This window comes from Paraburkholderia fynbosensis (assembly GCF_902859935.1).
Classification (GTDB): Bacteria; Pseudomonadota; Gammaproteobacteria; order Burkholderiales; family Burkholderiaceae; genus Paraburkholderia; species Paraburkholderia fynbosensis.
This window is the reverse complement of record NZ_CADIKI010000015.1, coordinates 57,672-113,795: the sequence shown is the minus strand read 5'-3', so window position 1 is coordinate 113,795 and position 56,124 is coordinate 57,672. Positions and strand designations below refer to the sequence as shown.

Sequence of the window (56,124 nt, the reverse complement as noted above, 5' to 3'; positions counted from 1 at the left end):
CGTACGCCTGCGCGCTCGCCAACGCGAACACTGCGCAGGCACTGGCGCAGCGCAAACGTCTCGCAAAGCCGTTTTGCTTCATTGTGAATCGCTCCTCCCATAGCTTCTTCGACCCGGCATCACTTGAACGGTCCGCTGCGCTGATTCGCTTCAGGCAACTGCCGCGTTTCGCGCACCGAGCGCGGATGCCATAAGCGCGCGCCGCCTTCGATACCGGCATCGTTCGAGACGGTTGCAACGTTCGACGGCAGATCGAAGTCGAGACGCACCGCGTTGCCGCCGCCGATCCACAACTTGTCGTAGTTCACCAGCGACGCCAGAATCCCGATCACCTTGTGAACGCGCCGGTTCCAGCGCTTGTTCCCCGCCTTCGCGCGCGCGGCCTCGCCGATGTACTCGTCGTACGCGACGCCCTTCTTGCTGACCGGATGATGCGCGAGTTCGAGATGCGGCATCAACTCGCCGTCGCGGAACATTGCGGTGCCCGCGCCGGTGCCGAGCGTCAGCACGAATTCGAGGCCATGTCCTTCGATTGCGGCAAAGCCTTGCATCTCGGCGTCGTTGATCATGCGCACCGGCAAGCCGCCCAGGCGCTGCGCCAGCGCGTCGGCGAGCGGGATATCGTGCCAGCCTTCGAGCCCGAAGTGCGGCGCGGTCAGAATGCGGTTGTTGCGCACCACGCCCGGAAAGCCGATCGACATCAGCGTGGGCGGCGCTTCGTCGACTAGCGGTGCGACCAGCTTCGCCAGCGTATCCACCAACTGATCCGGCGTGCACGGATGCGGTGTGGCCACTCGTACACGCTCGGTTTTCATCTGGCCGTCCGCGTCGATGATCGAGGCCTTCAGGCCGGTGCCGCCGACGTCGATGGCCAGAATCCGCTCGGCGCTGCCCGCCACTTTTGTCTTGCTTTCTGTCTTGCTTGCTACCGTACGTTTAGCCACGGTGTCCCCCGTTGAGTTGGTGCGCGTGTTGGTCTTACTTCTTCCCGGCTGGATTCCTGCTCAACGGCCGCCATGCCTGGCCATCGCGTGCGAGCAGCGCGTCGGCCTGCGCGGGGCCCTCGCTGCCGGCCGCATATCCGTGCACCGGCATGGCGCCGCCGCCTTTCGGATGCAGCACATCGTCCACCGCGCACCAGCTCGTTTCGATGCTGTCGGCGCGCTGGAACAAAGTCTCGTCGCCGAGCATGCAGTCGTACAGCAGCGTCTCATAGCCGACGTTCGCGCTCGCCGCGAAGAAGTCCGCATAGTTGAACGACGACTGCACCGCGCCGATCTGCATCACCGGCCCCGGCGTTTTCACGTTGAAGTCGAAGCTCGTGCCGTGCGCGGGATCGATGCGCAAGGTCAGCACGTTCGGCGTGAGCGCGTCGACCGGCGTATCGCGGAACAGACGGAACGGCACCGGCTTCAGTTGCACCGAGATTTCCGTGCGACGCGCGGCGAGGCGCTTGCCGGTACGCAGATAAAACGGCACCCCGGCCCAGCGCCAGTTCTCGACGAACACGCGCGCCGCTGCGTAGGTCTCGGTCGTGCTGCCGGGCGCGACGTCCGGCTCCTCACGATAGCCGACGCCCGCCGGACCCTTTTCGTATTGCCCGAACACGACGTCGTCGGGTGTGAGCGGCTGGATCGCGTCGAAAATTTCGGCCTTCTTGTCGCGCACGGCTTCGGCGTCGAATGAATTGGGCGGCTCCATCGCGACCATGCCGAGCAGCTGGAACAGGTGGTTCGGCACCATGTCGCGAAACGCGCCGGTCTGTTCGTAGAATTTGCCGCGCCCTTCCACGCCGATCGTTTCCGCCGCAGTGATCTGCACACTGTCGATATATTCGCGCCGCCATACCGGTTCGAACAGCGCATTCGCGAAACGCACCGCGAGAATGCTCTGCACAGTGTCCTTACCGAGAAAGTGATCGATGCGATACACCTGCTCTTCTTTTGCGTACGACAGGATGTGCGCGTTCAGATCGCGCGCCGAGGCGAGATCGGTGCCGAACGGCTTCTCGATCACGAGACGGCGAAAGCCGGCGCCGTCATTCCCCTCGCCTTCCTTCAGCAAGCCCGCTTTGCCGAGATGCTCGACGATCGGCTTGAAAAAGCGCGAGCCGACCGCGAGGTAGAAGATCACGTTGCCGCCTGGCGACTGCGCGAGCTTCTGCTTGAGCTTCGCGAAGGTGTCGTCGCTTTCGAATTCGCCCGCCATGTATTCGAGGCGTTGCGCGACCCAGTCCCATGCCTGGTCGTCGAGCTTGCCGGCGTGGAAGGTGCTGGCTTTGTCGGCGGCGAATTGCTGGAGCGACGTGTGCAGGTCTTCGCGCCACTCGGGCGTCTCGCGCTCGCCGTGATTGACGCCGATGATCTTCATCGCGCCGTCGAGCAGGCCGTCCACCGCGAGGTTGTACAGCGCGGGCATCAGCAGCCGTTTGGTGAGGTCGCCGCCGGCGCCGAAGATCACGAGCGTGCAAGGCGGCGCGGGCCGCTTGCCGGGTGGCGACGCCGGCGCATCGTGCGGACTCGCGCTGACCTTGCAGCTCGGCGCCTGAGCGGCGGGGGGGTGATCTGAAGCCTGGGTGTTCGGTGTAGTCGACATGGGATTCACTTGAGGAAGCCAATGGAACGGACGTGGCGGTACATGAAAGACCACGCTTGAACCCACACAGTTCAAAAACGATCACGCCAATGGCAAGATGCGCGGCGTGGCAGGCCCGCTGTCAGCCGCCGCGTGCGGGTCGGCCGCGGCGCGTTACTTGGTCACGGGAACTGCGACGGCGGGCTCGGGTGCGGGTTCTGGCTGGAGCACGCGTGCCGGGGCGGCGGTGTGCGCCGCGGCCCCAACCGCCGCCCCGGCCGACACGGGAATCGGCGCCCGCTCGGGCTCGCCTGCCAGCGGCACGTTGCCCGATGCCGCGATCGCACGCGGCTGCAGCAGCAACGCGACCAGCCCGCTCCAGCCGGTCTGGTGCGAAGCGCCGACGCCGCGCCCGTTATCGCCGTGAAAATACTCGTGGAACAGGACCAGATCAGCCGACTTCGGGTCGGCCTGCAACAGCGGATACGCGGCCATCACGGGCCGCTCGCCGTCCTTGTTCTTCAGGAACAGCGTGGTCGCGCGGCGCGCAAGTTCGTCGGCGATTTCGCTCAGCGAGAACTTTTCCCCCGAACCGGTCGGATACTCGACGCGGAACTCGTCGCCGTAATAGCGATGAAATTCGTAGAGCGATTCGATCAGCAGATAGTTGACCGGCATCCATACCGGACCGCGCCAGTTCGAATTGCCGCCGAACACGCGCGTGTCCGACTCCGCCGGCAGATACTTGACGCAAAAGCTGTTGCCGTTGTAATTGAACACGAACGGCTGATCGCGATGAAAACGCGACAGTGCCCGCACACCGTGATCGGACAGGAACTCGCTTTCGTCGAGCGCGCGCCGCAGCAAAGCTTTCATCCGATGGCCGCGCAGCACCGACAGCAGCAACGCATTGCCCTTGCCGGGCTCGTTCCAGCGCGACACCAGCCTCGCCAGATCCGGCCGATGCTCGAGGAACCACACGAGCCGCTCGCGCAGGCACGGCAGCTCGCCATGCAGACGCTCTTCGAGCACGTGCACGGCGAACAGCGGAATCAGACCGACGATCGAGCGCACCCGCATCGGCACATTGCTGCCGTCGGGCAGGCGCAGCTTGTCGTAGAAGAACTCGTCTTCGCTGTCCCACAGGCCCGTATCGCAGCCGTCGTCGCAACTCACGGCTTCGGCGATATACAGGAAGTGCTCGAAAAACTTCACGCCGATATCGACGAACACGTGGTTCGCATACGCGAGTTCAAGCGCGATGCGCATCAGGTCGAGCGCATACGCGGCCATCCATGCGGTGCCGTCGGCCTGGTCGATGTGGCCGCCGGTCGGAAGGGGCGACGAGCGGTCGAAGATGCCGACGTTGTCCAGCCCGAGAAAGCCGCCCTGAAAAATATTGCGGCCGTCGGCGTCCTTGCGGTTCACCCACCAGGAGAAGTTCAGCAACAGCTTATGGAACACGAGTTCGAGAAAATCACGGTCCGCCTTGCCGGTCATCGCACGATCGATCTCATACACGCGCCACGCGGCCCATGCATGCACCGGCGGGTTGGCGTCGCCGAGCGCCCATTCGTAGGCGGGCAGTTGTCCGTTCGGATGCTGATAGCGGTCCTTCACCAGCAGCAGCAACTGACGCTTCGCGAACGCCGGATCGATCAGTGCAAACGCGGCCGCATGAAATGCGAGATCCCACGAGGCGTACCACGGGTATTCCCACTTGTCGGGCATCGACACGATGTCCGCATTGCACAGGTGCCGCCAGTCCGCATTGCGGCCGTGCTTGCGGCCCGCGGGCGGCGCGGGTTGCAGCGGATCGCCCTGGAACCAGCGTTGCACGTCGTACTGGTAGTACTGCTTGGACCACAGCATGCCGGCGAGCGCCTGGCGCTGCACGAGGCGCGCGTCGGGATCCGCGATTTCGTGTTGCAGCGCGCCATAGAATTCGTCGGCCTCGGCGATGCGGCGGGCGAACAGCGCGTCGGCGTCGAACTGCCCGTCGTCGGGCGACGACTGCGCACGCCAGCGCAGGTACACCACGGCGCGCCCGTGCGGGCCGAATTCGAGTGCCGCATGCGCGCCGGCCTTGGTGCCGGCGTCGTGACGTACCGCGTGCTGGTCGCCATGCACGAGATAGTCGTTGAAGCCGTCCTTGAACGGGCCCGTGCCGTCCATGTTGAACAGACGCTTGACGTTGGTGTCGTTCTCACAGAAAAGCCATGCGAGCTGCGGCGCGTCCTTCGACCAGGCCGTCACGACAATTGGCTCCTGGCCATGCTGACGCCCGATCAAATGCGCCTCACCGTTGCGGTCCGTGCCGGCGACCAACGACGGCTTGTCCTTGTTCTCCTTCCACGACCACGAGTTGCGCGCCCAGATTTGCGGCAGCACGTCGAGCGACGCGGACTCGTCCGCGCGATTCTCGATCGTCACGCGCATCACGATGTCGTCGGGCGCGTGTTTCGCGTATTCGACCTGCACGTCGAAATAGCGCAGATCGTCGAACGCGCCGGTATCGAGAACCTCGTACTCCGGCATGTCGCCGCCACGGCGAGCGTTTTCCTGCACCAGGTCTTCATACGGGAAAGCGGCGTGCGGGTACTTGTAGAGCATCCGCATGTACGAATGCGTCGGCGTGCCGTCGAGGTAGAAGTACAGCTCCTTCACGTCCTCGCCATGATTGCCCTGCGCGTTGGTGAGGCCGAACAGGCGCTCCTTGAGGATCGGGTCCTTGCGGTTCCATAGCGCGAGCGATACACACCAGCTCAGCTTGTCGTCGCCGAAACCGGCGATGCCGTCTTCGCCCCAGCGATACGCGCGGCTGCGCGCATGATCGTGCGGAAAGGAGTCCCAGGCGGTGCCGTCCGCGCTGTAGTCCTCGCGCACCGTGCCCCATTGACGTTCGCTCAGATACGGGCCCCAGCGCTGCCAATGGGCGCAATCGGCCGAGTGCAGGCGGGCGCCTTCGAGAGTGGCGAGCAGATTGGCAGCGCGCAGCGGTGGCATAACGTCGTCCTTGCTTCGGGCCTGGCGGTGGGACACACATCGTAGCGCGGTTTACGCGGCGATGGGCGCCAACCGGGCAAGCAGATTCTCGATGCGCAGCAACTCCCCGAGCGACCACGCCTGAAACGGCGTGCCGGCAGGCGCATGCGGCGCGTCGCCGTCGGCGATTTCAGAGAGGTGGTCGAGACCCGCGTCATCGAGATGCGCGTAGAGCGGGTCGAGAAAGCGCGCTTTGGCTTGCGCGCGGGTCTGTTCCGTCACGCCGTGAACCCGCAGCCACGCTTCGACGAACGGCCCGAGCAGCCACGGCCAGACCGTTCCCTGATGATAGGCGCCATCGCGCTGCAAGGCAGAGCCGCCGTAGTGTCCGCGATACGCGGGATCGGACGGTGCGAGCGTTCTCAGACCGAGCGGCGTGAGCAACTGCGCTTCCACCTGGTCTAGCACCGCGCGCGCCGCCGCGCCGTCGACTAGCGGGAACGGCAGGCCGCCCACCGCGAAAATCTGGTTCGGCCGGACCGCGCGATCTATCGCGCCTTTTACGTGATCGACATCGACGTTATCGAACAATGCCTGTGTGGACGGATCGACGAAGCGTTCACGAAACGCTTGCAACACTCGTCCGGCCGGTTGTTGCCACTTCGGGTTCCATGCTGCCGCAATGCGCAACGCGTTACACCACAGCGCCTGTACCTCAACCGGTTTGCCGATGCGCGGTGTGACGACCCAGTCGCCGACTTTCGCGTCCATCCACGTGAGTTGCACACCAGGGACGCCCGCGCTCAGGAGACCATCGTCGGCGCAGGCGCGGATGTTGAAGCGCGTGCCGTTCGTGTAGCCGGTGAGGATCGCGTCGGCGGCCTGTTGCAGACGCGCGCGGGTCACGGCGCCCGCATGACCTGTGGCCAGGTAGTCGTGCACTGCGACGATGAACCATAAGGACGCGTCGACGGAGTTGTATTCCGGCGTGTCGCCGTAATCGGGGAAGCGGTTCGGCAGCATGCCTTCGGACAGCGTGCCCGACCATTCGAGCAGGATCGACTCGGCTTCGTCGAGACGGTTCGACGCGATCAACAGGCCGCGCATCGCGATGAAGGTGTCGCGGCCCCAGTCGGTGAACCACGGAAAGCCCGCGAGAATCGTGCGGCCTTCGTTGCGCGAGACCACGTAGGCATCGGCGGAGCGTTGCAGGCGCGAGCCCAGTGCGTTGCGGCGCTGCTGTTCGACGCGGGCGAGCTCGGCTGCGTGGGTGGCGGTTGCGCAGGTGGGCGCTGCCGCGCCCGCTGCATTCGACGCGCTGAGAACCATCACCGCTTCACCGTCGCCCAGATCGAAGCTGAATACCCCAGGCGTTGCGAGATCTTCGCTGAAGTCGAGACCGCGTTCCTGCTCGCGCACGTAGCAGAAGTTCCGATACCAGTCAGGCGCGTGCATATAGACGCCATTCGTCGCCGCATGAATGACCGGCAGGTCGCCATACGGTTGCCAACTGACGCATGCGCGATCGTCGCTGATCCGCGCGTCGAAATTGAATGCGGCGTTTTCATGATGCAGCGCGTGATAATCGCGCCCCGACAACAAGGGCCTTACCTTCAACACGCGCGCGCTCATTTCGCCTGCCACCTCAGCGCTGTCCAGCCGCCAACGCAAAACCGTTTCTCGCGTCGCTCGACTGACGAATACTTCGGCAATCAATACGTTCAATGTGTCGAGTTGAATGCGCCAGGTCGGCCACGGCGCAGTATCGAAGCCGGTGACGCTCGCATTCAAATCCGGATAGATCACGTTCGGCACATAGCGCTGCGAGCTCAACGGATAACGCCGCCCTCCCGCTTCCAGCCACGCCTCCACACCGTTGACGAGCACGACACGGCCGCCCGGCGCGCGCGTCGCGTTCAACAGCAACGCGTGATAACGGCGCGTGCGCAACATGCCCACGGTGCCCGATGCGAAACCGCCGAAGCCGTCCGCTTCCAGCCATTCGTCTTCGAGACGCGTGATGTCGAAGGGTCGTTCGATGCGTGTCATGGACTAGCCGGTTATGCAAAGCCGTGAATCGTTCGGTATGCCAAAAGCATCAGGCAAATGGCATTACGGTGACTATTGTCCTTCTTGTTGCTTTCCACTTTCTTTCGAAAAACAAACGAATTAACGAAAGTTATGCTGCTCGCAAACGTTTCACAATTATTTCTTGAAAGGAACAGAGACTGCACTCGCTTTCACCAAACCGGATGCAGACATGAGAAGAGACAAACGCCTCGCGAGCGCCGCCTTGCTCGCACTCGCCACTATTGGCTTGAGCGCTTGCGGCGCGGATGACGCTCCATCGACGGCAACGTCTTCGGCGCCTACCGCTGACGAAGCCGCGCAACGAGCGGCGACCTTGTCGGCTGCGCTGCCCGACGCATCCGCCCCGCTCACGGCGAACCCCGCCGCCGCGTCCGATCCGATCACGCAAAACATGCAAGCCAGTCTCGCTGCCGACAACCAGCAAGTCGCACCCGTCATGCACTACGCCCCCGGCGACCGCGCCAGCAACAACTGACCTGCTTTTCATGGCGTGCAGAGGCGCGCTATTCTTTCCCCCCGCAGAAGGTGATATTCGATGACATCAACTAGCCGTCGCCGTTTCCTGCAGACCGTGGCTTCTTCCGCCGGCGCTGCCGCCGCGCTGACCGCGCTGCCCGAGTCGATCCGCAATGCGTTGGCCGTGCCCGCGTTCTCGCGCACGGGCACGATCCGCGATGTCGAGCACATCGTCGTGTTCATGCAGGAGAACCGCTCGTTCGACCACTACTTCGGCCATATGCGCGGCGTGCGCGGCTACAACGACCGCTTCCCGATTCCGCTGCCGAACGGCAAGCCGGTGTGGTATCAGCCGTCGAAAGCGGACGCCACCAAGCCGGTGCTGCCGTTCCATCTGGACACCTCGACCACCAGCGCGCAATGCGTCGGCGATCTGGACCATTCCTGGTACAAGACCCACGCCGCGATCGACGGCGGCCGCTACGATCAGTGGCCGGCCAACAAGACCGACATGACGATGGGCTATCACCTGCGCAGCGACATTCCGTTTCACTACGCGCTGGCCGATGCGTTCACCACCTGCGACGCATACTTCTGCTCGCTGCCCGGACCCACGCACCCGAACCGCTCGTATCTGATGACCGGGACGGTCGATCCGACCGGCACGCTCGGCGGACCGCTCCTCGATAACAACGATTTCGTCGACGGCGACGGTCCGCCGAATTACCAGTTGCTCTCTTGGACCACGTATCCGGAGCGCCTGCAAGCCGCTGGCATTTCGTGGCAGGTGTACCAGCAGGGTACGACGGGCTCCGATCCGTTGAACGGCAACTACGGCACCAACATCCTGCAGAACTTCACGAACTTCATCAACGCGCAGCCGGGCTCGCCGTTGTATGAGCGCGCACAAACCGTGCGCACCATCGACGACCTGAAGGCCGACGTGCTCGCGAACAAGCTGCCGCAAGTGTCGTGGTTGTGCCCGCCGGCCGCGTACTCGGAGCACCCGCAATATACGCCCGCATACGGCGCCGAATACACGTCGCAGATTCTCGATGCGTTGACGTCGAATCCCGAGGTGTGGAGCAAGACCGTGCTCTTCATCATGTACGACGAGAACGACGGCTTCTTCGATCACATCGTGCCGCCGCAACCGGCGACGACGCCCGCGCAAGGCAAGTCGACGGTCAGCACCGAAGGCGAGATTCACAACGTAGTCAATCCCGCGCGCGGCGGCAGTTATACCGCCGACGGCTTGCCGTACGGGCTCGGCCCCCGCGTGCCGATGACGATCGTGTCGCCGTGGAGCAAGGGCGGTTTCGTGTGCTCGCAGGTGTTCGATCACACGTCGGTGATTCGCTTCATCGAAACACGTTTTGGCGTTCACGAACCGAACATCACGCCGTGGCGCCGCGCAGTGTGCGGCGACCTGACCACCGCATTCGACTTCCGCACGCCGGACTCGAAAGTGCCGCCGCTGCCGGACACGAGCAACTACAAGAGCATCGCCGATAACCAGTGCGCGACGCAGCCGAAGCCGACCGTGCCCGCGACGCCGGGCGCGATCGATCCGCAGGAAAGCGGGATTCGTTTCGCGCGTGCATTGCCGTACGAACTGCATGTGAATGGCGAAGCGGATGTGAACCGCAACACGTTCGAGATCTCGATCGCCAACACGGGCGACCAGGGCGCGCATTTCTATGTGTACTCGAGCAATCGCACCGATGGTCCGTGGCGTTACACCGTCGAAGCGGGCAAATCGCTCGGCGAGACCTTCGATCTGACGACGACGAACGGCGTGTACGCGTTCGAAGTGTTCGGGCCGAACGGCTTCGTGCGCAAGTTCGCGGGCAATGCGCAGCCGACGAAGACGCACAACGCGCACGGTCTGGGCCTGTTTGGCAACAAGCCGGCGCTGCCCGAAGTGAAGGCGCAATACGACGTCGCCAACGGCAACGTGTTCCTGAAGTTCAGCAACAGCGGTGGCGGCATCGCGCGTTTGACGGTAACGGATAACGCGTATGGGGCGCGCACGCGTCCGGTGCTGGTGCCGGCCGGCTTGCATCTCGAAGAGGTGTGGGTGCTGGCGGCGAGCCATCACTGGTACGACCTGACGGTGACGAGCAATGACGATGCGAGTTTCTCGCGCCGCTTTGCGGGTCACGTTGAGAACGGGCGGCCGAGTATCAGCGATCCGGCGGCGGTTGCGCCGATGTTGGCGTGAGGTGAAGCAGCGGGGCTTCGCCGTCGAGGCGGAGCCCCTGTCGAAAGTACTCCGCTGCCCAGGGAGGCTGTCGTCATGCATATCCCTCGAAGGGCCCTGCACAAAACAACGCATCCGCGCCGCCCGCGAAAAAAACTCAAGCCCCCAGCAACACGCCGGTCCTGAACGGCCGCGTCCCCGTCACCCGTCCCAACGGCGCCCCTGCCGTCACGAAGCGAATCGCGCGACGCATATAAAGCACGCCTTCGGTGTTGCTCGTGATCGTGGTCGTCTCGTCGGTGAGCGGATCGACGATATCGAACAGAGCCTGTCCGACGCGAATCGTCTCGCCGATCTTCGCGCGATGAATCAGAATCCCGCTGACAGGTGCGTAAAACTGCTCGCTGCCCGCGAGCGGCGTCGCAGGCGCAAGCAGCGGCGGCAAAGGCCGCGCGTCCAGCCGGATCGCCTTGCGCCACGCAAGATAATCGACTATCGCGTCGGCATCCCGTTGCGCCACTTCGTACGAGACGTCGCGCTGACCGCGGCATTCCACCGTCACCGCAATCGTGCCGGTGGGCACCGGTTTGCTAGCGGGCATGGCTTGCTGCAAGGTCCACCACAACAGGCTATGCGTTTCGTCGAACGACTCGCCGCCCGAGTTGGTCGCGAGCAGCGAGGCTTCTGCGCCGAGATAGCGCGACAAGGGCTCGAACTCGGGCCAGGCCGCTTCGCTCGTGTACAGATGCATCGCCGCTTCGAGCGAACAATGCAGATCGATCACGACGTCCGCATCGAACGAGAGTTTGAGCATCGCCAGTTGCAGTGACTCGAATTCGGTCAACGGCTTCTGCTCGGCCAGTTCAGCCGCGATCAAGTCGCGAACGATGCGCCGGTTCTCCGCCGCATCCGAACCCAACGCATCCTTCGCGCGTGCGACCAGCTTCGAGAACTGCAAGAAGTGCCGGTTGAAGTTCTTGCCGCTGCCGAGATCGAAGCGTCCGAGAAACTGACCGAGCACGTACTGACCGAGCCCGACCGGATTCGCCACCGGCACCAGCACGATTTCCGCATTCAACGCGCCCTGCTTCTCCAGTTCCAGCAGGCGGCGCTTGAGCAACACGGTCGTCAACATCGCGGGCGTCTCGTCGGCATGCAGCGACGACTGGATATAAATCTTCTGCCCGCTATTCGCCGGGCCGAAATGGAACGACACCAGTTCGCGGTGCGTGCCGATAGCCGGCGAAAGAAGCGGAATCGATTGCCTGTTCATGAGGGGAAAGCCTGGGGAAGAAGAGTCGGGAGTAAAAGAATCAATTGCCGTACGGATCGAAGTCGAAGTACTTCTTCGCGATCTGTGCGTACGTGCCGTCCTTGAGCATCGAAGCAATCGCCGCATTGATCGACGCCTGCACCGCGGTCTCGTCCTTGCGCAAGCCGATGCCCACGCCGCGATCGCCCATCGACAGCGGTTCGCCGACAAACGCAAAGCCCTTGCCCGCCGGCGTGCGCAGAAAGCCGATGTCCGCTTCCACCGACCCGAGCAATGCGCCGTCGAGCCGTCCGTTCTGCAAGTCGGCGAACACTTCGTCCTGGCTCTTGTACGCGGTCACGTGCGCGCCGAGCGGCGCCCAGTTCTTCAACGCGTAGCCTTCGAACTGCGTGCCCGACTGCACGCCGATCTGCTTGCCGGCCAGTGCGTTCACACCGCCCGCGAGCGGCGAGCCTTGACGCGCAATCAGCCGCGACTTGAACTGGAAGATCTTCGACGAAAACAGGATCTGCTGCTCGCGCTTTTCCGTGATCGCCATCGACGACAGAATCGCGTCGATCTTGCGCGCCTGAAGCGCCGGAATCATCCCCGAGAATTCGAGTTCCACCCATTGGCAGCGCGCGTGAATGCGCCGGCAGATTTCGTTGCCGAGATCGACGTCGAAACCCTTGAAGCTGCCGTCGGGCGCCTTGGCATCCATTGGCGGATAGCTCGGATCGATGCCGAGGCGCAGCGTGCCGGCTTCGGCGGCAAACGCGCCGCTGCTGAAAGTCAGCGCAGCGCTCAGGATCATCAGCGAAATTTTCATGGGAGTCGAAGTGTGGGGGATGAATGACGACGGTGCCATCGTATGACGCCGCCGCGCCTCCAAGAAGTCCCGTTCAAACTATCATGATCACTTTTACCGATCACCAGATCAACGAACTGGAACCCTCATGGCGTTGACGATCTCCCAGCTGCGCGCCTTCACGGCGGTCGCCGAGCACGGCAGCCTCCGCGCGGCCTCGCGCGCGCTCGGCATTGCGCAGAGCGGCATCACCCAGCAGTTGCAGAACCTCGAATCGATGCTCGGCGCGACGCTGTTCATCCGCACGAATCGCGGCATTGCGCTGACCGCGCTCGGCCAGCGGCTATTGCAGCGGGCCGGCGCGATCATCGGCGAGTGCGAGCGCGCCGAGCAGGAAGTGCGGCAAGTGCGCGGCGACTATGTCGGCGAGGTCACGTTCGGCATGACGACCGAGCCGCTCATCGACGCATTCGCGCCGGTGCTGATGGATTTTCGCACGCGCTTCGAGCGGGTCGCGGTGCATTTGCGCACCGGCACCTCGCGCATGATGATTTCGTGGATTCGCGAAGGCACGCTCGACTTCGCGGTCGCGCTCGTGTCGAAGCATACCGATACGGCCGATCTGTCGGTCACGCCGCTCTATCCGTCCGATCCGGTGATCGTGTGCCGCCAGGGTCATCCGAAAGCAGGGGCGACCTCGCTCGCCGAACTGGTCGACTGCACGTGGGTGGCGACGCGCTCGCCGAATCTGACCGAAGATCCGCACGTCAACCGGCTGAGCCATCTGTTCGAAAGCCACGGCCTCCCGCCGCCGAAAGTCATCGCCACAGTGGAGGGCCTGTACGAGACGCTGCATCTGGTCGGCGCGACGGACTGCCTGTCGCTGGAGTCGTCGATCGTGGCGAAACGCGGGCCGTTTGCCAGCGCACTCACGGCGATCGCGGTGCGCGAGCGGGCGGTCGAACAGAACGTCTGCCTGCTGCAGCGCGCGGCGATCCCGCTCACGCCCGCCGCACAGGAGCTCGCGACGATGATCGCGTCATACACGCGCACCGTGCGGGCGCGCTGACTTCGGCGCGATGTCAGTCGATGCGTCAGGCCACGGTTTCGAGCGCGATCAATTCGCCGATGCTTTGACGGCGCCGGATCAACCGCGCCTCGCCCGCGTCGAGCAACACCTCGGGCGCGAGCGGCCGGCTGTTGTAGTTCGATGACATCGACGCGCCGTACGCACCCGCGTCATGGAACACGATGAAGTCACCCACTTCGGGCGCGGGCATCGAGCGGCTCGTGACGATGCCGCCTTCGGCCTGCGTGAACACGTCGCCGGCTTCGCACAGCGGGCCGGCTACCGTGAACGCGGCAAGCGGCGCGTCGCTCGGCACGCCGTCGCGTTTCACTACGCTCATCCGGTGGTGGCTGCCGTACAACGACGGCCGCACGAGGTCGTTGAAGCCCGCATCGACCAGCGCGAATTGCCGCGTGGGCCGCCGGTTCAACGCATGCACTTCGGCGACGAGCACGCCCGCCTCCGCTACCAGAAAGCGCCCCGGTTCGATTTCCAGCCGCACGCGATGCCCGACGTGCGCCTCGATCCGCTGGCGCGCCGCATTCCACAGCCGGAAGTAATGATCGACGTCGATGCGCGGCTCGCCTTCGCGATACGGTACCGACAAACCACCGCCAGCGGAAATCGCTTCGATATCGTGGCCGAGGCCTGTCACGGCATCGACCATCGCCTCGCAGACGCGCGACAGATGCCCATAGTCGACACCCGAGCCGATATGCATGTGCAGGCCGACGAGCGTCAATCGGTAACGGCGCACCAGTTCGATCGCGCGCGGCACGTCGTCGAGCCAGATGCCGTGTTTGCTGTGTTCGCCCCCGGTGTTGGTCTTGTTGCTGTGCCCGTGACCGAAGCCGGGATTGATCCTCAGCCACACGCGATGGCCTGCGGGCGCATGGCGTCCTATCCGTTCGAGCATATCGAGCGAGCCGGCGTTGACCGTGATCTGATGTTCGAGCACAGCGGCAAGGCTCGCGTGGTCGAGCAGGTCCGCGGTGAACACCACGCCTTCGGGGTCGCCCCCGGCCGAGAAGCCCGCCGCGAGACTGCGCGCGATTTCGCCCAACGAGACCGCGTCAACCATGACGCCAGCCTCGCGCATCAGCTTCAGAATGTGCACGTTGGAACAGGCCTTCTGCGCGTAGCGGATGACGTCGAAAGCGCGGAGTTCGGCGATGCGCCGGCGAATCGTTTCGGCGTCGTAGGCCCAGAGCGGCGTGCCGTGCTGCCGGGCGAGTCCGACGAGTTGTGCGGGATTGAATGGCATCACGGTTCTCTCGATGTCGAAACAGTGCAATGCCCGACATGATGCTGAAAACCCGTCATTCAGTAAAATACCTATTCTTCGGTCAGTCATTCATTCTTGATATACCCGATATGGCGCTCACGCACCGGCACATCGAAGTCTTCCGCGCATTGATGACGGCGGGCAGCGTCACCAAGGCGGCCGAGATGCTTTTCACGTCGCAGCCCACCGTGAGCCGCGAACTCGCACGCATGGAGCAGAGCATCGGCTTCGCGCTGTTCGAGCGCGCAGGCGGCCGGCTGCGTCCCACCCTGTCCGCGTTGACGCTGTTCGACGAAATCAAGCGCGCGTATGTCGGGCTCGAACGGGTGGCATCGACGGCGGCCAGCCTGCGCGAATTCCAGGGCGGCCAGCTTTCCATCATCGCGTTGCCCGCCTTTTCGCATTCGATCCTGCCGGGCGCGTCGAAGCGCTTTCATGACGCGCAGCCGGGCGTGAGCCTGTCGATCGCCACGCAGGAGTCGCCGTTCCTCGAAGAATGGCTGAGCGCGCAGCGCTACGACCTCGGTCTGACCGAACACGGCGCGCCACCGCCCGGCACGCGGCTGACGCCGTTGCTCGAAGTGGACGAGGTGTGCGTGCTGCCCGACCGGCATCCGTTGCTGAAGAAGCGCGCGATCGAGTTGAAGGATTTCACGGATCAGGCTTTCATCAGCCTGTCGTCGAGCGATCCCTACCGGCTTCAGATCGACGAGGTGTTCGCGCAAGCGGGCATCGCGCGCCGCCAGCTGATCGAGACACCGACCGCTGTTTCCGTGTGCAGCTTCGTGCGCCAGGGCCTCGGCATCGCGATCGTCAATCCGCTGACCGCCGTCGATTTCGCGGACCGCCATCTGCATATCCGGCCGCTCACCGTATCGTTGCCGTTCCGCGTGAGCGTGATACATCCGGAGCATCGTCCAGGCCATCCGCTGGCCGCTGCGTTCGTCAAGGCGCTGCAAAGCGAAGCCGCCGCGCTGCGGCTACAATTGAAAAGCCATACCGGACAGCGGCGCGCATAACGACGCCGCCCGGCACACGGCCCACACCCGGGCGAGCCGCCGCGGATGCCCTGCGCCGACAACGCCGCGCACGCAACACCCAGAACACCACTAGCGCACCGATCGCGCACGCGAACGGCGCGCCTTGTGCCGTAGCGCACTCTTCACTCGTCGTAGACCATCAACAGGAGTTTCCCAAATGATGAATCGAGACAACCCCGTCTGGCTGATTACCGGCTGTTCCACCGGCTTCGGCCGTGAACTGGCGAAGCTGGTGCTGGAGCGCGGCTGGCGCGCGGTGGTGACCGCACGCGATGTGTCGAAAGTGAAAGATATCGCCGAGCCGCACGGCGAGCGAGCACTCGCTCTGCCGCTCGACGTGACGAACCGCGCCCAGATCGAAGAGGTGGTCGCACAGGCGAAGCAGCGTTTCGGCCGTATCGACGCGCTCGTGAACAACGCGGGTTATGGCTATCTGGCCGCGATCGAGGAAGGCGAGGACGACGAAGTCCGCGCGATGTTCGAGACCAATGTATTCGGTTTGATCGACATCACGAAAGCGGTGCTGCCGATCATGCGCGAACAGCGTAGCGGGTTGATCGTCAACGTGTCGTCGATTGGCGGCGTTGCGAGTTTCGCGGCGACCGGCTATTACCACGCGACCAAATACGCGGTGGAAGGCTTGTCCGAATCGCTGGCGCTCGAGGTGAAGCCGCTCGGCATCGGCGTGCTGATCGTCGAACCCGGCCCGTTCCGCACGAACTGGGCGGGACCGTCGATCAAGCAGTCGGCCACCGTGATCGACGACTACGCGGGCACGGCGGGCGAACGCCGCCAGCAGACCGAAGCGCGCAGCGGCAAGCAGGCGGGCGATCCGGTGCGCGCCGCACAGGCGATCATCGACGCCGCGCTGTCGGAGCAGCCGCCGCTGCGTCTGCTGCTCGGCAAGATCGCGCTCGACCTCGCGTACAAGAAGCTCGACTTCATGCGCGGCGACTTCGACGCATGGAAAGCGACGACCGAGGGCGCGGATTATCCGGCGGAGAGCGCCTGAGCACGCCGGAAGCCGGGACCGTGCCGTGGCAATGGATCGCCGGAACGGTCTGATGCGTTCAAATCCGTTGGCCGGCTTTAAAACTCGACCAACGCGAAATCTTCCTTGCCGACGTCGCACAGCGGGCAGCGCCAGTCGGCCGGGACGTCCGCCCAGCGGGTGCCCGGCGCGATACCTTCATCCGGCAAGCCCGCCGCCTCGTCGTAGACCCAGCCGCAGATCACGCAGACCCATTGCTTGAAGTCGTCCGCCGACACGGCATGACCGGACGCCTCCGCCGCGCCTGCCACAGCTGGCTGCGGGGGCGTCTCATCAAGGCTCACGACCAGCGGCGCGACGGTGCCGCCGCCCGCGGCGAGGCGCGCCTGCAGGCTTTCCAGCAAGCGCTGCGCTTCGTCCTGCGTCAGATCGATCCAGTAAGGATCGCCCGCGCCGTCGTTGAGCCGCTCGGGTGAAAACTGGATTTCTACGGCTACGCCCTTCTTGTACATGGCACTCGGAATGTCGATGAAGCCGGCAGCGAGTGCCGGCGTGGAGCCGCACGCATGATGCGAGGGCGATGGAGCTAGACCAAGTGATTCAGCAGGATGGAGGCGATCAGGCCGGCGGCGCCGATGAGGCCAAGCAATTGCATCAAGGTGAGCGATTTACGCGGTGCGATGGAGGCTTGTTGCGTGTTCACGAGAGATTCTTGAAAGTTGGAAAAAGCGAAATGGTACAGGGATGTGAGCGCGGCGCATGCCGATTGGCGCAAACCCGCGCGTATCGGACGACATTATCGCCGCTCTCGCGCGCCGCATTGCCTACCGGATGGAGATGGATTGATTCGCTGGGAGGGGGAAACGAGAGCGCGCCGGCGCGTTTTGCCGGGTTTGTCCTGTGAATGCGGCGCCGTGCCCGCATTGTCGTGCGACTGCGGCGGCAATTCCGGCCAGCGCCGCAGGCTCAAGCCATTAGCGCGCTCAGGCCGATATGACTGACGCGATGCGATACGATGCGCCGCGCCTCGACGTGCGCGGCACCTCAGCCCGAATCTCAGGACTTCGCCAACGGATTGCCCTGACGCGAATCCCAAAAGCGGATCACCGACGTGTCGCCGGTGCCGGCGCCCACCACCTGATCGGCCGCGCCGCCCTCGCGCAACAACGCGCGCAGTTCGTTGATGACCGGAAACACCTCGTGATTCCAGTCCGCGCCCTGCGAGTCGTGCGCGCGCTGTTCGGCTTCGACGATTTCGCGATCTTCCTTGAAGATGCGCTCGGTGAACCACACGAGCAGCGGCCACGCGAGATTCAGCACGCCGGGAATGCCGGGCTTACGGATCGACAGCAAACCGAACGTGCGATTGGTGCGCTGTTCGCGATCGAGCGGCACATAGACGATCCACAGGTCCATCACCAGCGTCTGCTCGGACGTGCGGATCTGCAGCGTCTGATACGGATACTCGGTGCGGATCGTCATCACGTCCTTGTCGTTGTCGCCGCCGGTCTTGCGGCTCTGGCCGAACACGATCGCTTCGCCGATCGGCTGCTGGCCGGCCATGCGCGCAAACGTGTAATCGACTTCGACCCAGCCTTCGCCTTTACGCCGCCCCAGCGAACGCGCGCGCATCTGTCCCATCTGCTTGCGATGCAGGAACTGATGGTTCATATCCATCAGATTTTCGTGCATGAACGAATAGTGACAGTTCACCGGACGGCCGAAACGGCGCGTCTTGTACTTCTTGTCGCCCACCGACCCGAGCTTGGGCAGCGGCCGCTGTTCGGCCAGTTCGGCATCGCCCGGAAACACGAAGATCAGCCCTTCGACTTCCTGACACGGATAGGAACGCACGCCGTTCGGCAAACGGTCGCGCCCGAGATAGGGCACGTCGGTGCACTTGCCCGAGCAGTCGTAGGTCCACCCGTGGTAGCCGCAACGAATCGACTCTCCCTCGACCACGCCTTGATGCAGCGGCACTTGCCGATGCGCGCAGCGGTCTTCCAGCGCAAACACCTTGCCGGACTCCGCGCGCGCCAGCACGATCGGATCGCCGGCGAACGTCACGCCATGCGTCTTGCCCCGCTTCACTTCATGCGACCACGCGAGCGGATACCAGTAGTCCGGGTGAATGCCGACGCGGCGCAGATCGCGCACCGGTGCGTCGTGGGCGGCGTGGTCCGGCGCATGCGCGTGCGCTGCTGCCGCAGCGGCCGCATGCGCGGCATTCTGCGACGCTGCTTGAGCAGGCGCCGCATCGACGGTTGCATCGACGGTGTCTTGTTCGAGCGGGGGAACAGCATGCATACGTGAAGCCTCCATGCACCAGCGGATAGAAGGTCGCCGCCCTGCATATCTTGAGGCCGGCATCGACGCCAGTCTACTAGATGCGACCGCCGTCCGGGTCGGGGGAGGGCGCCCCGTGCCTCGCGACGCCGCGTCGCGCCCGCCTGAGCGCGCGCTGCCGCCGAAAGTGCCGCAAAGGCGGCGCGCCGTCAGCTCTCGTCGCGCGCCACCAGGCCGGAGCGGCGTTGCACGCCCCACGAGCGTCCGCCGCGCAGAAAGTGCAGCCAGCCGAGCGCCGCCCCGGCGTGCCGCACGAGTTGAAACGTGAACGGCTCGGCAATCGCCGCGAGCATCGCCATCCACAGGCTGTTGCCGGTGCGCTCGCCGGTCCAGCGCCGATACAGATGAATGCTCCACAAATAGAACGCAAGATCGATCGCGGTCTTCAGGCCGATCACACTGAAGATCGACACGACAATCGTGCCATGCCCGCCGACCAGAAACCCGAGCAGCAGCGCGAACGCGGTCAGGCCGTAAATCGGCTGCATCGTGTCGAGGGCCTTGACCGGCAGCATCAGCATGCCGAGCGTGCCGTAGCGCCGATTGCCGGTCATGTCGCGGTTCCAGTATTGCGTTTGCAGGAAGCCCGCGAACCAGCGCCGGCGTTGCCGCAGAAAACTGCCGAGGTTGTCCGGCGCGTCGGTGTGCGCATGCGCGTCGCCGACCACCCGCACGTCCCAGCCGAGGCCGCGATCGACCGAATAGCGGCGCAGCCGGTGAATCAGCTCGTAGTCTTCGACCAGACATTGCGGGTCGAAGCCGCCCACGTCGAGCAGCGCGTCGCGCCTGAACGACGCGAACGCGCCGGAGATCAGCAGCAGACTGTCCGCGCGCATCCACGCAAAACGGGCGATGAAGTTGCGCATGTACTCGTAGGTCTGGAACCACTGGAACACGCGGCCCGAGAGCGACTTGCCGCAGACCGGCACCAGAATGCCGGCCGCCGCGACCAGCTTCGGCTCGCTCGCGAACGCGGCGCGCATCGCGTAGGTGGCGTCGTCGTCGAGCAGCGTGTCGGCGTCGACGGTCATCACGGTGTCCGTGGTCATCACGGTGATCGCGGCGTTCAGCGCGCGCGCCTTGCCGCCGTGCGGCACGCGCAGCCAGAACAGGTTCGGGTGCAGCGCACTCGCCGCGCTCAGCACGCCGTCGGCGGCGGCCGTGAGGCCGAAGCGTTCGGTGAGCAGCGCGCGGGTGGCGTCGGTGGAGCCGTCGTCGGCAATCACGATCTGCGCCGGGCCGTGCGTCTGGCGCAGCAGCGCGGCGAGCGTCACCGGCAACACCGCCGCTTCGTTGTGCGATGCGACGATCACGCCCATGCTCGGCAAACGGCGCTGCTCGTAGTCGGCTTCGAGCGGCGCCGGGCGCCGCATCAGCGGCAGCGACTTCCACGTGACGAACGCGAGCAGCAGTGTGTCATACACGACGTACGCAATCCCGGTCGACCACGCCAACGCCCCTTTCAGAAAGAACGCGCGCGCGAACAGCAGCAGCCACACGGCGACGACGCTGAAGTGAATCAGCGTGCTCGACAAGGTCGCGCGACGCGGCAAGATGCGCGGCGAGGCGAGTGCAAGTGCCTGTTCCAGAGTGTTTTTCAAAATGACTGCCGGGGGTTTGGGTGCGTCGATGCCGCGGTTATCGGGAAAGGAAGACAGCGCCTGGAAGCCTCACGGCGCCATGCGCCGGAGTACCGACTTGCGATCGATCCACTGATGCTTGAGCGCGCCGCCGATATGCATCGCCAGCAATGCGTAGAGCGCATAGCCGAGCCACGTATGCAGCGTGCCAAAGCGGTCGTGCAGGGTCTCCTTGAGCGCCGGATCGAGGTTCATCACATAGCCGATGCGCGGCCATGGAATCACGTTGAACAGATGCATCGGATGCGTCGCCGCGTCTTTCCATGCGGAGTCGTGCAGCCAGCCGGACAGCGGCAGTGCAATCATCAGCAGATACAGCAGGAAATGCGCGAGGTGCGCGGCGACCTTCTCCCATGACGGAAACTCGCGCGGCAACGGCGGCGGCTTGTGCGACACGCGCCATAGGATGCGCAGCAGCGCGAGACCGAGCACCGTGATGCCGATCGACTTGTGCGTATCGATCACCGGACGCACCCAGTCGTCGGGCAATGAATCGGCGCTCAGGCCGAGCATGACGTTGCCGATCATCAGCAGCGCGATCAGCCAGTGCAGCGTGATCGCCGTGCGGGTGTAGCGCGTCGGCAGCGGGGCGGCGGTCGAATCGGTCAGGGAATCGGCGTGAGTGTTCATGGTGGTTTTGTCCGCGAGTACGGTACGTTGCTGCTAAAGCTGTCTGAAGATCCGGTGCGGTCGCACGTCACACGTTCAAACGCGCCAGCCGGTATCAAGCTAACGCCTCAGTGTGCCGTTTTATTCCTCCAGACGCTTAACTGCGTATTTCAGATTGTTTGGCCGGGGGGTGGTGCGTCAGCGCTGCGGCACGCGCCTGAAGCGCGTCGTATCGTAGCCCATTGCATCCAGCCGGCCGAGCAGCGCGCGATAGGTGCCGTCGTTGATGTCGGGCTCGCGTGCAAAGATCCGGCAGAGGTTTTTTACCCGGATAAGCGGCCAGAACAGTCGCGCGCGCCACTCCCCGCCATCTTTGCCGGGCACGGGCGTGTCGAGAAACCGGTAATGCTTTTCCGGCCCGTCAAAGCTTTTCTTGCGCGCATAGTACGAATCGTCGATCTTGTCGTCGGCACGCCATGTCGTTGGAACAGCCCGCGAGCGTCAGCAGCAGCACGGACGCAGCGGCGGCTGCACCAATGACGATGGCGGTGGCACAGACGGCGCGGCGCATGGCGAAAGCCTCGGACATAGCGGTGCATATACCTTTTACGTTCGAGCCCGCCGGATCGATGCGCAGCGAAGGGATTCGACGGAGCTAGCGCTTTGCGCGGACGGCCCTTTGGCGAGTTATCTCCGCCACACTTCACCGAACTCCAGGCACCCGCCGCCCGGTGGGCTCACGCCTCCCAACCCAGCCCAACCAAGCGCGGATAACGGAATAAAGTCGGCCAATAATGCTACATTGACCGCACTCCGGACTTCGGCTCCTGAATCAAGCGCATGGAAAACCTGAGCGGCATCGTCGCATTCGTGCACACGGCGGAGGCGTCCAGCTTCGTCGGCGCATCGCAGCGGCTCGGCCTGTCGGCGTCGGCGGTCGGCAAAAGCGTCGCGCGCCTCGAACAGCATCTCGGCGTACGTCTACTGCAGCGAAGCACGCGGCGCGTCAGCCTGACCGAGGACGGCGAACGTTTCTACGAGCGCTGCCGGCAGATTCTCGACGCACTGAGCGAAGCCGAATCGATGATGCTGCAAGCCAACGCCACGCCGCGCGGGCGCTTGCGGGTGAGCTTGCCGACCATCGGCTATCGCTTCTTGCTGCCGATCCTGCCGGAATTCGCGGGGCGCTACCCGGAGATCGACCTCGAACTGGATTTCAACGACCGTCTCGTCGACGTGATCGAAGGCGGCTTCGACGCCGCGATCCGCAGCGGCGAGCTGCCCGACTCGCAACTGATGGCGCGGCGGCTCGGCCCGTTCCGCTTCGTGCTATGCGCTTCGCCGGCCTATCTGCAGCGGCGCGGCGTGCCGCTCGTGCGCGCCGATCTCGCCCAGCACGCGTGTCTGCGCTTTCGCTTTCCGACCTCGGGCAAGCTGCAAGCCTGGTCGTTGCGCGGCTTGCCGGACGATGCCGCCGCGCACTTTCCGAGCGCGCTGACCTGCAACAACATGGAAGCACTGCGCGGCGCGGCGGAACTCGGCCTCGGTATCGCGTACATGCCCGACTTCCTGGCCCGCGAGGCGATCCACGCAGGCACGCTGCGCAGCGTGCTCGCCGAGCATCTCGCACACGCGGGACAGTTCTCGGTGGTGTGGCCGTCGAACCGCCAGCTCTCGCCGAAGCTGCGGGCGTTTGTGGATTTTCTGTCCGAGCGGTTATTCGGCGACGCGTAAGCATCGGCATAGCCATTGATTTCGCGCATCGCCCCGCTGCGCGGACACTTGCCACAGTGCAAGACAAAAATCTCTGTGAATCGGATCGCACGATAGACCGATTCAATTGGCATGCACGCGGATCGCGTCCTGTAATGAATTTCCTGCTGTCCGCGTTCCGTCCGTCCAACCAACCGGCCTTATCCGGAGAAATTTATGTCGCAGCCCGAGCCTGATGTCAACGAAGTGGTGAGAAGCATCGCTGAAGAAACCGACACGCCGACCGAAACAGTTTCCCGTATGTATGCAGACACGCTGGCCGATTACCGGCTCGATGCGCGCGTATTCGATTACGTGCCGCTATTCGCCGCGAAGAAGGTCCGCAATCAGCTTCGCAGTAGCTCGAATCAAAGACATTGATGCGGTGGCGCGCGGAGACCACCGCCTTTCATCACGACGCTTGTGACGACGTTTCGCATCGGCTCCTCGCCTTGCGCGCCGATTCCCGCGAACGCGTACCGAAGATATTTTCCCGCTGCTAGACTCTGAGCCTGAACCATGACTCGGGGGATCTGAATGCGCGTGACAATCGTAGGCGCGGGTATCGCGGGCTTGAGTACGGCGTGGTCGCTCACCAAACTCGGGCACGACATCACCCTGATCGAGCAGGGCTCGATTCCGAATCCGCTCGGCGCGTCGGGCGACCGTCATCGCATGATCCGCCGCGCATATGGCGATGCCGACGGCTATGCGCGCACCATCGCCGAGGCCTTGGATAGTTGGGACCTGCTGTGGAACGACCTTGGCGTGTCGCACTATGCCAACTGCGGCGTGCTCGGCATTTCGCAATTCCCCGACGACGGCGCCGAACAGTTCCGCGCGGGCCTCGACCGCATGGGCTTCGAATACGAACGGCTCGATGCGCACGACGCGGCCGCGCGTTATCCGTTTCTCGACCCCGATACGTTTCGCTACGCGTACCTCGATCGTGACGGCGGCGCGCTCTTTAGCGAACGCATCGCGCGCGACCTGAAGGCGTGGCTCAAAATGCGCGGCGCGGACATTCGCATGCATACCAAGGCGCTTGCGGTCGATCCGCACACGGCGTCGGTGCGGCTCGGCGACGACATGATCGTGCGCGCCGACCGGCTGGTAGTCGCCACCGGCGCGTGGACCCTGCAGCTGTTTCCCGCGCTTGCCGACAACCTGACGACGTACCGCAACGCCGTCGCCTACCTGGAACCGCCTGCGGATCTCGAAGAGGCGTGGTCGAACGCGCCTGCGATCGTCGACATTGGCGGCCAGAACGACGGCTATGTGCTGCCGCCGCTCGACGGCATCGGCCTGAAGTTTGGCGCTGGCGTCCATAAGGCTCGCGCGCCGGACCCCGACGCCGATCGCGCCGCGTGCCCCGACGAAGGCGAGCAGATACGCCGGCTGTTTGCGCCGCCGTTCAGGCGCATTGACGAATATACGGTGACCGAAGTAAAGACCTGCGCGTACACATTCACGGCTGACAGGCGCTTCTTTTCGAAGCGCATCGGCAATACCTTGGTGGTGTCGGCGTGCTCGGGGCACGGTTATAAATTCGGCGCGGCGGTGGGCCGGCGCGTCGCACAAGCGCTGACGACCGCCGACGACACAACGCTCGCCCGTTGGCTCAGAGCCGAGATGGTTTGAACGATTCGATTGCCATCGCGATGTCCAGCGCTCACGCCCCTGTTTATTCCGCAGCACGACGAAACCGACGAAACCGCGATGACGCGAGCCGCGCTCACACCGTGGTGACTCAAGCATTTGCTGCCATCACTCAACAAGGAAACGCACTGATGTCCCACTCGATTCAGATCCGCCCTGTCACCCGAGAAGATTTCGACGCATGGCTGCCGCTATGGGACGCCTATAACGCGTTCTACGGCCGCTCCGGCGAAACGGCCTTGCCGCGCGAAATCACGCACATCACGTGGGGACGTTTCTTCGACGGCTATGAGCCGATGCATGCGCTGGTCGCCGAACGCAACGATCAGTTGGTCGGCATCGTGCATTTCCTGTATCACCGTCACACGACGATGGCGGGGCCGGTCTGCTATCTGCAAGATCTCTATACGCTCGAATCGGAGCGCGGCAAGGGCGTGGGGCGGGCGCTGATCGAAGCAGTCTATGCGCGGGCCAAAGCGGATGCGGCGCAGCGCGTCTACTGGCAAACGCACGAGACGAATCAGACGGCAATGAAGCTTTATGACGCGGTCGCGGATAAGTCGGGGTTTGTGGTCTATCGCAAAGCATTGTGAGGAGTGGCGAGCGGATGGACGGCACCCATCTGGTCGTCGATTGATAAGGCGTGTGATCGTCCGCCCAAAAAGGGGGTGTCCGAACTTCACCTGAAGATAGATCGAAATTCACCATCGAGACCAGTCCTTATTTACGTAACAGATTTCCTACGGAGTTCACGTTTCGCACGCCACAAAAAACAAAAGGCACATCACTCGATGTGCCTCTCGTCTCCCAACAATCGCGACACGACCTCGCCGCCCCTCAACCGCCGACGCAACCCGTCACCCTCTCAAGCCTCCAGTTGCTCCAGCACCTTCCCTTTGGTCTCGATGCCAAGAAAATGCACTGCCATCGCCGCCAGAAACGGCACTGCCGCGAGAATATAAAACGCCACCTGAAGGTTGCCGCCGATCATCGTCTTCGACACGATCGCCGGGGCGAAAATCGCCGCGACCTTGAGCCACGCGCCGCCGACACCGCAGCCCATCGCGCGGATGCTGGTCGGATACAGCTCCGGCGTGTACACGTAAGCGGTAATGAAACCGCACGCGAGGAAGCCCAGCGCCAACGCGCAGAACGTCGCCACCACATACACCGACGAGCCGTGGAACACGCCTGCCAGCACCAGAGAAAGCGCGCACGCGATGAACGACACGTTGATGATCGGCTTGCGTCCCACCTTGTCGACCAGCAACGCGCAGGTCAGTGATCCCAGCACGCCGAGCACCGAGGCCGCCACCGCCAGATTCAGCGCAAGTTGCAGCGGCGCGTGATAAATCGTGCGATAGATCGTCGGCAGCCAGGTCGACAGACCGTACTGGATGAAGCCGCAAGTGATCCACAGCATCGCCACAGCCAGCGTGCGCTTCAGATAAGCCGGGCCGAACAGGTCCGCCATGCGGCGCTTCGGATGACGATTCGCCATCGCGTCGAACTCAGCCGCATGGACCACCGGCGGCAACGGCCCTTTGCTCGCGCGTTCGAACGCATGCACGGCGGCGTCCGCATCGGCCATCCGATCGCGCTCGGCGAGCCAGCGCGGCGATTCCGGCACCAGCTTGCGCAGCACGAAGAACAGGATCAACGGCATGCCGCCGATGAAATACATCGCTTGCCAACCGAAGCGCGGCACGATCCACGCACCCAGTGCATTCGAGGCGAGCAGGCCGACCGGAAAAACGATTTCATAGAGGAGCACGAAACGCCCACGGCCATGCGCGCGGCTGATCTCGTTGATATAAGTCGCGGCCACCGGCAATTCGCCGCCGAGCCCCAAACCCTGAATTACCCGCAGCACGACGAACGCCGCGAACGTCGGCGCAAAACCGCACGCAATACTCGTGATGCCGATGATCCCCGAGCTCAGCGCGATCGCCTTCACGCGGCCCTTGCGTTCCGCGTACCACGGGAACACGAATGCGCCGATCAGTTGTCCGACCGAACCGGAGCCGATCAGAAAGCCGATCTCCCACGGCGTCAATTGCCACTTCGCGATCAGGATCGGCAGCGTGGCCGCGATCGCGATCACGTCGAAGCCGTCGAAGAACGTCGCGAGTCCGATCAGAATGCGCGCGCGCACCTGCATCGCGTTCTTCGGCAACCGCTCGAGACGCGCGATGATCGAGCCCCGGGTCACGGGGCCTGAGACACCGGCGCTGCTGCGGTCCCCCATGGTGTTGTCGATGGTTCTCATGCCGTGGTGCCGTCCGTAGATGTGGTTAGGCAAGCGCCGTCGAGGCGTCGGTCAAGGTGGCAAGGTCGATGCTCCGGCCTTGATTCATCCATTTGCGCGAGAGCTTCAGTTCGCGCGGCGTGTTGATCGCGATCACGCCGCGAATCGCGCCGTCTTCCAGATGGAACAGGGTCGCGCGTTTGCCCGGCAAATCGCCGCGCACCGCCAGTTGCGCATCGCCAGGAATATCGCCGAGGATTTGCAGATTGACGTCGTATTGATCGGACCAGAACCAAGGAATGTCCGCGTATGGTTCGAACGTACCGAGCAAGGCTTTCGCCGTACTGATTGCCTGGTTCTGCGCGTTGGCCCACGACTCCAGCCGCACGCGGCGCTTGAGCCACGCGCTCGGATGATTCGCGACGTCGCCACACGCGAAAATGCGCGGGTCGTCGGTGGCGCCGAAATGATCGACGACGATGCCGTCGTCCACCTTCACGCCCGCGGCTTCGGCCAGCGCCGTGTGCGGCGTAAGACCGATGCCGGCGACCGCGAAATCGGCGTCGAGCGTCGAGCCGTCCGCGAAAGTGGCGCGAATCCGGTTGGCGTCGTGCGGATGATCTTCGAGCTTCACGAGCGACGCGTTCAGGCGCACGTCCACCCCATTCGCACGATGCAGTTCGAGCAGGAAGCCGGACACCATCGGCGGCAGCGAGCGCGCGCACAGACGCGGCGCGCCTTCGACCACGGTCGCGTCGACGCCGAGCTTGCGCGCGGTGGCCGCGACTTCGAGGCCGATCCAGCCGCCGCCCACCACCAGCACGCGTTTGCTTGCGCGCAGCCGTTCGCCGAGCGCGACGGCTTCGTCGAGCGTACGCAGGTAGGTAACGTGCGAAGTCTTCACGAGCGCGTCCGGCAGCTTGCGCGCCGCGCCGCCCGTGGCGATCACGAGGCGGTCGTATTGCACGTCGCGGCCCGACTGCGTGCGCACGATGCGCTGCTCACGATCGATCGCGCTCGCGCAATCCGGTTGCCACGCTTCGACGTTCAGCGCATCGAAGTCGTCGGGCTTGACCAGCCGCACGGTGTCGATATCCGCTTCGCCGGCCAGCACGGCCTTAGACAGCGGCGGGCGTTCGTACGGCAAATGCACCTCGTCGGCGATCATCACGAGACGGCCATCGAAGCCTTCCTTGCGCAGCGTCTTCACGACCCAGCCAGCTGCCTGGCCGCCGCCGATCACGACGATCGTGCGCGGCGCTTCGAGCCCGGCATGCGCGGCTTGCGCCTTTTCAGTGGCAGCGTCAGTCATTTTTGCGCTCCGTCATGAACTTGCCTTCCGGCGCCTTCGCGTTTTTCTGGCGCCGCGTATTGCCGTCGATACCGCCGTCGATCGCCCATTCGGCGAACACGGTCGGACCCGGTTCGAAATCGCGCGGCTGCCAATCGGGCGTGAGCTGGTCTTCATCCGCGTAGTACTCGATCAGGCCGCCCGCCGGATTCTGGAAGTACCAGAAGTACGCCGACGACACCGGATGACGCCCCGGCCCGAGTTGCGTATCCCAGCCGCAACGGCTGATGTGCATGCCGCCACCGAATACTTCGTGGATGTCGCGCACGGTGAACGCGACGTGATTCAGACCACGCTTACCGTTGGGCAAGGCCAGAAGGAAAATGTCGTGATGGCCGCCGTGCGGCGCGCAGCGCATGAACGCACCGCGGCCTGGATAACGGTCCGACATTTCGAAGCCGAGCAGCTCCTGGTAGAACTTTTCCTGTTCGGCGAGCTGGTTCGTGAAGAACACGACGTGACCCACTTCGACCGGTTCCGCGCGCTCGTAGATCGGCGACGGCTGATCGACGCGCAACGTCTGGCCCCACACGTTCGACGGCGAACCGTGTACGTCGAGCGCCCGCTTGCGGGTTACTTCGACGCGAATCGCCATCCCGTTCGGGTCGATGCAGCCCACCGCGTCGTCGGTTTCGAAGTGGCCCGGCTGACCGGCGAAGCGGCCGCGCAACTCGTCGAGTTCGGCTTTGGTGGCGACGCCCCAGGTCACTTCGCGCAGCGTCGGGCCCTCTTCGAACGCGGGCGGCAGCGACGGGTCGTTCGCGTCGACGGCGAGAATCGTGCAGCCGTTCAGCGTTTCGAAGCGCGCGTGGGTCTCGTCGTGCGCGGTCTCTTTCAAGCCCCAGTCCGCGAAAAAGCGGCGGCAGGTGGCGAGATCCGTCACGCCGTAAATAATCTGTTCGATGCCGAGAATCGTCATAACGTGCCTCTTGCGTATTAGTTTGCCCACGCCAGCGGCGCGTCGTTCAAGCCCCAGTACAGGCTCTTCTGTTGCATGTATTCGCGAATGCCGAGGCGGCCTTTCTCGCGTCCCATGCCGCTCTCTTTCCAGCCGCTGAACGGCGTCGAGATCGAGAACAGCTTGTAGGTGTTGATCCAGATCGTGCCGGCTTCGAGCGCGCGGGCGATCCGGTACGCGCGCTTGTAGTCGCGCGTCCAGATGCCGGCGGCGAGGCCGAACACGCTGTCGTTCGCGTCCTTCAGCAGCGAGGCTTCGTCGTCGAACGGCATCGCGACCAGCACCGGCCCGAAGATTTCTTCCTGGCAGATGCGCGCTTGATTGGTGAGGCCTTCGAGAATCGTCGGCTGGAAATACGTGCCGGCTTCGCGGCCTTCGCCGACCGGACGTTCGCCGCCGCACAGGAGCCGCCCGCCTTCTTCGAGACCCAGCGCGACATAGCGCTCGACGGTTTCGCGATGCGCCGCCGTGATCAGCGGACCCATCTGCGTTTCAGGGCGCGACGGATCGCCGACGCGCAGCTTGCGCGCGCCTTCGGCCAGGCGTTTCATGAACGCATCGTAAATCGAGCGCTGCACGAACAGCCGCGAACCCGCAATGCACGCCTCGCCCGACGAACTGAAAATGCCGTACAGCACGCCGTTGACCGCGTGATCGAGATCGGCGTCGTCGAACACGATGGTCGGCGACTTGCCGCCGAGTTCGAGCGACACCGGCATCAGCTTGTCCGCCGCGATGCGCGCGATGCCACGGCCCACTTCGGTGCCGCCCGTGAACGACACCTTCTTCACGAGCGGATGCCGCACCAGCACGTCGCCGATCACCGAGCCCTTGCCGGGCAGCACGCTGATCACTCCCTTGGGCACGCCGGCTTCTTCGCAGATGCGCGCGAGTGCCAGCGAGGTCAAAGGCGTGACTTCAGCGGGTTTCAGCACCACCGCGTTACCGCCTGCCAATGCCGGCGCGAGCTTCTGCGCATCCGATGCAATCGGCGAGTTCCACGGCGTAATCGCCGCGATCACGCCGATCGGTTCATAGAGGCTCATTGTCAGATAGTCGCCGCGCGAGGGCGTGACTTCTTCGTCGAGCGTTTCGAGGCAGGCCGCGAAATAGCGGAAGGTGTTCGCGGCGCTCGCCACCAGCACGCGCGTCTCGCCGATCGGCTTGCCGTTGTCGCGGCGCTGCAATTGCGCGAGCGCTTCGTGGCGCGCCATGATCAGATCGGCGATGCGGTACAGGACCAGCGCGCGTTGATGCGGCTTCAGACCCGACCAGTCCGCGCGGCGCCACGCGATATCCGCGGCTTCCACTGCGTCGCGCGCGTCGTCGGCATTGGCCGTCGAGATTTCCATGTTGACCGACTGATCCGCCGGATACAGGCTTTTGTACGGGTTGCCGCGCCCTTGCCGCCATTCGCCGCCGATGAAAATATCGCCGGTGGGCACGAGGCTGGTATCGAAGTGAGTCATGTCGGTCATTCCGGTTTGCTTCAACTAGTCAGCTAAGGTCTCAAATCACGCAGCGGGCCGCGCGATTGCGCAGCGCGCGCATCGCGCTGTACGCGGTCAATGCGGACGTCTTGGGGTTATCCGGCAACGGCTTGCCGCACATTTCCAGCGACATCTCGCCGAATGCGCCGCGCGCCACGATACGATGCACGTTGCGCGTCACGTTCGGATCGGCGATCAGCCGGACCGTGGTGTGGTCCAGACCGAGGCCGGCCAGTGCGATCGTTGCGGCGACGTTGGCGTTCTTCGGATAGAGCCGCGCGGCCTCGCGCGCGCTGCCTTCGAAGATCACCCGCTCTTCGTTCAGCGTATGCAGATCGCACACCTGTTCGGCCGGCGTGCCGAGCCAGCCGGTCGGCGGCTTGCGGCCTGTGTACAGCACTTCGTCGAGACCGCCGAGCTTGGCCGCGGCCAGCGCGTCCACACCGCCAATCGCACCGGACAACAGCGTCAGCGTCGCGTCGCCTTCATCGGCGGCGGCGGACAACGCGTCGAGCAGCATCATGTCGGACAACGCGCCGATCGACGCCACCGCGCAATCCGTACCGGCTTTGAGCAACGGCACCACGTGATCGACCAGCGCGCTATGGCCCGCGCATTCCAGCGCGAAATGCGGCTGGCTGCTCAATGCGGAAACCGACGTCACCACATCCACCGACGCGCCCACCACTTCGCGCACTGACGCCATGTGACGCTCCGGCACGATCACGTGCGACACCCGCACCATCGGATCGGCGGCGACCGCGCGGTACACCGCCTGGCCGATCGCGCCGAAGCCGATCATCGCGACGTCGACGGGTGCGTGATGGCCCGCGTAGCCCGACTCATGCATGTTCGGGCTCCTGTTCCTTGACCGGCGGGCCCGCGAACGCGGTCGCGAACGAGCCGACCGAGAGCATGTCCACTTCCACCAGCACCGGGCCGGTCTTCGCGATGCCTTCGCGGATGATCGCGTCGGCCTGGTCGAGCGAGGTGATGCGGTAGTGCGTGAGCTTCAGGCTCTCGCAGAACTGCGCGAAATCCGGCTGATGCAGATCGACGTAGCAGCGACGGCCGCCGTATTGCGCGTCCTGAATGTTGCGAATCACGCCGTAGCACTGATCGTTCATCAGCACGATCATCACGTTGGCGTTTTCCTGCACGGCCGTCGCGAGTTCGCCGACGTTGACCATCAGGCCGCCATCGCCAACGAGGCATACCGTCTTCGCGGCATTGCCCGCGAGCGCCGCGCCGATGCCCATCTGCATGCCCTGACCGATGCCGCCGCCGAGCGCGTGCACGCCCGCACGCGGCGAGAAGATCTTCAGCATGCGGTTGCCCCACGTGCTGTTCGAGATCGTGACGTCGCGCACCCAGTTGTAGTCGCGGCCCACCGCCTTCTGCAGCGCGTCGACGAGGCGCTTGTACGGGCCGAGGCCCTTGCCCACGTCGGCGACTGCGCGCTCACGCGCGGCGGCCAGATCCTGCGCGAACTTCGGATCGACCTTCAGGCGGCCTTCGAGCAGCGTCGCGAGTTCTTCGAGAACCGCCGACGCATCGCCGTGAATGAACATCTCGTTGCGGTAGCCGCGGTTGTCGGCGAGCGCGTCGGCGTCGATGCGATACAGCGGTTGCGGCAGCGCGAGCTTGTACTTCAGCGTTTCATTGCCACGCAGACGCGAACCGACCACGACCAATGCGTCGCAAGTCCTGTAGAAGCTCTCGACCGCCGCATGCACGTTGAACGCGCCCAGCGTCGCCGGATGATCTTCGGGCAGCACGCCACGGCCCTGCACGCTGGTGACGACGCCGAAGCCCAGCGCGACCAGACGTTCGACCGCTTTCGTCGCATGACGCGTGCCGCCGCCCAGCCATAGCAGCGGGCGCTTCGCCTTGACCAGTTGCTCCGCGAGTTGCGCGACGCGCTGGCTGCAATGCGTGAGCGTCGTGACGTGCGGCGCGGCCAGATCGGCGGGCCATTCGATTTCGGCGGCCTGAATGTCGATCGGAATCTCGACGCTGACCGGGCCGCTCGGCGCCGTTTGCGCCACGCGCACGGCTTCACGGATGGTCGGCAGCGCGGTTTCGACCGAGCGCACGCGATACGCGGCCTTCGAGATCGACGACAGCATCGACAGTTGGTCCGGCGCTTCGTGGATGTACGCGAGATCCTGGTCCAGATACTCGGTTTCGATCTGGCCCGTGACATGCAGCAGCGCGGTGCCCGCGGTCAATGCTTCGACCATCGCGCCCGCGGCGTTGCCCGCTGCGGTGCCGGTGCTGGTGAATGCGACGCCGAGGCCGCCGGAAACGCGCGCGAGGCCGTCGGCCATGTTCACCGCACCGGCTTCGCCGCGCGCGCCGACATAACGGATCTTGCCGCGGTTATGAATCGCGTCGAGGATCGGCATGTTGTGGATCGAGATCACGCCGAATGCGGTTTGAACGCCGCATTGCTCGAGGAAAGCGGCGATCAGTTCGCCGACGGTGGTTTTGTTAGACATGTCGTGCAACGCCTCCAGAAACATCGATGTGACTGCCCGTCGTATAGGACGACAGCGTCGTAGCCAGGTAAAAGAGTGCTTGGGCGGCTTCGTCGGGGCGACCGAAGCGGCCTAGCGGAATGTTTTTCTTGCGCGCCAGTTCAGCGGTCCAGTCTTCCCAGCTCTGGCCCGGCTGCGCTTCCTTCGCATAACGGCGGCGCCACTGACCCGATTCGACGATGCCGATCAGAATCGAATTGACGCGGATGTGCTGCGGTGCGAGTTCCACCGCGAGCGACTTGATCAGGTTCTGCACCCCTGCACGCGCCGACGAGGTCGCCACCATGTGCGGCTCGGGCTGCAGCGCGAGCAGCGAGTTCACGCAAACCACGGTCGCGTTGCCCGCGCCGCCCTCGGCCGCATCGCGCAGCATCGGCAGGAACGCGCGGGTCGGGCGGATCACGCTGAAGTACTTCAGGTCGAGTTCTTCGCGCCAGGCGTCGTCGGTGGTGTCGGCGAACTTCGACACGCGGCCCTGGCCTGCGTTGTTCACCAGCATGTCGGTGCGGCCAAAGCGTTGCTGTACGGCTTGCGCGAACGCGTTGACGTCGTCGGCGTTCAGCACGTCGCAGCTTTGCGCCAGCAGTTGCGCGTCGGGAAACTGCGCCTTCAGCGCGGCTTGCGCCTGCGCGAGACGCTCGGTGTCGCGCCCGCAGATCGCGACCGAAGCGCCCGCCCGCAGAAACAGCTCGGCGCTCGCGAGGCCGATGCCGGACGAGCCGCCCGTCACCACCGCCACCTGCCCGGTCAAGTCGATTTGAATCATCGGAGTCCCAGTGCCTTCATGTATTTGCTGCCCGCGTTCGGGCCGTTCTTCGGCCGATAGTTGAGCCGCTGCGAAAGTTCGTCGGCCGCGCGGCGGACCTTCTCGATCAAACCGCTGTCGAGCAGCGACGCGTCGATCTCGTGGCGCGGAATCGTCGTCGTGATGACCGCGACGATGCGGCCCGTGTCGTTGCGCACCGGCGCGCTGACCACCGAAATCCCGCGCTCGAACGACGACTCGCTGAGCGCGAAACCGCGCCGCGCGTCGTCGAGAATCCGTTCGTACAGGTCTTCGACGGTGGCGGGCGTTTGCTTGGTGAAGCGTTCGAGTTCCGGCTCCGGGTAGAGCTTCTTCAGATCGTCGAGCGTCATATCGCCCATCAACACCTGGCCGTGCGTAGTCGCATAGGCGGGCAGGCGGGTGCCGACGTTGACCTTCACCGAACTGAAAATCGGCGCATGGCTCTGCGCCTTGGCGACGAACACGACATCGCGTCCGTCACGAATCACGATATGGCTCGTCAGACCGGTTTCGGTGCGCAATGCTTCGATGATCGGCAGGCCGAGGTCGGTCAATTCGAGCGAACTCAGATATTCGAAGCCGAGCCGCAGCACCGCGACGCCGAGGCGATAGTTGCGGTCCTTGTCGGCGCGTTCGAGAAAGCCGAGCGATTCGAGTGTTTGCAGCAGACGGAACACCGTCGTGCGAGGAATCTTCAGGCGCCGGGACAATTCCGGCGCGCCGAGAACGGGCTCGCGCGGCGAGAACTCAGTCAGAATCTTCAGACCGCGTTCCAGACCCGGCACGCGATAGCCGGAATCGCTACCGGTCTCGCTGCGCTCGTCGTCCGCGTCGCGCTCGGCGTTGAGTGTGTCGGGCGTCATTCATTGGCTCCGTTGTGCGCCGCTCGCGCGGCAGAACGTGTCGATGATCGCGGTGTACGCGGCGGGTGCTTCGATATAGCCGGCGTGTCCCGCGCGCGGCACGACCTGCAATTTGGTGCCCGCAGCGAGAGCGATTCGCTCGCAGGCTGCGGGCGGGGTGATGGTGTCGTCGGCGCCGACCGCGACGTTGACGCGGCCTTCGAAGCGCGCGAGGTCGCTCGCGAGATCGGCATTGGCGAGTAGATGGGTAGCTTGCGCGTAGCCGTGCGCAATCACGCGCGACATGTTCCAGCGCACCCATGCACGGGCTGCGTCATTTGCGTGTGCGGACAGCATATTGCCGCTGCGTTTTTCGGCGAGACCTTGCGGGCCGAGTTCGTTCAGCATGGCGAGGCGTTGATCGCGTTTCGTTTCGCGCACCTCGGCCGATGCCGCGCCGTAACCGCCCGCCGGCGACAGCAGCAGCAGACCGGCCACGCGCTGCGGATGAGCCGCAGCAAACGCACCGGCGATGATTGCGCCGAGCGAATGTCCAACCAGCACGCAGCGTTGAATGCCGAGCGCGTCGAGCCAGCCCTTCAGTACCATGGCGTAATCGTCGGCAACGGGCGAAGCCGCCGCAACCGGGGTGGACGCGCCATAACCCGGCGCGTCCCATGCCAGCATACGGCGGCTCGCGCCAGGTACGTCGAACTGCTGCACCCACGATGCGGCGCCTGAACCGATACCGTGCAGCAGCACGAGCGGCAGCGCCTCGCTGTTAGCGCTGCTGTCGGCGCTACCGCCTTCGCGATAGCTCAGCACGCCTTGCGAGCCCAGCAAGACCTGCTGCGCCGGAAAGCGCGCAAGGCGTGCTTCGAGCGTGGCGTGCTGATCGGCGGTAACGGACGGGACTGCGGACATGATTTCCTTCGCGGGTGTTTTCACAACGATGCGGCAGGCTTAGCGCTTGAGCCTGGCGAGCGGCGAATCCGGCGGATACGTCGGCGTGATCGGTTTCGGCGAGCCGAGCATCACGCACATCAGCGCGTCTTCTTCGCCGACGTTAATTTCCGTGCGGTAGACGCCCGGCGGCACCGAGATCAGATCACGCTCGCCGAGCACCGCTTCCCACGTTTCACCGTCTTTCTCGCAGATCACTTTCATCTTGCCGCGCAGCACGAAGAAAATTTCTTCGACATCCATATGAATATGGCTCGGGCCGACGTTGCCGGCCGGGATCACCATCGTCGAGAACGTGAAGCCGCCTGCCGGCACCGTGTTCATGTCCTTCGCGACGCCCGTGCCGCCCGTGCCGACATAGCGCATTTGCGCGCGGCGATACTTCGGGTCGTAGTCGGCCTGGAACTTCAGCGCGTCCCAGTCGTAACGACGCGTTTCCAGGCGCGCGACGCGGCTGTCCAGCCATTGTGCGAAGCTCGCGTCCGCGGATTGGTCCCACGATTTGCGTTCGATATCGGCGTCCGCCATTTCTTTCTCCTTTCGATTCGACAAGATCAATTCATCACGAAGCCGCCGTTCACCGGCAGCAACTGGCCGGTCACGAAGCGCGCGGCGTCGGACAACAGGAACAGCACAGGCCCGGTTACGTCGTCGGGCACTTGCGCACGCGTGAGCGCGCGGCCTTGCAGGTAGTACTCGTGACGCTCGGCGGGCACGTACGCGGTGGCCTCGACTTCGGTGAGCCCCGGCGCGATGGCGTTGACGATCACCTGATGAGCGCCGAATTCGCGCGCCAGCGAGCGCGTCATCGAAATCACCGCGCCTTTGCTCGCGACGTACGCGAGCAGCTTCGGCGCGCCCCACATCGCCGTGTCCGACGCGATGTTGACGATGCTGCCGCGGCGCGAGTCGCGCAGATACGGCAGCGCGGCGATGCTCATCAGCCAGGTGCCGCGCACGTTGACGTTCATCACGGCGTCCCACGTCTGGACCGACAGTTCGTCGGCAAACTTGCCGCCGGAGTTGGTGATCGCCGCGTTGTTGATCAGCGCATCGATGCCGCCGAGTTGCGCCGCGCCTTCCTGCGCGAACTGTTCGATGCTGACGGGGTTGGCGAGATCGAGCGGCAGGTAGGTCGCCGCATGGCCTCGCCCGCGCAGCGACTCCGCGAGCGCCGCGCCTTCGTCGCGCAGCACGTCGCCGAATACCACTTGCGCGCCGGCTTGCACCAGCGCACGGACAAACGCCGCGCCGAGACCGCGCGCGCCGCCCGTCACGAGGACGCGCCGGCCATTGAGCGCTGCGTGTGCGTCGTTATGCATGGCTGTGGCCTGCTGCTTGCGTCGCGGCCGGCGCGGCTGCCGCCAGTCGAGCGCGATGCGCGTCGAGGTCGGCGAAGTGCTGTTGCGCGCGCTGACGCAGCATGCGGCGCACACGCGTCATGCCGACGTCGTGCTGATAGAGGAACTCGTGGTCACGCGCGTTCGGCGCCATGCTTTCGAGCACGTAGCGGTCTTGCTCGAGCACGGCCCAATGCAGACCTTCCAGACGGTTGCGGTACAGGAAGCGCCATGCGTCGCGCTGCCAGCCTTGCACCTTGCGGGTACGCCAGAAATAGACCTGGCAGTTGTCTTCGTCGACGGGTACGGCGAAGCCGATGATCCCGAAGCTGCCGCCCGGGCCGAACTTCTTCTTGTACGGAATCGCGAGGCGCATCCACAGGGTGCCGGTTTCGCCGAGTTCCACCCAGTCGAAATTCACGTCGCGCTGGCCGACCTTCTCGAACATCAGACCGGTTTCGGTCTTGCGCACGCGCATGTCGGCCTGCTTGTCGCCTTCGGCCATCGAGTGCGATGTCGCATGCAGATAGGCGCCGTGCATCGGGTCCATCACGTTGTCGATCGCGTACTGGTAGTTGCACTTCCAGTGCGACGTGCACAGAAAGCTCGCGTACTCCTCGCCGACCAGTTCTTCCGGCAGCGTGAGCGGCGCGGGTTCCTTATGCGCGTCGTCGCCGAACCACAGAAAGATCGCGCCGGCGTGCTCTTCGACTGGGTACGACTTCACGCACTTCTGGCCTTCCAGCGGACAGGCCGACACGGCCGGCACGCGCTGCACGGTGCCGCTGCCGTCGACTTCGATGCCGTGATACCAGCAGGCGACGCTGCCGCCGAGGTTCCAGCCGAGCGACAGACGCGCGCCGCGATGCGGGCAGCGGTCTTCGAGCGCGCGGACTTTGCCTTCCTTGTCGCGCCACAGCACGATCTGGTCGCCGAGGCGCGTGATGCCGACCGGCGCGTCGCCGACTTGCCAGCTCGGCGCGACCGGATACCAGTAGTTGCGCAGGCCTTGGTTGAGGTACGACTGGATCGGGTCGGCTGCGCCTTGAGTTGTCGTGGGGGACGTCATGAAGAGACTCCGGGTACGGATGCGATGAAACGTGTTCGGGAAAGCGCGCTTAGTCGGCGAGCAGACGGAATTCGGTGGCGAGACGCTCCGCGTCCCACGCCGTGCCTTCCGGCGTGCGGAAGCCGACGCGGTTCAAACCGTCGACGACCTCCTGCAACTCCATCGCGCCCGCTTCGAAGACTTTTTCGAGCGCGTCGCCGAAGTCGTTCTCGTATTGGGTCGGCTCGGCCTTGCGCGTTTGCCAGATGAAGTTTTCGGTCTCGCCCGGCTTCTCGATCACGCCCTTGCCGGCGACGTTGTTCGGCTGCGGTGCGAGCCACGGTTTCAGAAACGGATTGAAGTTCACGGCTACCTCACGCATGTCATGCCACCTTGATCTGGATTTCTTCGCCTGCCAGACGTACGGAATACATCTTGAGGTCGCGGCCGCCGGGCTCCTTCAGACACTTGCCGGTGGGGATATGAAACACGGCCTCGTGCAGCGGGCACTCGACGGTGTCGCCGTCGACAAAGCCTTGCGTCAGCAATGCGTATGCGTGGGGGCAAACATTTTCGAGTGCGTAAAGCTCGCCACCCACCTTGTAGATGCCGATTTCGGTGCCGTCGAGCTTGAACTCGAGCGGCGCGTCTTCGGACAGGTCGCCGGCATGGCCGGCGCAGCGCCATTGATCAGTCATTTTTTGCCTTCTCCGGGAGCTCTGCGTTCCATATAAGGAACATCAGTTCGTGTATGGAAGATTATAGGAGCGGCTTCGGCGAGAAAAAATAAAAATCTGAAGTCGTAGGGGAAAACACCGACTGTGGTGCCCACGACACTGCTCGCAGCGCTCCGGGAGAGACGCACGAACGGACTCCAAGTCTTACCAGGCTTGAGTTTTCGTCGAATTCGCAGAGCAACGCATGACGCATGACTCGGGTTTGTACGGGTCCGAAAATTTATTTTGACCACTTCTGGACTCACTATAATTTCCATAGGCGATACAAACGCCCATAGGTGAAACAAAAGCGGAGCAGTTTTCGCGCATAAACCCGCAACTGCATTCAACCCAAAGCAAGGATCAGGGACGACGCATGCGGCGCAAGCCGGCGTCGTGTGATCAGGAGAACCAACGGTGAAGCACATCATTGCAGCCGGCTTGACGGCAATCTGCGCGACCACAAGCGCATGGGCGCAGAGCAGCGTGACGCTATACGGCAGCCTGGATGCCGGTATCGCGTACGTCAGCAATGTGGGAGGTCATTCCAAGTGGATGATGGAACAGGGCAACATGCAGCCCGACCGCTGGGGCCTCAAAGGCGTGGAAGATCTGGGTGGCGGTTTGAAGGCGATCTTCCAGCTTGAAAACGGCTTCTACACGAACACTGGCGCGTTCGCTAAATCGGGCACGCTGTTCAATCGCCAGGCGTTCGTCGGCTTGAGTTCGGACAAGATCGGCGCGCTCACCTTCGGCCATCAGACGCCGTTCAGCTTTGACGTGCTTGGTCCGCTGAGCACCGCCTATCTGGCCGCGAGCTGGTATGCGTTCCATCCGGGCAACATCGACTCGCTCGCCGACACCGGCGTGGTGCCGTTCGACAACTCGGTGAAATTCCGTTCAGCGACTTTCGGCGGCTTTTCCGTCGGTGCGATGATGGGTCTGGGCAACACGACCAATTTCGCCACCGGCCGGACGATGAGCTTTGCTCTTAGTTATGCAAACGGTCCGTTCAAGGCGGGCGCGTCGTATTCGAACGAACACGACCGTACGCCGTCGATCGTCACCACCGGCATCACCACGTTCCAGGGCGTGCCCGCCGCCAACTACGTCGCCGACAAGGTTCAGAACATGGGCGCGGGCGCGTCGTACCAGTTCGGCAAGCTGCTGGTGCACGCGTTGTATACGCGTGTGAAGCTGGAATCGGCGGGACATTCGGACACGTATCAGAGCTACGACGCGGGCGCGAATTACCAGTTCACGCCGTTCAACACCGTAGCCGGCGGCGCCGCGACGACGACATTGGCCGGGCATCGCTGGACGCAGTTCATGATCGGCGATATCTATGCGCTGTCGAAGGCGACGCAAGTGTACGTGAATGCGCTGTATCAGCGCGCGGGTTCGGACACCAACGCCGCGTTCTTCACTGCGGGTGTGTCGAGCGGACGGAACCAGACGATTGTTCTGACCGGCATCCATCATTCGTTCTGAACTGCCCAACGGAGGGTGAGGGTGACGTGAACTGCGCAGTCCGGCTGCACGCGCAACCGGCATTGCCAACCAGCGCTGACGGCAACGTCAGCGCTGACTCAACTTGCCGCGACCTGCTTGCGGCGCGCGTGGGCCGCCGTCGGATCATCCGGCCGGGGACGATAGCTGAGACGCTCGGACAGTTCGAGCGCCGCCTGGCAAACGGCGATGACGAGCGGTTCGCGCTCTTCGGCTTCACCAATATCCGAGCGTGGAATCGTGACGGTCAACGCGGCCACGATCTTGCCGCTCTGATCGCGTACCGGCGCGCTCACCACCGAAATGCCCCGCTCGAACGACGCCTCGCTCAGCGCATAACCGAGCGCCGCGCTTTCCCGCACGCGTCCATACAACTCTTCGACGGTAGCCGGCGTGCGTTCGGTGAATCGTTCGAGTTGCGGCTCGGGATACAGCTGCCGCAATTCCTCGAAACTCAAATCGCCCATCAGCACCTGGCCGTGCACCGTCGCATGCGCCGGCAAACGGGTACCGACGTGGACCTTCACCGAGCTGAACATTGGCGCATGGGTTTGCGCTTTGGCGACGAACACGACATCGCGCTGATCGCGAATCAGCAGGTGCGTGCTCAGACCGGTGACGTCGCGCAGACGTTCGAGAATCGGCGTGCCGACGTCGGTCAGTTCGAGCGAACTCAGATATTCGAAACCGAGCCTCAGCACCCCGACGCTCAGGCGGAAATAGCGGTCGCCGTTGACGCGCTCGAGAAAGCCGAGCGCTTCGAGCGTCTGCAACAAGCGGAAGGTGGTGGTGCGCGGAATGCCGATACGCTTGGACAGTTCCGGCGCGCCGAGCACCGGCTCGCGCGCGCTGAATTCAGCGAGAATGCGCAGGCCCCGCTCGAGGCCCGGCACCAGATAGGTCGATCCGCCGGCGCTCTCTTCGTCGGAGGGATCGGTGGAAGCGGCGACGGCGTCCGTCTGCGGCAACGCTGCATCGTCCCTCGATGACGACGCTGTCGCGCTACGCGGCTTCGTGAGTTTGCGTCCCACTCCTGTCTGCTCTTCTTTTGCCATCTTGGGCTGCCGTTTTATGCTGTTCATCATGGTCAGATCAGCATGATAGCGCGAAGCGTGCGGCGCTCATTAACGAGCGGCGGCCGCTGGTTTGATGCGACGCGACTATCGTCGCCATGACCCATTGCGGAACGGCTACGCGGTGCTATTCTTTGATCCGGTCCATTGCGCTGAGCATCACTGCGGCGCTCTCGCTCCGCCCAAGCGTATGGAGGCCATGATCATGTCTGATTCCATTCAGATCCAGGTTGCCGACTCGCATCTTTATCCAGGCTGCGCAGTCAGCATCGCGCATCTGCCCGCGCCGGCCGGAGCGGCCGCTGCGATCGTCGAATTCGCGGACGGCTCGGGCGCGCACGCCACGTGTCGCCGGCGCGCGCATGACGAGCTTGAGTTGAACGTCGACCGCTATGCAACGCAACGGCGTCATCCCGTGGATGCACGGCATTGGCTGCTGCTCGCCGTCGATGCAACGCACAATAGTTGGCGCGTGAAGCGTCGACTGCCTTAGCCCGCGAGGCCACCCGCCTCCTTCCAATCCGCAAACCGGTGACGCGCGCCGCCCCGAGCGGCGGTTATGCGTCCGTCACGCTCACTTCGGAACTCACCGATGACCGACCACGATTCCAGCCTGCCGCCACACGCCGACAACACGGCTCACAACCCCGCCGACACCCCCGACGATCCCGACCGCCGCCGCGTCCTTACCGGGCTCGCGGCGGTCGGCCTCGGCCTCGCGCTGACGGGCTGCAAGACCGATCAGCTCACGGCGAGCGACGGCGCACCGCGCAGCGCGGCGGACTTGCGCCTCGACGCCGCGCTGCACGATCAGGTCAAACACATCGTGGTGATCTATGCGGAGAATCGCAGCTTCGCGAATCTGTACGGCAACTTCCCCGGCGTCCAGCATCCGCTCGACGCGGTGAGCGCCGAGCGCTATCTGCAACTCGACCGCGACGGCAAAACGCCGTTGCCCCACTTGCCCCCGATCTGGGGCGGGCTCGTGCCGCAAGCGCAGGAAGTGGACGGCCGGCGCTTCATGATCGGCCAGAACGATCTGGACCATCTGCACAACCGCCCTTTCCGCATCGCCGATGCGCACGGCGCGCCGCTGCCGACCGGCGTGATCACACGCGATCTGGTGCATCGCTTCTATCAGAACCAGATGCAGATCAACGCCGGCCGCAACAACCAGTTCGCCGCGTGGGGCGATTCCGGCGGACTCGTCATGGGGCATTACCGCAATTCCGCCGACTCGCTGCGTCTGTGGAATCTCGCACAGCAATACACGCTGTGCGACAACTTCTTCATGGCCGCTTTCGGCGGCTCCTGGCTGAACCATATCTTTCTGATCTCGGCGCAGGCACCGTTCTATCCCGACATCCACAACAGCCCGGCGAAAAAACTGGTGTCGGTGGTGGAAGGCGACGATCCGACCGGCACGCGCCTGAAGATGGCGGCGGACTCGCCCGCGTCCGCGCTCGACGGTCCGCCGAAATTCGTCAACGACGGCGCCTTCACCGCCGACGGTTACGCGGTCAACACGATGGCGCCGCCGTATCAGCCGAGCAACGTGCGGGCGCCGGAAGGCGGCGACCCAGCGCTCTCGGACCTCATGAATCCGCGCGTGCTGCAACCGCAAAACTACGCGACGATCGGCGACCGGCTGACGAAAAAAGGCGTCGATTGGGCGTGGTACAGCGGCGCGTGGCAATACGCTTTGGAGCACCAGGATACCGGCGCGGTGCCCGACTTCCAGTATCACCACCAGCCGTTCAACTACTTCGCCAATTACGCGCCGGGCACGGCGGCGCGGCGCAGGCATCTGCGCGACGGCGGCCTCGGCAACGACGCGTCGACGAACCGGCTGATCGCCGATATCGATGCGGGGCGCTTGCCCACCGTCACGTTCTACAAGCCGCAGGGCGATCTGAATATGCACGCGGGCTATGCCGACGTCGAATCGGGCGACCGTCACATCGCGACGCTGATCGAGCATATCCAGCGCGGCCCGCAATGGGCGAATACGGTCGTGCTCGTCACTGTCGATGAAAACGGCGGCTGGTGGGACCCAGTGGCGCCGCCGCAGGGCGACCGCTGGGGTCCGGGGTCGCGGATTCCGGCGCTGGTGATTTCGCCGCTGGCAAAGAAGGGGTACGTCGACCACACGGTGTACGACACCAACTCGATTCTTCGCTTCATCAGCCGTGTGCATGGGTTGCCGCCGCTCGCCGGCGTGCGTGCCCGCGACCGGGCGTTCGCGAGCAATGGGCTTGCACCGCTCGGGGATCTGACGGCGTCGCTGGATCTGGCTTAAAGGCGTTGGGCTGGCGAACCCGGATTGTCCGGCAGCGACGACGCACGCGCCTTACTGCGTCGTCGCGGCGTGCAGCTTCACGAGCACCGCGTCTGCAATCTCCTGCGCAGTTTTCCTGATCGTCTTCTTCTCGTCGCCGCTCGCCATCACGAATTTGGCCGCGATCACATACGGATTCAATTTGATCGCCGCGCCCGGCATGCTCTTGCTGCCGGCTTCCTCGACCGCCTGATACAGCGGCGGTAGATCGGCCGCGCCCAGGCTGTCGCATGACACCGCCACCTGGATATCGTTCTGACCCGCGCCGAAGCCCACCATCGCGCGTTGCAAGCGATTGCCGTCGTCGACGCTTAGAAAGACACCACGCACTTGCCAACCGGCAGCCGGCGACGGTTGCCCCGGCGCGATGCGGCGGGCATCGACGCCACCCTTTTGCAGATCTTCCGTCAACGCGTCCGCCATCTCGTTCACGATTTGCGCGGCGTGCTCTTGCGGATTCTTGCTCTGGCCCTGCGGCCCGGGCCCTGCCGGCAGCAAACCGCGCAGCCGGCGCACGCGTTGTCCCGGCCCGCTATCCGGTGCGATGTTCGCCACGTCCAGATCGAAGTTCGACACATAGACGACCGGCGCGGGGGCGGCGAACGGCACGCTGTCCGCTGCCGTCACACTGAGCGGAGTCGCCACGCTCAGGCATGCCGCCACCATCGCAAATTGCAGAAACCGACGCAGCATGGCGCGCCTCCGCGAACGTCATCGTGACGTCGGCTATCGTACCGCCGCGCGCAGCGGGCGTGCGTTTTTTCGTATCCGAACCTCATACCGTTTGCCTTGCATAACGCGCATCACCGCATAGACTAATAGAGCATCACTTCGCAATTTGTACGGAACCTGCCATGCGACTGACCATCCTGATCAACGGTTCCGATCCCACCGTCAGCCACGATTACGCTGTGCTATGGCTCGACACCGACGAACACCGGTGGTCGAGAGAAGCGCATCAAGGGATCGACCTGCCCCCTTGGGGCGAATTGCACGACGAAGACGGCGTAACGACGCTCTGTGCGCCCCGCACGGACGCACCGTTGTGTACGCTGCGAGGCTTGCATGTGGACCGCAAGCAACGCGTGAGCGCGGCGCAGGGCGCCGCCGCCTGGACTGGCTTGCCGACCCGCGCGCCGACCAGCGGTTTCTGGCGCCTGCAAGCCGTAGACCGTCAAACGGTTCGCGCCGAAAACAGCGTGTTCGGTAATTAAGTTTTAGCGTCTTTTCAAGAGCCGACTATGTCGGTCGAAAGTTCCGTTCACGGGCGCGTTCGCTCGTGCGCGCGGGTGTTCGTGCGCCATGTCACCTACTTCGATTCTGCGTCGCGCGCAGTTAAGGCGGCCTTAAGCATGCGTGCGTAGAGTCGAAAGTCCACGCATTAGGGTCGCTGCAAAGCGGCCCGTTTTTTTTGCCCGCGCGATCTCTCTTCTTTCTCCCACTTGCCCTGCATGTCCTGTCGCCGGATAAAGGCGCGCAACGCTATACTTGCGCCCCCGATCCCTCGACTGACTGACACATGAAGAAGTGGTTCGCCTGTCTGTTGTTCACCGTTGCCGCTCACGCGAGCGCAGCGCCGTCCTGTTCCCAGTTCACACCGAATGCGCAATGGCCCGTTCTGACCAATCAGAACATGGCGCCGAAAACGCGCATGCTCTGCTATAGCGATTTCGCGGTTCTGCATTCGGGCATCACGCATGGCCCGCTCTGGTCTGCCGAGCATCTGACGCGCGATCATATCGAAGCCGCGAAAGACATGGTGCGCACCAACAAGTTCTTCGAAGATGCACGTTTGCCCGACGGCGAAGGCGCAACGCTCGCGGACTACAAACGCAGCGGTTTTGATCGTGGTCATATGAGTCCGGCGGGCAATCGCTGGAATCAGCAGGCGATGGCACAATCGTTCTCGCTCGCCAACATCGTGCCGCAGAATCGCGAGAACAACCAACGGCTATGGGCGCGCATCGAAACGTCGGTGCGCAAGATCGCGGTGTCGTACGACGATACCTACGTGGTCACCGGGCCGATCTTCAACGGCCAGCAGTTGCAGACCATCGGCGCAACGCGCGTGTTCGTGCCGACGCAGTTGTTCAAGGTCGTCTACGTGCCTTCGCGGCAGCTGGCGTTCGCGGTGGTGGTGGACAATGTCTCGACCAATCGTTACGACATCCGGACGATTCACGAACTCGAAGCAGCATCGGGCATCCGTTTTCCGGGCATTCCGGAAAACGTCAAGGACCAGCGACCGGGAGGACTCAGAGGTGTTTAAACCCTATTCGAACGATGACGACGTACTCAACATTCAGGGCGACGCGCTCACGTTGAGCAACGGCACCACGCGCGTCGTGCTGAACGGCACGCTGGAACTGACGCAGGATCAGCGCGGACTGAAGGCGGCGCTTGCATTGAAGGAAGCGGTGGATGCGATCGTCGCCAGCTTGCAGGCGCAAACCAATCTGCCGGCGAAGGTGAAGGACGAGCCGGATGCGAAGCCGGGTGTCGTCGAGAATCCGTTTCAATGATGCCTCAGGTTTGGCTCTAGCGAAACGCACGTGACGCGAAGGCGGGGATGCTCTACGCACCGCCGTTGATTTAGTACCCCGATATGTTTCGGCGGTTACGTTTTGTCACCAGAGCGGCGTCAACGTCTGTCGTCCCGCCAACGTTAAACCGGCAGCGCTGAAATCATTCAGCCGCGACACAAGAATCCACCGGTTCAATGAGGAGTCACATCATGAAGACGCTTTTCGCCGCTCTCGCTTCCGCTCTGCTCGTGTCGACCGCGTTCGCTCAAACGGCCGCGCCGTCCAGCACGCAACCCGCGCAAATGCAGCCCGCCGGTCAAGCGAATCTGAAGGCGAGCACCGCCGTGCAGACCGGCGCAACGGACGAAGGCGGCGCCACGGCGAAAGCGCCCGCCAAGGCTACGACGAAGGCATCGGTGAAAAAGACTTCCGCCACGCACACGGCCAAAGCACATAAAACCGTCAAGAAAACCGCCGCCAAAACCAGCGGCGCAAAAGCCAATACGGGGAGCGCGAAAGAGGCCAGCAATGCCCCGGCAAAAGCCGATGGCGCACAAGCCGACACGACAACGACGCAATAACACGTGATCGGTTCAGGCACGCACCGGCCATGCATGGGTAACTGATCGAAGCCGAACTGTGCCATTCAGGGAGGGCGAGTCGCATGACTCGCCTTTTTTTTCTGCGCGATTACGTGGCGGGGTGTGCCGCGCGCCCCCATGATCTTTTCAGCGAATGCGCCAATTTTTGCACCGCGTTTACTTGCGGAAGTCTAATCTCGAACTGTCTTGATCAACCCATGGCGTCAACGAACGCCACATCACATGGCCCTTACGCAATCCATCGACAGCTTGGCCACGCAGTCGCTCGACAAGCCGCCGGTTCAACACAGCAACATCATCCCGTTTCCTCCGGCACGCGCCCTCTTGCAGGTGACGCTGCCGCATTCGCCGCACGATCTGGCGGGCACCCAACTTCGCGCGCTGCTTCACTCGCCGCTCGGCGTCTATGTCGTCAGCACGGAAGCCGTGCGCGACGAAGTGCGCGTGCAACTCGACATCGCGTACGAAGACTTCGACTTCACCTTGCATACGCTGATCTCGACGCTCCCCGCCGCGTTGATCGGCCCGATGAAGCGCCGCCGCAACCCGATGGTTTCAAATTAGGTTGCATTGGGCTTTTCGTGATCGGCTGGGTGTTCCAGTTCATCGGCCATGTCGCGTATGAACATCGCAAGCCGGCCTTCGTCGACGATGTGATCGGCCTGCTCATCGGACCGCTGTTCGTTCTTGCGGAAGCCATGTTCGGCTTCGGCTGGCGGCCCGATCTGCGCGAAGCGATCGACGCGCAAGTCGGTCCGATGCGCACCAATGCGAAGCGGCCAGCGGCGCCGCGCTGAGCGCCCGGGCCGCCGTGCGCGTCGGATGTCGGTGTCCGCGCCGTTCAATTCGGCGCGAGCCGGACGAGACGGGCACCATGCAATGCCGTCAACGCCACGGCGATCCAAATCGGAATATAAGTCGCCAGTTGCGCGGCGCTGAGTGTTTCACCGAGCAGCGTGATCGACACCAGCACCAGCAACACCGGTTCCACATAACCGAGGATGCCGAACAACGCGACCGGCAATAAGCGGCTCGCCTTCAGATACGAAGCCAGCGCAATCGTGCTCAACGCGCCGAGGCCCGGCAACAGAAGGCACCACATGTCGACGCGGCCGGCGATCGTCGTCAGCGAACCGCCACTGACGATGCACACGATCGCCACCGGCAGCAGCAGCGCCATTTCGACGGTGAACATCGCCAGCGAATCCTCGTTGATTTTGCGGCGCAGCGCGAAGTACGGCGGATAGCCGAGCGCGACCAGCAACGTCGGCCACGAAAACGCGCCCGTCGCCCACAGTTCGTGGCCGACGCCCACTGCCGCGCAGAGCATGGCGAGCCATTGCAACGCGTCGAGGCGCTCGTGATAGTAGAAGCGCCCCACCAGCACCATAGTTAGCGGCAGCAGGAAATAGCCGAGCGACACTTCGAGCATCCGCCCATGCAGCGGCGCCCATAGAAACAACCACAGTTGCGCGCCGAGCAGCGCCGCGCTCGCGATCATCGCGGCGCAGAGCTTCGGTTCGGTCACCATCCGGTAAAGAAGTCGTCGGAGAATGGGCAAGCGTTTGCGCAACGCGACCAGCAGCAGCGCACCCGGCACCGTCCATACGACACGCCATGCAAAGATGTCGAGGCCGTTCAGCGGCGTGAGCAGCGTTGCATAAGCGGACAGCAAGGCGAACATCGCGGATGCGCCGACCGACAACGCAATACCGCGCTTTGGGTCATACTGGTTCATCGCGCGGCTCATGGCGTCAACGCTGCGGCAAACGCGTCGGCATATGAGGTGGATTCAGGCGGAGCGGTTTGCAGCGCAGCATCCGCTTGCGCGGTGTTCGTTGTTGTCATTGCAATAAGGTCTCACACGCGGGCATTGCACATCGGCAAGCCCTGCGTTTTTTGTATTCGAAGAACGGCGCAAGCCGGCATTCTAGACGGGTTATTGATTCCACGGGCTTGCGCTTTTCCGGCCACCGTCTGCAATTAGTTCGTGCGCATCGCGCGTCGATGCACTAGAACATAAGCTTCATGCGCGGCGGGCGAAGCCGCGCTGTCTCATCGACCGCGCTATCCTAGTCGCGCGAGCGACTCAAGCGCGAATCTTGCTACGAAGCCTTGCACGCTGTTCGCAACAGCACACGCAGCATCAACGAGCCCGAACGGCAAAGGCGGTCTGCAAAGACCCGCCCGCCCTTCTCTCTCACGGCATGCAGCGCTCGCGTCGTTTCACCGCGCATGCGCCGCCCGGCCAGCAATCCCGCTCATCGAATATGACTACTGGAGCCAGCATGACCCAGCCAGCCCTATCGCTCGACGCCTCGCCCGACCTACGCTCTGCCTTCGCCGCCGACGTGCGCGCGGGACTCGCCCACACGCCGCAGAAAGAGCTGCCGTCGAAATATCTGTACGACGAAGTGGGCTCCGCGCTCTTTGAAGTGATCACCGTATTGCCCGAATATGGCGTGACGCGCGCCGAGGAAAGGCTGCTCGCAGAGCACGCTGCGGACATCGTCGAGCATCTGCCGCATGACGTGACCGTCGCCGAACTCGGCAGCGGCAGCGGCCGGAAAACGCGGCGCATTCTTGAAGCACTGTGTAAAAAGCGCCCCACTTCTTACTGCCCGATTGAAATTTCGCGCAGTGCGTTGCAGCTTTGCAGACGCGAACTCGGCGACATCGAGCGGATTTCGATCGTCGGCTATGAGCGTGACTATCTGGCCGGTCTCGCCGAAGTGAGCAAGCAGCGCGCACCGGACGAGCGGTTACTCGTTCTGTTTCTCGGCAGTACCATCGGCAATTTCGGCAGACTCGCGGCGACGCGCTTTCTGCGTGAAATCCGCAACATGCTCGCGCCCGGCGACGCATTGCTGCTCGGCACGGATTTAATCAAGCCGACGCCGGTGCTGGTGGCCGCCTACGACGATTCGATCGGCGTGACCGCGTCGTTCAATCTGAATCTGCTCGCGCGCATCAACCGCGAACTCGATGGCGACTTGCCGCTCGACGCGTTCGAGCACGTCGCGCGCTTCAATCCCGACGCGCGCAGCATCGAGATGCATCTGCGGGCGAAGCGCGATATCACGGCGCGCATCGGCGCGGCGCAGTTGACGGTGTCCCTCAAACAAGGCGAAACGATCTGGACCGAGAGCAGTCACAAATATCGCGCGGAGGAGATGCCCGCGATTGCCGACGGTGCAGGCTTCGTGTGCAGTCATCAGTGGATCGAGGACGAATGGGGCTTTGCGGAGAGCCTGCTGGTGGCGCAATAAACGCTGACGGTCTCGACACAAACGAAAAAGGCGGCGCGCCATCAACACGATGGCACGCCGCCTTTTTTTCGCTGCTGCGCTCAGTGCTGCTCGAAACGCTCGTAGCGCTTTTCCGTCGAGCGCTCTTCGCCGCTCACTTCCGTCACGCGCGCCGCCGGCGGCCCGTGACGCAGCCACGACAGCATCCGGTCGACCTGATTGGCCGAACCCTGCAGCATCGCTTCGACGGAGCCGTCGTCGAGGTTCGCGACCCATCCCTTGATGCCGAGCGCGTGCGCCTGCCGCACTGTCGCGTGGCGAAAGCCGACGCCCTGCACCAAGCCGCGTACGTGCACGTGATACGTTTCGATCCGCTGATCGAGATCCGGGGCCATGCCGTCTTCTCCTCACAATCTTTCAAGCCGGCATTCTAGTCGCGTCGCGGCGAGGCTGCTCGATCTCATGCAGTTCGACGGACTCTTCGGTGCCGTTCGAGGCACGCGGCGCGCCACACCGCGTGCGCGCCACGTACAATCCGTCGACTGTCATGCAGGAAATGGAAACAGAATGACCGAACAGAATCGCGACCTCGTGCTCGTGACCGGCGCTTCCGGCTTCGTCGGCTCGTCGGTGGCGCGCATCGCGCAACAGAAGGGCTTCAAGGTGCGCGTGCTGGTGCGCGCCACCAGTTCGCGCCAGAACGTCGAGGCGCTGGATGCGGAAATCGTCGTCGGCGACATGCGCGACGAAGCGTCGATGCGCAGCGCGCTGCGCGGCGTGCGCTATCTGCTGCATGTGGCGGCCGACTATCGGCTGTGGGCGCCCGACCCGAGCGAGATCGAGCGCTCGAACCTCGAAGGCACCGAGGCGACCATGCGCGCGGCGCTGAAGGAAGGCGTCGAACGCATCGTCTACACGAGCAGCGTGGCGACGCTCGAGGTGACGAGTTCGGGCCAGTCCGCCGACGAAACCTCGCCGCTCAAAGCCGACCAGGCAATCGGCGTGTACAAGCGCAGCAAGGTGCTGGCCGAGCGCGCGGTGGAGCGGATGATCGCCGAGGACGGGCTGCCGGCGGTGATCGTCAATCCTTCCACGCCGATCGGCCCGCGCGACGTCAAGCCGACACCGACCGGTCGCATCATCGTCGAGGCGGCGCTCGGCAAGATTCCCGCGTTCGTCGATACCGGCCTGAACCTCGTGCACGTGGACGACGTCGCGGCCGGCCACTTTCTCGCGCTCGAACGCGGCAAGATCGGCGAGCGCTATATTCTCGGCGGCGAAAATCTGCCCCTTCAGCAGATGCTCGCGGACATCGCCGCCCTGACCGGCCGCAAGGCACCGACACTCAGTTTGCCGCGCTGGCCGCTCTATCCGCTCGCGATGGGCGCGGAAGCGGTCGCGAAGATCACGAAACGCGAACCGTTCGTCACCGTCGATGGCCTGAAGATGTCGAAGAACAAGATGTATTTCGCCTCGGCGAAGGCGGAACGCGAACTCGGCTATCGCGCGCGGCCATATCGCGAAGGTTTGCGCGACGCGCTCGAATGGTTCCGCGAGGCCGGCTACCTGAAGCGGTGACCCGCCGCATCAAGCTCGGCCCTCGCGCCGCGCCGGATGATCCGGCGGCCGTAAGCATTTTGTTACAAGTCCCGTGTCCGTGACAGGTCAAAGCCTACGCGCAGCAGGTAAAATCGCGGGTCTTACCAGAGAAACCTCGCATGAATCTTCACGAACAGCTCGGCGCGCTGGAGATGGGCGTCGATCAGCTCATTCAGGCTGTCGTGGCCCAGCAGCCCGAAAACATCCCCGAGACATCCGCACAGAACGCAGCGCTGCGCGCGCCTGCGGAGGACGTCGCGCCCGCATCCACGTCGCAGACGATTGCGTCTGAGACGGCCGCGCCCGCCCCCGTCGAGGACAATGCGCCGGTCGCCGGCGAGCCCGCGCCCGAACCGGCCGGCGAGCCGCCGGCGGAACAGCCGGCCGTGCAACTCCAGCCGACGCTGGAAATCGATCGCCCGTCGCAGGACGAGATCACGATGAAGATCGGCAACCAGATGGTTGCGCTACGCCCGGATCAGATCGGCCGACTGATCGAGGAATTGTCGAACGCGCGCGCGTCGATGACGCTCGAGCAGCCGCCGGGCATCCCGCCGGGCTGGCAATTCGTCTCGACGAAGAACCCGGTCATGGCCGTGCAGAAGCAGTCGAACGGCGACCGCCTGCTGGTGATGCGCCATACCGGTCACGGCTGGGTGCCGTTCCAGTTTTCACCGGACGTGGTGATTCAGCTCTACATGCTGCTGACTCAGTGAAATAAAAAAAGCGGCGCCGTAGCGCCGCTTTTTTTCGTCAACTCGATTCGACCGCGCCGCGTCAACGCTCCTGCACCGGCGCCTGAACGCGCGCCTTCCACTGACCGCCCTTGCCGCGCCAGTAACGCACCGCCGACGCAAACGTCGCGCCGACATAAAACAGCGCTACCAGCGGCAGAAACGGCGCCCACAACGGCGAGCGGCGATAGTAGCGCAGCATCGGCGCATACGCGCAGCACATGGCCGCCCATGCGAGCCACGCGGGCCAGCCCAACGGACCGAGCACCAGCGCGGCGACGGGCGGCATCAGATAGATGATCGTCATGCCGGCCAGCGTGCCGGCCAGCAGCAGCGGCGAGTAATGCAACTGGGTGAAGGCGGTACGTGCGATCATGTTCCAGATCTCGCGCCAGCTATCGTACGGACGCAGCGACACGCTACGCGCCGCCACATCCAGACGGATCGGATGACGTCCCGCGCCACGGTGTTTGATGCGCGCGGCCAGGCTGCAATCGTCGATCAGTTCGGCGCGAATCGACTCGATGCCGCCGGCCTCTTCGAGCGCGCTGCGTCGCACCAGCATGCAGCCGCCCGCCGCCGCCGCGGTGCGATTGCGCGGGTTGTTGACCCACGCGAACGGGTATAGCTTCGCGAAGAAGAACACGAAGGCCGGGATCAGCGCCTTCTCCCAGAACGAATCGCAGCGCAGACGCACCATCAGCGAGACCAGATCGCGCTTTTCTACGTCCGCGCGGGCGACGAGCTGCTTGACCGCGTCCGTGGGATGGCCGATGTCGGCGTCGGTGAGCAGCAGGAAATCGGCGGGCAGGCCGAGCGTGCGCACCGCCTCGATACCCTGCGACTGTGCCCATACCTTGCCGGACCAGCCCGGCGGCAACGGCTTCGCGCTCAACACCGTTAGCCGGTCCGGGCACTGCAGGTGCAGCGCGGCCGCGCGCGCGGCCTCGGCGGTACCGTCGGTGCTGTGGTCGTCGACGACGATCACGTGAAAGGCGCCGGCATAGTCTTGCTGCAGCAGCGTCGTGACCGCCTCGGCGATCACGTCGACTTCATTGCGGGCCGGCACCACGGCGGCTACCGCGGGCCACGTCGCGCGCGGCGCGACAGTCAGCGGCGCGGCGGGACGCGCCCGCCAGAAGCCGCCGCGCCCGAGCAGCAGCACGCCCCAGATCAGCAGGGAAACACACGAAAGAACAAACAGAACCGCCGCCATTAAGCTTTACCCTCGATTGATTGCGCCTGTACGCCAACGCGCCGCGACAGCCGCATCACCACGGCGCGCAGCGCGACCACGCACCAGTCAAATGTGCCAAGCACCGGACGCTCGCGAAACACGTCGTAGCCCGCCTTCTCGATTCGCTCGAGAAAGCGCAGCCCGCCATGCACGGCGACGCACAACTCGATGCCGAGCCGCCCCGGAATCCGCAACGCGAGCGGCGCGCTGCGCACCAGCATGTCCCGCACGAATGACACTTCGTGCGCCATCAGCGCCTGCCAGGCGTTGTCGACGATGCCGTTGGCGATCTGCGCCTCGGTCACGCCAAAGCGCCGCAGATCCGCGAGCGGCAGATACACGCGGTCTCTTTTCCAGTCGGCGGCGACGTCCAGCCAGAAGCTGATCAATTGCGACGCCGTGCAGATTGCGTCGGCGTCGGCGAGATTGTCCGGCGTGGCCGCGTCCGCCAGATGCAGCATCAGGTGCCCGAGCGGGTTCGCCGAACGGCGGCAATAGTCGAGCAGCGCGGCACGGTCGCCGTAACGGCGGGTGCCGATGTCCTGCGCACAGGCGTCGAGCAACTCGTAAAACGGCGCGAGCGGCAGTTTGTATTGAGCCACCACGCCAGCGAGTTTGCCGAACAGCAGCGGATGAACCGGCGCCGCACGCCGCTGCGCCACCGCGTCGAGGCCCGCCCGGAGATCGGCGAGACGGGCATGCCGCTCGACGGCGCTCCAGTCGCCTTCATCGGCAACATCGGCTGCGGTTCGGACAACCTGATAGATAATATCGACTGGCGCGCGCAGCGCCTTTGGCAGCAGCACGCTCGGGACCGGAAAATTTTCGTACTGATCGACGTCCATCCAGCGAGCCTCGAAACCATTCTGTAATGCGGCTCGCTGATGCGCTCCGCAGGAACCTTGTAGTTTAAGGGTTCCGCCCAACCGGTGCAGCGTGCAATCATTACCGCATGCACGATCCGCGCGGCCCCGCAAGGCAGGCCGTGGCTGCGGCAGGCGCCCCACACAAGGGCGCGCCAAAAGCAAAGCTGGCCCGATAGCGTTAGAATGCGCGTTTGGTTTTGCTGTACCGGCCCGTCGCCGGGGCTCAAGACGTCAACTAATTAGATGGTCGCGGCGATAAAGTCAGAGTTACCGACTTCTTCGGGACCCGCGTCAGTCGGAGTTCGCCAACCTATGCGAGTCATCCTTGCTCAGCCCCGCGGCTTTTGTGCGGGTGTTGTTCGCGCAATCGAAATCGTCGATCGCGCGTTACAGCAACACGGCGCGCCCGTGTATGTCCGTCACGAGATCGTCCACAATCGTCACGTGGTCGACAATCTGCGCCAGAAAGGCGCACGCTTCGTCGAGGAGCTCGATGAAGTGCCACAAGGCGCCGTGGCGATTTTCAGCGCGCACGGCGTTGCCCAAACCGTCGAACGGGATGCAGAGGCGCGCGGTCTCGACGTGCTCGACGCCACTTGCCCGCTCGTCACCAAAGTACATGTGCAAGGCCGTCAATATGTCGGCGCCGGGCGCACGCTGATCCTGATCGGCCACGCGGGGCATCCCGAAGTGGAAGGCACGATCGGTCAGATCCCCGGCAAGGTGCTGCTGGTGCAGAGCGAGGCCGAGGTCGCGCATCTGGACCTGCCGCTCGACACGCCGCTCGCGTATGTCACGCAGACCACGCTGTCGGTGGACGACACGCGCGGCATCATCGACGCGCTGCTGCGCCGGTTCACCAACATCGTCGGCCCCGATACGCGCGATATCTGCTACGCGACGCAAAACCGCCAGGCAGCGGTGCGCGAGTTGAGCAAGCAGGTCGACGTGCTGCTGGTGGTGGGCGCGACCAACAGTTCCAACTCGAACCGGCTGCGCGAGATCGGCAGCGAAAGCGGCGTGGCGAGCTACCTCGTCGCCGACGGTTCGGAAGTGAAGCCGGAATGGTTTGCCAACGTGCAGACCGTCGGCATCACGGCCGGTGCATCGGCGCCGGAAGAGATGGTCAAGAACGTCATCGATGCGCTGAGCGCATTGGGCCCCGTCGATGTCACGACGATGGCGGGCCGTGAAGAAACGGTCGAGTTCAAGTTGCCAGCGAAGCTGATGCAACCCTTGGCCGCACGCGGAGTTTAAGGAGGACATTTTGTCTATTCCGATGCTTCAGAAAGTCCGGGTCGGCGCATACATCATGCGTCAGCACTTCTCCGGCAACAAACGCTACCCGCT

General features: G+C 64.1%; 55 protein-coding genes and 2 pseudogenes (2 of these 57 running past the window's edge). 23 read left to right on the top strand and 34 right to left on the bottom strand.

The genetic code is table 11. The annotated features are described in order from the left end of the window. From HV770_RS23885 to HV770_RS23865, 5 genes are all read right to left on the bottom strand, one after another. Positions 1-82: the 5' end (the start) of a YbhB/YbcL family Raf kinase inhibitor-like protein gene (locus tag HV770_RS23885; protein WP_175163611.1), read on the bottom strand. 479 nt of this gene lie to the left of the window's left edge; the window shows 82 of its 561 coding nt (coding positions 1-82); it begins with the start codon at positions 80-82; its stop codon lies off the left edge, out of view. Positions 83-119: 37 nt separating this feature from the next. Further along, the gene (locus HV770_RS23880; RefSeq protein WP_425497470.1) at positions 120-944 is read right to left on the bottom strand and encodes an ROK family protein; all 825 of its coding nucleotides are present in this window, start codon (positions 942-944) and stop codon (positions 120-122) included. A gap of 34 nt (positions 945-978) precedes the next feature. Further along, positions 979-2,595, bottom strand: coding sequence for a glucose-6-phosphate dehydrogenase (zwf, locus tag HV770_RS23875; RefSeq protein WP_175163609.1), 1,617 nt, complete (start codon positions 2,593-2,595; stop codon positions 979-981). 153 nt (positions 2,596-2,748) lie between these two features. After that, positions 2,749-5,580, bottom strand: a complete 2,832-nt coding sequence (locus HV770_RS23870) for an MGH1-like glycoside hydrolase domain-containing protein (RefSeq protein ID WP_175163607.1) — start codon at positions 5,578-5,580, stop codon at positions 2,749-2,751. Between the two features lie 51 nt (positions 5,581-5,631). Then, on the bottom strand, positions 5,632-7,608 hold the full coding sequence (locus tag HV770_RS23865) for an amylo-alpha-1,6-glucosidase (protein ID WP_175163605.1): 1,977 nt from the start codon (positions 7,606-7,608) through the stop codon (positions 5,632-5,634). A gap of 211 nt (positions 7,609-7,819) precedes the next feature. Between HV770_RS23865 and HV770_RS23860 the strand changes: the two genes are divergently transcribed. Next, positions 7,820-8,125, top strand: a complete 306-nt coding sequence (locus tag HV770_RS23860) for a hypothetical protein (RefSeq protein ID WP_175163604.1) — start codon at positions 7,820-7,822, stop codon at positions 8,123-8,125. 60 nt (positions 8,126-8,185) lie between these two features. Then, complete coding sequence (locus tag HV770_RS23855) at positions 8,186-10,330, top strand: phosphocholine-specific phospholipase C (protein WP_175163602.1); 2,145 nt, start codon at positions 8,186-8,188, stop codon at positions 10,328-10,330. Between the two features lie 136 nt (positions 10,331-10,466). Here the strand turns inward: HV770_RS23855 and HV770_RS23850 are convergent, their stop codons facing one another. Together HV770_RS23850 and HV770_RS23845 are read right to left on the bottom strand one after the other, a co-directional pair. Continuing rightward, positions 10,467-11,582 carry a succinylglutamate desuccinylase/aspartoacylase family protein gene (locus HV770_RS23850; RefSeq protein ID WP_175163600.1) on the bottom strand — a complete coding sequence of 372 codons (1,116 nt, stop codon included), beginning with the start codon at positions 11,580-11,582 and terminating at the stop codon, positions 10,467-10,469. Between the two features lie 40 nt (positions 11,583-11,622). Further along, positions 11,623-12,390, bottom strand: coding sequence for a transporter substrate-binding domain-containing protein (locus HV770_RS23845; protein ID WP_175163598.1), 768 nt, complete (start codon positions 12,388-12,390; stop codon positions 11,623-11,625). Between the two features lie 127 nt (positions 12,391-12,517). On the opposite strand from HV770_RS23845, the gene HV770_RS23840 reads away from it, so the two are divergent. Then, positions 12,518-13,438 (top strand): LysR substrate-binding domain-containing protein, encoded by a 921-nt coding sequence (locus HV770_RS23840; RefSeq protein ID WP_175163596.1) that lies wholly within the window; start codon positions 12,518-12,520, stop codon positions 13,436-13,438. Positions 13,439-13,463: 25 nt separating this feature from the next. Here HV770_RS23840 and lysA read toward each other — a convergent pair whose 3' ends face one another. Next, the gene (lysA, locus tag HV770_RS23835) at positions 13,464-14,702 is read right to left on the bottom strand and encodes a diaminopimelate decarboxylase (RefSeq protein WP_175163595.1); all 1,239 of its coding nucleotides are present in this window, start codon (positions 14,700-14,702) and stop codon (positions 13,464-13,466) included. Positions 14,703-14,812: 110 nt separating this feature from the next. On the opposite strand from lysA, the gene HV770_RS23830 reads away from it, so the two are divergent. Both HV770_RS23830 and HV770_RS23825 read left to right on the top strand, forming a co-directional pair. Next, positions 14,813-15,742 (top strand): LysR family transcriptional regulator, encoded by a 930-nt coding sequence (locus HV770_RS23830; protein WP_175163593.1) that lies wholly within the window; start codon positions 14,813-14,815, stop codon positions 15,740-15,742. 178 nt (positions 15,743-15,920) lie between these two features. Then, positions 15,921-16,775, top strand: a complete 855-nt coding sequence (locus HV770_RS23825) for an oxidoreductase (protein WP_175163591.1) — start codon at positions 15,921-15,923, stop codon at positions 16,773-16,775. 77 nt (positions 16,776-16,852) lie between these two features. Here HV770_RS23825 and HV770_RS23820 read toward each other — a convergent pair whose 3' ends face one another. The 6 genes and pseudogenes from HV770_RS23820 to HV770_RS38830 all read right to left on the bottom strand — a co-directional run bounded on the left by HV770_RS23820 (position 16,853) and on the right by HV770_RS38830 (position 21,938). Next, the gene (locus HV770_RS23820) at positions 16,853-17,266 is read right to left on the bottom strand and encodes a rubredoxin (RefSeq protein WP_175163589.1); all 414 of its coding nucleotides are present in this window, start codon (positions 17,264-17,266) and stop codon (positions 16,853-16,855) included. A 544-nt stretch (positions 17,267-17,810) separates the two neighbouring features. After that, positions 17,811-19,061: an aromatic ring-hydroxylating oxygenase subunit alpha gene (locus tag HV770_RS23810; protein ID WP_175163587.1), complete on the bottom strand. Its 1,251-nt coding sequence runs from the start codon at positions 19,059-19,061 to the stop codon at positions 17,811-17,813. A 188-nt stretch (positions 19,062-19,249) separates the two neighbouring features. Continuing rightward, positions 19,250-20,701 (bottom strand): glycosyltransferase family 2 protein, encoded by a 1,452-nt coding sequence (locus tag HV770_RS23805; protein WP_175163585.1) that lies wholly within the window; start codon positions 20,699-20,701, stop codon positions 19,250-19,252. A gap of 69 nt (positions 20,702-20,770) precedes the next feature. Then, entirely contained in the window at positions 20,771-21,370 is a 600-nt protein-coding gene (locus HV770_RS23800) for a cytochrome b (RefSeq protein WP_175163583.1), read from the bottom strand. A gap of 177 nt (positions 21,371-21,547) precedes the next feature. Then, positions 21,548-21,823: pseudogene (locus HV770_RS23795) on the bottom strand (lipocalin family protein); the annotation flags it as partial. Then, complete coding sequence (locus HV770_RS38830; RefSeq protein WP_246291125.1) at positions 21,771-21,938, bottom strand: hypothetical protein; 168 nt, start codon at positions 21,936-21,938, stop codon at positions 21,771-21,773. The pseudogene HV770_RS23795 and the gene HV770_RS38830, both read right to left, overlap by 53 nt. A 251-nt stretch (positions 21,939-22,189) precedes the next feature. Between HV770_RS38830 and HV770_RS23790 the strand changes: the two genes are divergently transcribed. The 4 genes from HV770_RS23790 (at position 22,190) to HV770_RS23775 (ending at position 25,353) form a co-directional block, all read left to right on the top strand. Then, complete coding sequence (locus HV770_RS23790; RefSeq protein ID WP_175163581.1) at positions 22,190-23,083, top strand: LysR family transcriptional regulator; 894 nt, start codon at positions 22,190-22,192, stop codon at positions 23,081-23,083. A gap of 195 nt (positions 23,084-23,278) precedes the next feature. After that, positions 23,279-23,482 (top strand): DUF3562 domain-containing protein, encoded by a 204-nt coding sequence (locus HV770_RS23785; protein WP_175163579.1) that lies wholly within the window; start codon positions 23,279-23,281, stop codon positions 23,480-23,482. Positions 23,483-23,638: 156 nt separating this feature from the next. Then, positions 23,639-24,742: an NAD(P)/FAD-dependent oxidoreductase gene (locus HV770_RS23780; protein ID WP_175163577.1), complete on the top strand. Its 1,104-nt coding sequence runs from the start codon at positions 23,639-23,641 to the stop codon at positions 24,740-24,742. Positions 24,743-24,891: 149 nt separating this feature from the next. After that, on the top strand, positions 24,892-25,353 hold the full coding sequence (locus HV770_RS23775) for a GNAT family N-acetyltransferase (RefSeq protein WP_175163575.1): 462 nt from the start codon (positions 24,892-24,894) through the stop codon (positions 25,351-25,353). A 272-nt stretch (positions 25,354-25,625) separates the two neighbouring features. On the opposite strand, the gene HV770_RS23770 is transcribed toward HV770_RS23775, so the two are convergent. Genes HV770_RS23770 through HV770_RS23705 form a run of 14 tightly spaced genes read right to left on the bottom strand, consistent with a single transcriptional unit; the run spans position 25,626 to position 39,025 of the window. Then, a complete protein-coding gene (locus tag HV770_RS23770; RefSeq protein WP_175163573.1) occupies positions 25,626-27,029 on the bottom strand; it encodes an MFS transporter in 1,404 nt (467 codons plus the stop codon). Between the two features lie 25 nt (positions 27,030-27,054). Continuing rightward, entirely contained in the window at positions 27,055-28,320 is a 1,266-nt protein-coding gene (locus tag HV770_RS23765) for an NAD(P)/FAD-dependent oxidoreductase (RefSeq protein ID WP_175163572.1), read from the bottom strand. Then, positions 28,313-29,278, bottom strand: a complete 966-nt coding sequence (locus HV770_RS23760; protein ID WP_175163570.1) for a VOC family protein — start codon at positions 29,276-29,278, stop codon at positions 28,313-28,315. The genes HV770_RS23765 and HV770_RS23760 overlap by 8 nt, the downstream gene beginning before the upstream one ends. A 17-nt stretch (positions 29,279-29,295) precedes the next feature. After that, positions 29,296-30,786 (bottom strand): aldehyde dehydrogenase, encoded by a 1,491-nt coding sequence (locus HV770_RS23755; RefSeq protein ID WP_175163763.1) that lies wholly within the window; start codon positions 30,784-30,786, stop codon positions 29,296-29,298. Positions 30,787-30,826: 40 nt separating this feature from the next. After that, a complete protein-coding gene (locus HV770_RS23750; protein WP_175163568.1) occupies positions 30,827-31,657 on the bottom strand; it encodes an aspartate dehydrogenase in 831 nt (276 codons plus the stop codon). Next, complete coding sequence (locus HV770_RS23745; protein ID WP_175163566.1) at positions 31,650-33,308, bottom strand: thiamine pyrophosphate-binding protein; 1,659 nt, start codon at positions 33,306-33,308, stop codon at positions 31,650-31,652. Before HV770_RS23745 ends, HV770_RS23750 begins: the two co-directional genes overlap by 8 nt. Next, on the bottom strand, positions 33,301-34,113 hold the full coding sequence (locus tag HV770_RS23740; protein ID WP_175163564.1) for an SDR family oxidoreductase: 813 nt from the start codon (positions 34,111-34,113) through the stop codon (positions 33,301-33,303). The genes HV770_RS23745 and HV770_RS23740 overlap by 8 nt, the downstream gene beginning before the upstream one ends. Next, positions 34,110-34,997, bottom strand: a complete 888-nt coding sequence (locus HV770_RS23735; protein WP_175163562.1) for an IclR family transcriptional regulator — start codon at positions 34,995-34,997, stop codon at positions 34,110-34,112. The genes HV770_RS23740 and HV770_RS23735 overlap by 4 nt, the downstream gene beginning before the upstream one ends. Continuing rightward, positions 34,998-35,900: an alpha/beta fold hydrolase gene (locus tag HV770_RS23730; RefSeq protein ID WP_175163560.1), complete on the bottom strand. Its 903-nt coding sequence runs from the start codon at positions 35,898-35,900 to the stop codon at positions 34,998-35,000. A gap of 39 nt (positions 35,901-35,939) precedes the next feature. Continuing rightward, on the bottom strand, positions 35,940-36,467 hold the full coding sequence (locus HV770_RS23725; RefSeq protein WP_175163558.1) for a cupin domain-containing protein: 528 nt from the start codon (positions 36,465-36,467) through the stop codon (positions 35,940-35,942). A 26-nt stretch (positions 36,468-36,493) separates the two neighbouring features. Next, positions 36,494-37,261 carry an SDR family oxidoreductase gene (locus HV770_RS23720; protein WP_175163556.1) on the bottom strand — a complete coding sequence of 256 codons (768 nt, stop codon included), beginning with the start codon at positions 37,259-37,261 and terminating at the stop codon, positions 36,494-36,496. Continuing rightward, a complete protein-coding gene (locus HV770_RS23715; protein ID WP_175163554.1) occupies positions 37,254-38,348 on the bottom strand; it encodes an aromatic ring-hydroxylating dioxygenase subunit alpha in 1,095 nt (364 codons plus the stop codon). Before HV770_RS23715 ends, HV770_RS23720 begins: the two co-directional genes overlap by 8 nt. A gap of 49 nt (positions 38,349-38,397) precedes the next feature. Then, positions 38,398-38,709: a recombinase-like helix-turn-helix domain-containing protein gene (locus HV770_RS23710; RefSeq protein ID WP_168664132.1), complete on the bottom strand. Its 312-nt coding sequence runs from the start codon at positions 38,707-38,709 to the stop codon at positions 38,398-38,400. Position 38,710: 1 nt separating this feature from the next. Continuing rightward, positions 38,711-39,025, bottom strand: coding sequence for a non-heme iron oxygenase ferredoxin subunit (locus HV770_RS23705; RefSeq protein WP_175163551.1), 315 nt, complete (start codon positions 39,023-39,025; stop codon positions 38,711-38,713). Positions 39,026-39,460: 435 nt separating this feature from the next. Here HV770_RS23705 and HV770_RS23700 point away from each other — a divergent pair, with 435 nt between their 5' ends. Further along, positions 39,461-40,534 (top strand): porin, encoded by a 1,074-nt coding sequence (locus HV770_RS23700; protein WP_175163549.1) that lies wholly within the window; start codon positions 39,461-39,463, stop codon positions 40,532-40,534. 98 nt (positions 40,535-40,632) lie between these two features. Here HV770_RS23700 and HV770_RS23695 read toward each other — a convergent pair whose 3' ends face one another. After that, positions 40,633-41,607, bottom strand: coding sequence for an IclR family transcriptional regulator (locus HV770_RS23695; protein WP_175163547.1), 975 nt, complete (start codon positions 41,605-41,607; stop codon positions 40,633-40,635). Between the two features lie 223 nt (positions 41,608-41,830). Between HV770_RS23695 and HV770_RS23690 the strand changes: the two genes are divergently transcribed. Next, positions 41,831-42,118 (top strand): hypothetical protein, encoded by a 288-nt coding sequence (locus tag HV770_RS23690; RefSeq protein WP_175163545.1) that lies wholly within the window; start codon positions 41,831-41,833, stop codon positions 42,116-42,118. Between the two features lie 99 nt (positions 42,119-42,217). Then, the gene (locus tag HV770_RS23685; protein ID WP_175163543.1) at positions 42,218-43,924 is read left to right on the top strand and encodes an acid phosphatase; all 1,707 of its coding nucleotides are present in this window, start codon (positions 42,218-42,220) and stop codon (positions 43,922-43,924) included. A gap of 51 nt (positions 43,925-43,975) precedes the next feature. Here HV770_RS23685 and HV770_RS23680 read toward each other — a convergent pair whose 3' ends face one another. Continuing rightward, complete coding sequence (locus tag HV770_RS23680) at positions 43,976-44,656, bottom strand: DUF4410 domain-containing protein (RefSeq protein WP_175163542.1); 681 nt, start codon at positions 44,654-44,656, stop codon at positions 43,976-43,978. A 161-nt stretch (positions 44,657-44,817) separates the two neighbouring features. Here HV770_RS23680 and HV770_RS23675 point away from each other — a divergent pair, with 161 nt between their 5' ends. The 6 genes and pseudogenes from HV770_RS23675 to HV770_RS23650 form a co-directional block, all read left to right on the top strand. After that, positions 44,818-45,177: a DUF3564 domain-containing protein gene (locus HV770_RS23675; protein ID WP_168663238.1), complete on the top strand. Its 360-nt coding sequence runs from the start codon at positions 44,818-44,820 to the stop codon at positions 45,175-45,177. A gap of 305 nt (positions 45,178-45,482) precedes the next feature. Then, positions 45,483-46,232, top strand: coding sequence for a DNA/RNA non-specific endonuclease (locus HV770_RS23670; RefSeq protein WP_175163540.1), 750 nt, complete (start codon positions 45,483-45,485; stop codon positions 46,230-46,232). Next, the gene (locus tag HV770_RS23665; RefSeq protein ID WP_121319620.1) at positions 46,225-46,485 is read left to right on the top strand and encodes a hypothetical protein; all 261 of its coding nucleotides are present in this window, start codon (positions 46,225-46,227) and stop codon (positions 46,483-46,485) included. The genes HV770_RS23670 and HV770_RS23665 overlap by 8 nt, the downstream gene beginning before the upstream one ends. A gap of 212 nt (positions 46,486-46,697) precedes the next feature. Further along, positions 46,698-47,069 (top strand): hypothetical protein, encoded by a 372-nt coding sequence (locus HV770_RS23660; protein ID WP_175163538.1) that lies wholly within the window; start codon positions 46,698-46,700, stop codon positions 47,067-47,069. A gap of 243 nt (positions 47,070-47,312) precedes the next feature. Beyond that, on the top strand, positions 47,313-47,654 hold the full coding sequence (locus HV770_RS23655) for a hypothetical protein (protein ID WP_175163536.1): 342 nt from the start codon (positions 47,313-47,315) through the stop codon (positions 47,652-47,654). Positions 47,655-47,659: 5 nt separating this feature from the next. Continuing rightward, positions 47,660-47,887 (top strand): annotated as a pseudogene (locus HV770_RS23650) (Mpo1-like protein); the annotation flags it as partial. A gap of 44 nt (positions 47,888-47,931) precedes the next feature. Here the strand turns inward: HV770_RS23650 and rarD are convergent. After that, positions 47,932-48,828, bottom strand: a complete 897-nt coding sequence (rarD, locus tag HV770_RS23645; RefSeq protein ID WP_175163534.1) for an EamA family transporter RarD — start codon at positions 48,826-48,828, stop codon at positions 47,932-47,934. Between the two features lie 550 nt (positions 48,829-49,378). On the opposite strand from rarD, the gene egtD reads away from it, so the two are divergent. Further along, on the top strand, positions 49,379-50,359 hold the full coding sequence (egtD, locus tag HV770_RS23640) for an L-histidine N(alpha)-methyltransferase (RefSeq protein WP_175163532.1): 981 nt from the start codon (positions 49,379-49,381) through the stop codon (positions 50,357-50,359). A gap of 80 nt (positions 50,360-50,439) precedes the next feature. Here egtD and HV770_RS23635 read toward each other — a convergent pair whose 3' ends face one another. Then, complete coding sequence (locus tag HV770_RS23635; RefSeq protein ID WP_175163530.1) at positions 50,440-50,733, bottom strand: acylphosphatase; 294 nt, start codon at positions 50,731-50,733, stop codon at positions 50,440-50,442. Between the two features lie 172 nt (positions 50,734-50,905). Here HV770_RS23635 and hpnA point away from each other — a divergent pair, with 172 nt between their 5' ends. Continuing rightward, positions 50,906-51,916 (top strand): hopanoid-associated sugar epimerase, encoded by a 1,011-nt coding sequence (gene hpnA, locus HV770_RS23630; protein ID WP_175163528.1) that lies wholly within the window; start codon positions 50,906-50,908, stop codon positions 51,914-51,916. A gap of 140 nt (positions 51,917-52,056) precedes the next feature. After that, positions 52,057-52,653: a hypothetical protein gene (locus HV770_RS23625; RefSeq protein WP_175163526.1), complete on the top strand. Its 597-nt coding sequence runs from the start codon at positions 52,057-52,059 to the stop codon at positions 52,651-52,653. A 61-nt stretch (positions 52,654-52,714) separates the two neighbouring features. On the opposite strand, the gene HV770_RS23620 is transcribed toward HV770_RS23625, so the two are convergent. Together HV770_RS23620 and hpnC are read right to left on the bottom strand one after the other, a co-directional pair. Beyond that, entirely contained in the window at positions 52,715-53,887 is a 1,173-nt protein-coding gene (locus tag HV770_RS23620; protein WP_175163524.1) for a glycosyltransferase, read from the bottom strand. Continuing rightward, on the bottom strand, positions 53,887-54,753 hold the full coding sequence (hpnC, locus tag HV770_RS23615; RefSeq protein WP_175163522.1) for a squalene synthase HpnC: 867 nt from the start codon (positions 54,751-54,753) through the stop codon (positions 53,887-53,889). The genes HV770_RS23620 and hpnC overlap by 1 nt, the downstream gene beginning before the upstream one ends. Positions 54,754-55,086: 333 nt before the next feature. Between hpnC and ispH the strand changes: the two genes are divergently transcribed. Together ispH and hpnH are read left to right on the top strand one after the other, a co-directional pair. Further along, positions 55,087-56,031: a 4-hydroxy-3-methylbut-2-enyl diphosphate reductase gene (gene ispH / locus HV770_RS23610; protein ID WP_175163520.1), complete on the top strand. Its 945-nt coding sequence runs from the start codon at positions 55,087-55,089 to the stop codon at positions 56,029-56,031. 10 nt (positions 56,032-56,041) lie between these two features. Beyond that, positions 56,042-56,124, top strand: partial view of an adenosyl-hopene transferase HpnH gene (hpnH, locus tag HV770_RS23605; RefSeq protein ID WP_175163518.1) — the 5' portion only. The gene runs 1,069 nt beyond the window's last position; the window shows 83 of its 1,152 coding nt (coding positions 1-83); it begins with the start codon at positions 56,042-56,044; its stop codon lies beyond the right edge, outside the window.

What these genes read in the sequence shown, in the direction of transcription:
- HV770_RS23725 (WP_175163558.1), bottom strand. Translation starts at nt 36,467, where the DNA reads ATGGCGGACGCCGATATCGAACGCAAATCGTGGGACCAATCCGCGGAC.
- HV770_RS23870 (WP_175163607.1), bottom strand. Translation starts at nt 5,580, where the DNA reads ATGCCACCGCTGCGCGCTGCCAATCTGCTCGCCACTCTCGAAGGCGCC.
- HV770_RS23685 (WP_175163543.1), top strand. Translation starts at nt 42,218, where the DNA reads ATGACCGACCACGATTCCAGCCTGCCGCCACACGCCGACAACACGGCT.
- HV770_RS23775 (WP_175163575.1), top strand. Translation starts at nt 24,892, where the DNA reads ATGTCCCACTCGATTCAGATCCGCCCTGTCACCCGAGAAGATTTCGAC.
- HV770_RS23755 (WP_175163763.1), bottom strand. Translation starts at nt 30,786, where the DNA reads ATGACTCACTTCGATACCAGCCTCGTGCCCACCGGCGATATTTTCATC.
- HV770_RS23715 (WP_175163554.1), bottom strand. Translation starts at nt 38,348, where the DNA reads ATGACGTCCCCCACGACAACTCAAGGCGCAGCCGACCCGATCCAGTCG.
- HV770_RS23855 (WP_175163602.1), top strand. Translation starts at nt 8,186, where the DNA reads ATGACATCAACTAGCCGTCGCCGTTTCCTGCAGACCGTGGCTTCTTCC.
- lysA (WP_175163595.1), bottom strand. Translation starts at nt 14,702, where the DNA reads ATGCCATTCAATCCCGCACAACTCGTCGGACTCGCCCGGCAGCACGGC.
- HV770_RS23710 (WP_168664132.1), bottom strand. Translation starts at nt 38,709, where the DNA reads ATGCGTGAGGTAGCCGTGAACTTCAATCCGTTTCTGAAACCGTGGCTC.
- hpnA (WP_175163528.1), top strand. Translation starts at nt 50,906, where the DNA reads ATGACCGAACAGAATCGCGACCTCGTGCTCGTGACCGGCGCTTCCGGC.
- egtD (WP_175163532.1), top strand. Translation starts at nt 49,379, where the DNA reads ATGACCCAGCCAGCCCTATCGCTCGACGCCTCGCCCGACCTACGCTCT.
- HV770_RS23790 (WP_175163581.1), top strand. Translation starts at nt 22,190, where the DNA reads ATGGAAAACCTGAGCGGCATCGTCGCATTCGTGCACACGGCGGAGGCG.
- HV770_RS23840 (WP_175163596.1), top strand. Translation starts at nt 12,518, where the DNA reads ATGGCGTTGACGATCTCCCAGCTGCGCGCCTTCACGGCGGTCGCCGAG.
- HV770_RS38830 (WP_246291125.1), bottom strand. Translation starts at nt 21,938, where the DNA reads ATGTCCGAGGCTTTCGCCATGCGCCGCGCCGTCTGTGCCACCGCCATC.
- HV770_RS23865 (WP_175163605.1), bottom strand. Translation starts at nt 7,608, where the DNA reads ATGACACGCATCGAACGACCCTTCGACATCACGCGTCTCGAAGACGAA.
- HV770_RS23745 (WP_175163566.1), bottom strand. Translation starts at nt 33,308, where the DNA reads ATGTCTAACAAAACCACCGTCGGCGAACTGATCGCCGCTTTCCTCGAG.
- HV770_RS23820 (WP_175163589.1), bottom strand. Translation starts at nt 17,266, where the DNA reads ATGTACAAGAAGGGCGTAGCCGTAGAAATCCAGTTTTCACCCGAGCGG.
- HV770_RS23695 (WP_175163547.1), bottom strand. Translation starts at nt 41,607, where the DNA reads ATGGCAAAAGAAGAGCAGACAGGAGTGGGACGCAAACTCACGAAGCCG.
- HV770_RS23785 (WP_175163579.1), top strand. Translation starts at nt 23,279, where the DNA reads ATGTCGCAGCCCGAGCCTGATGTCAACGAAGTGGTGAGAAGCATCGCT.
- HV770_RS23720 (WP_175163556.1), bottom strand. Translation starts at nt 37,261, where the DNA reads ATGCATAACGACGCACACGCAGCGCTCAATGGCCGGCGCGTCCTCGTG.
- HV770_RS23810 (WP_175163587.1), bottom strand. Translation starts at nt 19,061, where the DNA reads ATGCATGCTGTTCCCCCGCTCGAACAAGACACCGTCGATGCAACCGTC.
- HV770_RS23860 (WP_175163604.1), top strand. Translation starts at nt 7,820, where the DNA reads ATGAGAAGAGACAAACGCCTCGCGAGCGCCGCCTTGCTCGCACTCGCC.
- HV770_RS23845 (WP_175163598.1), bottom strand. Translation starts at nt 12,390, where the DNA reads ATGAAAATTTCGCTGATGATCCTGAGCGCTGCGCTGACTTTCAGCAGC.
- HV770_RS23800 (WP_175163583.1), bottom strand. Translation starts at nt 21,370, where the DNA reads ATGAACACTCACGCCGATTCCCTGACCGATTCGACCGCCGCCCCGCTG.
- ispH (WP_175163520.1), top strand. Translation starts at nt 55,087, where the DNA reads ATGCGAGTCATCCTTGCTCAGCCCCGCGGCTTTTGTGCGGGTGTTGTT.
- HV770_RS23690 (WP_175163545.1), top strand. Translation starts at nt 41,831, where the DNA reads ATGTCTGATTCCATTCAGATCCAGGTTGCCGACTCGCATCTTTATCCA.
- HV770_RS23670 (WP_175163540.1), top strand. Translation starts at nt 45,483, where the DNA reads ATGAAGAAGTGGTTCGCCTGTCTGTTGTTCACCGTTGCCGCTCACGCG.
- HV770_RS23750 (WP_175163568.1), bottom strand. Translation starts at nt 31,657, where the DNA reads ATGCATGAGTCGGGCTACGCGGGCCATCACGCACCCGTCGACGTCGCG.
- HV770_RS23830 (WP_175163593.1), top strand. Translation starts at nt 14,813, where the DNA reads ATGGCGCTCACGCACCGGCACATCGAAGTCTTCCGCGCATTGATGACG.
- HV770_RS23825 (WP_175163591.1), top strand. Translation starts at nt 15,921, where the DNA reads ATGATGAATCGAGACAACCCCGTCTGGCTGATTACCGGCTGTTCCACC.
- HV770_RS23850 (WP_175163600.1), bottom strand. Translation starts at nt 11,582, where the DNA reads ATGAACAGGCAATCGATTCCGCTTCTTTCGCCGGCTATCGGCACGCAC.
- HV770_RS23780 (WP_175163577.1), top strand. Translation starts at nt 23,639, where the DNA reads ATGCGCGTGACAATCGTAGGCGCGGGTATCGCGGGCTTGAGTACGGCG.
- HV770_RS23655 (WP_175163536.1), top strand. Translation starts at nt 47,313, where the DNA reads ATGGCCCTTACGCAATCCATCGACAGCTTGGCCACGCAGTCGCTCGAC.
- HV770_RS23730 (WP_175163560.1), bottom strand. Translation starts at nt 35,900, where the DNA reads ATGTCCGCAGTCCCGTCCGTTACCGCCGATCAGCACGCCACGCTCGAA.
- zwf (WP_175163609.1), bottom strand. Translation starts at nt 2,595, where the DNA reads ATGTCGACTACACCGAACACCCAGGCTTCAGATCACCCCCCCGCCGCT.
- HV770_RS23740 (WP_175163564.1), bottom strand. Translation starts at nt 34,113, where the DNA reads ATGATTCAAATCGACTTGACCGGGCAGGTGGCGGTGGTGACGGGCGGC.
- HV770_RS23620 (WP_175163524.1), bottom strand. Translation starts at nt 53,887, where the DNA reads ATGGCGGCGGTTCTGTTTGTTCTTTCGTGTGTTTCCCTGCTGATCTGG.
- rarD (WP_175163534.1), bottom strand. Translation starts at nt 48,828, where the DNA reads ATGAACCAGTATGACCCAAAGCGCGGTATTGCGTTGTCGGTCGGCGCA.
- HV770_RS23735 (WP_175163562.1), bottom strand. Translation starts at nt 34,997, where the DNA reads ATGACGCCCGACACACTCAACGCCGAGCGCGACGCGGACGACGAGCGC.
- HV770_RS23680 (WP_175163542.1), bottom strand. Translation starts at nt 44,656, where the DNA reads ATGCTGCGTCGGTTTCTGCAATTTGCGATGGTGGCGGCATGCCTGAGC.
- HV770_RS23760 (WP_175163570.1), bottom strand. Translation starts at nt 29,278, where the DNA reads ATGACGATTCTCGGCATCGAACAGATTATTTACGGCGTGACGGATCTC.
- HV770_RS23765 (WP_175163572.1), bottom strand. Translation starts at nt 28,320, where the DNA reads ATGACTGACGCTGCCACTGAAAAGGCGCAAGCCGCGCATGCCGGGCTC.
- hpnC (WP_175163522.1), bottom strand. Translation starts at nt 54,753, where the DNA reads ATGGACGTCGATCAGTACGAAAATTTTCCGGTCCCGAGCGTGCTGCTG.
- HV770_RS23675 (WP_168663238.1), top strand. Translation starts at nt 44,818, where the DNA reads ATGCGACTGACCATCCTGATCAACGGTTCCGATCCCACCGTCAGCCAC.
- HV770_RS23625 (WP_175163526.1), top strand. Translation starts at nt 52,057, where the DNA reads ATGAATCTTCACGAACAGCTCGGCGCGCTGGAGATGGGCGTCGATCAG.
- HV770_RS23705 (WP_175163551.1), bottom strand. Translation starts at nt 39,025, where the DNA reads ATGACTGATCAATGGCGCTGCGCCGGCCATGCCGGCGACCTGTCCGAA.
- HV770_RS23635 (WP_175163530.1), bottom strand. Translation starts at nt 50,733, where the DNA reads ATGGCCCCGGATCTCGATCAGCGGATCGAAACGTATCACGTGCACGTA.
- HV770_RS23660 (WP_175163538.1), top strand. Translation starts at nt 46,698, where the DNA reads ATGAAGACGCTTTTCGCCGCTCTCGCTTCCGCTCTGCTCGTGTCGACC.
- HV770_RS23770 (WP_175163573.1), bottom strand. Translation starts at nt 27,029, where the DNA reads ATGAGAACCATCGACAACACCATGGGGGACCGCAGCAGCGCCGGTGTC.